The organism is Candidatus Oleimmundimicrobium sp. (genome assembly GCF_030651595.1).
Lineage (GTDB): Bacteria > Actinomycetota > Aquicultoria > UBA3085 > Oleimmundimicrobiaceae > JAUSCH01.
The window spans coordinates 1-40,573 of the sequence record NZ_JAUSCH010000056.1; the positions used below are offsets into that span (position 1 = coordinate 1).

General features: G+C 39.8%; 36 protein-coding genes and 1 tRNA gene. 1 reads left to right on the forward strand and 36 read right to left on the reverse strand.

Translation table 11 applies throughout. The features are described 5' to 3' along the window. From Q7U95_RS03560 to Q7U95_RS03675, 24 genes are all read right to left on the reverse strand, one after another. Positions 1-1,520 (reverse strand): MBL fold metallo-hydrolase RNA specificity domain-containing protein (locus Q7U95_RS03560; RefSeq protein ID WP_308751896.1); only part of this gene is annotated, 1,520 nt, incomplete at its 3' end. Between the two features lie 90 nt (positions 1,521-1,610). Further along, positions 1,611-2,858, reverse strand: coding sequence for an ABC transporter permease (locus tag Q7U95_RS03565; RefSeq protein ID WP_308751898.1), 1,248 nt, complete (start codon positions 2,856-2,858; stop codon positions 1,611-1,613). Positions 2,859-2,862: 4 nt separating this feature from the next. Then, the gene (locus Q7U95_RS03570; RefSeq protein ID WP_308751900.1) at positions 2,863-4,044 is read right to left on the reverse strand and encodes an ABC transporter permease; all 1,182 of its coding nucleotides are present in this window, start codon (positions 4,042-4,044) and stop codon (positions 2,863-2,865) included. A gap of 7 nt (positions 4,045-4,051) precedes the next feature. Further along, entirely contained in the window at positions 4,052-4,801 is a 750-nt protein-coding gene (locus Q7U95_RS03575) for an ABC transporter ATP-binding protein (RefSeq protein WP_308751902.1), read from the reverse strand. Positions 4,802-5,362: 561 nt separating this feature from the next. After that, on the reverse strand, positions 5,363-5,884 hold the full coding sequence (locus tag Q7U95_RS03580; RefSeq protein ID WP_308751904.1) for a hypothetical protein: 522 nt from the start codon (positions 5,882-5,884) through the stop codon (positions 5,363-5,365). A gap of 79 nt (positions 5,885-5,963) precedes the next feature. Further along, a complete protein-coding gene (locus tag Q7U95_RS03585; protein WP_308751906.1) occupies positions 5,964-6,488 on the reverse strand; it encodes a M48 family metallopeptidase in 525 nt (174 codons plus the stop codon). 1 nt (position 6,489) lies between these two features. Beyond that, positions 6,490-9,501, reverse strand: a complete 3,012-nt coding sequence (locus tag Q7U95_RS03590; RefSeq protein ID WP_308751908.1) for an HsdR family type I site-specific deoxyribonuclease — start codon at positions 9,499-9,501, stop codon at positions 6,490-6,492. Then, positions 9,491-10,678, reverse strand: coding sequence for a restriction endonuclease subunit S (locus Q7U95_RS03595; RefSeq protein WP_308751910.1), 1,188 nt, complete (start codon positions 10,676-10,678; stop codon positions 9,491-9,493). The genes Q7U95_RS03590 and Q7U95_RS03595 overlap by 11 nt, the downstream gene beginning before the upstream one ends. 4 nt (positions 10,679-10,682) lie before the next feature. Beyond that, complete coding sequence (locus Q7U95_RS03600) at positions 10,683-11,183, reverse strand: hypothetical protein (RefSeq protein WP_308751911.1); 501 nt, start codon at positions 11,181-11,183, stop codon at positions 10,683-10,685. 26 nt (positions 11,184-11,209) lie between these two features. Next, the gene (locus Q7U95_RS03605; protein ID WP_308751963.1) at positions 11,210-13,399 is read right to left on the reverse strand and encodes a P-loop NTPase fold protein; all 2,190 of its coding nucleotides are present in this window, start codon (positions 13,397-13,399) and stop codon (positions 11,210-11,212) included. 41 nt (positions 13,400-13,440) lie between these two features. After that, the gene (locus Q7U95_RS03610) at positions 13,441-13,977 is read right to left on the reverse strand and encodes a hypothetical protein (RefSeq protein ID WP_308751912.1); all 537 of its coding nucleotides are present in this window, start codon (positions 13,975-13,977) and stop codon (positions 13,441-13,443) included. Continuing rightward, positions 13,974-14,768 carry an abortive infection family protein gene (locus Q7U95_RS03615; protein WP_308751914.1) on the reverse strand — a complete coding sequence of 265 codons (795 nt, stop codon included), beginning with the start codon at positions 14,766-14,768 and terminating at the stop codon, positions 13,974-13,976. Before Q7U95_RS03615 ends, Q7U95_RS03610 begins: the two co-directional genes overlap by 4 nt. A gap of 167 nt (positions 14,769-14,935) precedes the next feature. After that, positions 14,936-15,976, reverse strand: coding sequence for a Fic family protein (locus Q7U95_RS03620; protein ID WP_308751915.1), 1,041 nt, complete (start codon positions 15,974-15,976; stop codon positions 14,936-14,938). Beyond that, positions 15,969-17,741 carry a type I restriction-modification system subunit M gene (locus Q7U95_RS03625; RefSeq protein WP_308751917.1) on the reverse strand — a complete coding sequence of 591 codons (1,773 nt, stop codon included), beginning with the start codon at positions 17,739-17,741 and terminating at the stop codon, positions 15,969-15,971. The genes Q7U95_RS03620 and Q7U95_RS03625 overlap by 8 nt, the downstream gene beginning before the upstream one ends. A 336-nt stretch (positions 17,742-18,077) precedes the next feature. Beyond that, positions 18,078-18,152, reverse strand: a tRNA-Thr gene (locus Q7U95_RS03630). 31 nt (positions 18,153-18,183) lie between these two features. Beyond that, positions 18,184-18,915, reverse strand: coding sequence for an RNA polymerase sporulation sigma factor SigH (gene sigH / locus Q7U95_RS03635; RefSeq protein WP_308751919.1), 732 nt, complete (start codon positions 18,913-18,915; stop codon positions 18,184-18,186). A gap of 109 nt (positions 18,916-19,024) precedes the next feature. Beyond that, a complete protein-coding gene (locus tag Q7U95_RS03640; RefSeq protein ID WP_308751921.1) occupies positions 19,025-19,531 on the reverse strand; it encodes an NYN domain-containing protein in 507 nt (168 codons plus the stop codon). 111 nt (positions 19,532-19,642) lie between these two features. Then, positions 19,643-20,410, reverse strand: coding sequence for a 23S rRNA (guanosine(2251)-2'-O)-methyltransferase RlmB (gene rlmB / locus Q7U95_RS03645; protein ID WP_308751923.1), 768 nt, complete (start codon positions 20,408-20,410; stop codon positions 19,643-19,645). Continuing rightward, a complete protein-coding gene (gene cysS / locus Q7U95_RS03650; protein ID WP_308751925.1) occupies positions 20,410-21,906 on the reverse strand; it encodes a cysteine--tRNA ligase in 1,497 nt (498 codons plus the stop codon). Before cysS ends, rlmB begins: the two co-directional genes overlap by 1 nt. Then, positions 21,896-22,546 (reverse strand): serine O-acetyltransferase, encoded by a 651-nt coding sequence (gene cysE / locus Q7U95_RS03655; protein WP_308751927.1) that lies wholly within the window; start codon positions 22,544-22,546, stop codon positions 21,896-21,898. The genes cysS and cysE overlap by 11 nt, the downstream gene beginning before the upstream one ends. After that, positions 22,539-23,999, reverse strand: a complete 1,461-nt coding sequence (gene gltX, locus Q7U95_RS03660; protein ID WP_308751929.1) for a glutamate--tRNA ligase — start codon at positions 23,997-23,999, stop codon at positions 22,539-22,541. The genes cysE and gltX overlap by 8 nt, the downstream gene beginning before the upstream one ends. A 256-nt stretch (positions 24,000-24,255) precedes the next feature. Continuing rightward, positions 24,256-24,729, reverse strand: coding sequence for a 2-C-methyl-D-erythritol 2,4-cyclodiphosphate synthase (gene ispF / locus Q7U95_RS03665; protein WP_308751931.1), 474 nt, complete (start codon positions 24,727-24,729; stop codon positions 24,256-24,258). Continuing rightward, the gene (ispD, locus tag Q7U95_RS03670; RefSeq protein ID WP_308751933.1) at positions 24,726-25,418 is read right to left on the reverse strand and encodes a 2-C-methyl-D-erythritol 4-phosphate cytidylyltransferase; all 693 of its coding nucleotides are present in this window, start codon (positions 25,416-25,418) and stop codon (positions 24,726-24,728) included. The genes ispF and ispD overlap by 4 nt, the downstream gene beginning before the upstream one ends. After that, positions 25,415-26,485, reverse strand: a complete 1,071-nt coding sequence (locus Q7U95_RS03675) for a TRAM domain-containing protein (protein ID WP_308751935.1) — start codon at positions 26,483-26,485, stop codon at positions 25,415-25,417. Before Q7U95_RS03675 ends, ispD begins: the two co-directional genes overlap by 4 nt. A 214-nt stretch (positions 26,486-26,699) precedes the next feature. Here Q7U95_RS03675 and Q7U95_RS03680 point away from each other — a divergent pair, with 214 nt between their 5' ends. Continuing rightward, the gene (locus Q7U95_RS03680) at positions 26,700-27,095 is read left to right on the forward strand and encodes a hypothetical protein (protein WP_308751937.1); all 396 of its coding nucleotides are present in this window, start codon (positions 26,700-26,702) and stop codon (positions 27,093-27,095) included. 122 nt (positions 27,096-27,217) lie between these two features. On the opposite strand, the gene disA is transcribed toward Q7U95_RS03680, so the two are convergent. From disA to Q7U95_RS03740, 12 genes are all read right to left on the reverse strand, one after another. Further along, positions 27,218-28,288, reverse strand: a complete 1,071-nt coding sequence (gene disA / locus Q7U95_RS03685; RefSeq protein WP_308751939.1) for a DNA integrity scanning diadenylate cyclase DisA — start codon at positions 28,286-28,288, stop codon at positions 27,218-27,220. A 23-nt stretch (positions 28,289-28,311) separates the two neighbouring features. Then, positions 28,312-29,664, reverse strand: coding sequence for a DNA repair protein RadA (radA, locus tag Q7U95_RS03690; protein ID WP_308751941.1), 1,353 nt, complete (start codon positions 29,662-29,664; stop codon positions 28,312-28,314). A gap of 12 nt (positions 29,665-29,676) precedes the next feature. Further along, positions 29,677-32,121: an ATP-dependent Clp protease ATP-binding subunit gene (locus Q7U95_RS03695; RefSeq protein WP_308751943.1), complete on the reverse strand. Its 2,445-nt coding sequence runs from the start codon at positions 32,119-32,121 to the stop codon at positions 29,677-29,679. After that, the gene (locus Q7U95_RS03700) at positions 32,122-33,186 is read right to left on the reverse strand and encodes a protein arginine kinase (protein ID WP_308751945.1); all 1,065 of its coding nucleotides are present in this window, start codon (positions 33,184-33,186) and stop codon (positions 32,122-32,124) included. It lies immediately after the preceding gene. Between the two features lies 1 nt (position 33,187). Beyond that, positions 33,188-33,715, reverse strand: a complete 528-nt coding sequence (locus Q7U95_RS03705; RefSeq protein ID WP_308751947.1) for a UvrB/UvrC motif-containing protein — start codon at positions 33,713-33,715, stop codon at positions 33,188-33,190. A 127-nt stretch (positions 33,716-33,842) separates the two neighbouring features. Continuing rightward, the gene (lysS, locus tag Q7U95_RS03710) at positions 33,843-35,321 is read right to left on the reverse strand and encodes a lysine--tRNA ligase (protein ID WP_308751949.1); all 1,479 of its coding nucleotides are present in this window, start codon (positions 35,319-35,321) and stop codon (positions 33,843-33,845) included. 29 nt (positions 35,322-35,350) lie between these two features. Beyond that, positions 35,351-35,818, reverse strand: a complete 468-nt coding sequence (greA, locus tag Q7U95_RS03715; protein WP_308751951.1) for a transcription elongation factor GreA — start codon at positions 35,816-35,818, stop codon at positions 35,351-35,353. Positions 35,819-35,972: 154 nt separating this feature from the next. Beyond that, positions 35,973-37,115 (reverse strand): NAD(P)H-binding protein, encoded by a 1,143-nt coding sequence (locus Q7U95_RS03720; RefSeq protein WP_308751953.1) that lies wholly within the window; start codon positions 37,113-37,115, stop codon positions 35,973-35,975. Continuing rightward, the gene (locus Q7U95_RS03725) at positions 37,112-37,564 is read right to left on the reverse strand and encodes an SRPBCC family protein (RefSeq protein ID WP_308751955.1); all 453 of its coding nucleotides are present in this window, start codon (positions 37,562-37,564) and stop codon (positions 37,112-37,114) included. The genes Q7U95_RS03720 and Q7U95_RS03725 overlap by 4 nt, the downstream gene beginning before the upstream one ends. Next, on the reverse strand, positions 37,565-38,857 hold the full coding sequence (locus tag Q7U95_RS03730) for an aminotransferase class III-fold pyridoxal phosphate-dependent enzyme (RefSeq protein ID WP_308751957.1): 1,293 nt from the start codon (positions 38,855-38,857) through the stop codon (positions 37,565-37,567). It lies immediately after the preceding gene. Positions 38,858-38,865: 8 nt separating this feature from the next. Next, positions 38,866-39,771 (reverse strand): hypothetical protein, encoded by a 906-nt coding sequence (locus Q7U95_RS03735; protein WP_308751959.1) that lies wholly within the window; start codon positions 39,769-39,771, stop codon positions 38,866-38,868. After that, complete coding sequence (locus tag Q7U95_RS03740; protein WP_308751961.1) at positions 39,689-40,309, reverse strand: hypothetical protein; 621 nt, start codon at positions 40,307-40,309, stop codon at positions 39,689-39,691. Before Q7U95_RS03740 ends, Q7U95_RS03735 begins: the two co-directional genes overlap by 83 nt. Positions 40,310-40,573: the final 264 nt, after the last annotated feature.

The following is a 40,573-nucleotide window of genomic DNA, read 5'->3' on the forward strand; positions in this document are numbered from 1 at the left end:
GGAAGAATTACCTCCATTTCACCTTTTAGATTTTTCTGAAAAAACTCAGGTTTTTCGGTATGAACTGGAATTAAATATTTAGGGTTTATTGTTCTAATGAGTTCAAGTAGTTGGGGCCCGATGATATGACCTGAAGCGTGAAATCCCTTTTCGCCTTTTTCCGGGTCTCCAACCAGAGTTAAGTTGAAATAATCTAACCAATTTCTTAATCTATCAAAGCTTATAGCCATCTCCTCGTTAAAAGCCTCACAGGTTGAATAGATATAAATACTTCCTTCTTTAGGCATAAGGTCCGGAAGCTCGTTTATATCCCAAAAACTCATACAGACAATATAATCATCTTGGTTCTGCCTGATATCCTTGGGAGCAACTAATTTATCGGAAAATTGCTTAAGTATCTCCCGCTCCCACTTATTGATGCTTCCTTTAATTTTGTCATATAAACAACAAACGGGGTCGGTAGAAAACTCTTTAATGCTGGGGTCAATAAGCCGCATTGATTCCAGAAAATAAATATCTTTGGCGAGTAAAACAAGCTTCCTCCCCGTTTCTTCCGCCACTTTTCGAAAGGTTAAAAGACGCTCGATATTGCGCGGGCCGAAGTCTGCAATCACCAAGTTTTTCGTCCTTTTTACCGCCTCCAAGCTATTTTTGTATATTTCTTCCTCAGAAGTCATAACATCTTCATCAATATTTGTCCCCTCGCAGATTAGAGCAAGTGGTTTAAGTTGAGCCACTTTTTCCATAAATTCGCGAGTGGTATAACCCCTTCCCCCGTGTAGCCGCAAATCCCCAGTATAAACAACCCAACCGGCAGAAGTCTCAATTGCAATGGCCGCAGCCCCCCAAAGTGAGTGGTCAACTGGAAACCCCTTTACATTTAAATTTTTAATGCGATTTTTAAACTCAAGAGGCATATAGTTGAGCTCTCTGCTTGTTGAAGTTGTTTCCCAAAAAATTTTTGCTTCAGAAGAAAGTTCATCCCCATAAAGTAATTTAAACGGCCTTTGCCTTGAGGACTCTTGCCTATAATTTGTCGATTTTATGCAACCGTCTTCACATTTTTTCGGAACAAGGTAAGAAACTTCACTCTCAAAACCCGTCTTCCCGCTATCCTGGATAGCTTTGGCCAGAAAAGCAGTCATGGGACTGCAAAAAATGGGAATATCCGGTTTTAAGAAGGAAATGTATCCAGAATGGTCAAGATGAGCATGAGAAAGAAAAACACCGTCTAACTCAAGATTTCTCACTTGTTTGGTTTTAGAGACAAACTGCCAGCCTGCTTCTTCGGGTAATTCAAAATCAGAGCGATAAATTCCCTTAAGTGGAGGAAGAAGCCCCATAACCAAGGGGTCTAAAAGCCCTCGAACTCCCCGGGGACATAAAAACTCCTCGTAAAATAGGGATTTTCTTCCATAAGAGATACCAAAATCCAAAAATACGGAAGTATCCTCCGCCTCAAGGAGTATCTTGTTCCCGCCTATTTCGTTTACACCGCCATAAAGTGTGAGGTTTATCATTCTCCTTAATTATTTCAGCAAAACAAGATTTTATCCTTCATTAGCGGATAGAGTCTCCGGGTTGGAAATAGATAATTAGTTGTACTCTTCCTAAACAGCGCTGGTGCGGAAGCGCCATATGGCTATGATACCAAAAACAACAGCAAAACCAATTAGAGCTAACATCTCCGGAATCACGGCATTGAACTCAGCGCCGAAAAGTATCAGTTTATTAAAACCAGTTGTTGCCCAGCCGTGAGGAGTTATCTTAGCTAACGCCTGCATCCACTTCGGGGTGATGAACAGCGGCCACCAGCAACCACCGAGGGGTGCCAATACAAGCGAGGTAAGAACGGCAATGGAATCGGCACTTCGCTCGGTCTTAACCAAAGTGGCAAGCATGATGCTGAAGGCCGAGGACATAATCACCATGAGAACAGAAAGGATGATGACAGCGGCAGGAGCAAGCCCTATGTCAACGTGGAGCACTAAAATACCCACCGTCCAGAATATAAATATCTGAATCAATCCCTTGGCCGCCGTGCCAGCAAATATTCCACCTATTATCGACTCTCTACTTGCTGAACCGGTTAACAATCTTTCCATGGTGTTATTCTGACGCTCTCGAACTATCATTGTGGCCGAAAGAGCAGCAGCGAAAAAGACGAACATCACCAGATAGCCGGGAACAGTATAGTCGTTAACGTTAAACGGCTCAACCTCTCCAACCTTCTCCACTCCAAAATCGATGAAGGTATCTTCAAGTACAGTGTCCTGTTGAATTAAAAAAGGCTGTTGAAAAGCTTGACCTATATTGGCCATATCACCAGAAGCGGACATTTGCTCCTCAATCAATAGCCCTATGGAAGCATTGGTGACCACCTGCTGCGAACCAACTCGAGAGCCGATGACCTGAGCCAATCCGTTAAGTGCCGCTATGGTATTTACGGCCTCCGCGTCGGCCACCACTTCGAGCTGTGCGCCGTAACCCATCATTAAACCTTCGGTAAAATTTTTTGGAAAGGACAAAAATCCATCTAACTTTTTATCTTCAACTTTCTGGTGGGCCTTGTTGTAATCTTTTTCCCAGACAATCTCTGGCTCGCCGGGCTTAAGTTTTGCTTCGTCTTGGGTTTCCATCGCTTCAATTATCTGATGGCTTATGCCACCCTTTGCTTCTTGAGTGGCCAAGTGAAGTACCAATCTTTCATCTTCGGCTCCTACACCGCTTTGCATGAAATTAAACATGATTATGAAGAGAAAAGGAAAGAGCACAAAGAAAAACAAGACCAGGCGGTCCGTGAAAAAGAGCTTTATATCTTTCTTTGCGATTAACCAAACATATCTCAATTGTCCCATGTTTTTACCTTCCTTCAGGCATGGCCTTAAAAAGTATCCGGCTAAGGATTAACCCCACCACGATAACGCCACCCATGACACTAAGCTCAAGACCGATATCGGAAAGAGAACCTCCTTGGGCTATTATTGTTTTGAAGGCATCATTTGCGTAGGTATTTATGGATATCTTGCTTAGAGCGTAAAGTTTTGAAGCTTCAGGGATTTCAAAAAAGGTGCCCCCCAGCATGACCATAGCCATGGTAATAGAGACGGCAATCCAGATGGCCTGGTCTGGAGAGCGAGCCATCGAACCTATGATGAGCCCCAGTGTGCTCACCGCCGCCGAAAAAATGAGAGCTAAAACTAAGGCTTGAATAAACGAGAGTGGGGTAAAGATTTGAAAAACGATATAAGAGAGTGTAAGCAAAATGAATGTTTGTATAAAACCACGTAAGACATTGGCCAAAAACTTGCCCGTAAAGAGCTCCCCAACGCTCAGTCGGGTCGTAAGCAACCTTTCCAGGGTCCCTTTTTTGCGCTCATCTACCAAGGCTTGAGCGGTCAGGGTTATGGAGAATAGAACAAACATGGTAATGATACCAGGTAAAAACTGATTGACGGGGTCGGGCTCATCGCCCACTGTTTCCTTCACAACACCCACGATGGGATGCTCGCGTTCCCTCTCCAAAAAGCTCTCGGTGACAGTCTCAATTTGACTTTTTGAAATATCGCTATTAGCTAGAGCATTTTTAACTTGCTTCTTAACCTGAAATTCCTGGTTTATCTCCTCGGCCACCCCGCGAATTAAGCTGGCCACAATCTGACCTTCTTGACCGCCGTTTCCTCTTTGTTTAAAGAGTAATTGTGCCTGCTCACCGGAGACGAGCTTATCAGAGAAGTCCTCGGGTATATAGAACACCATCAGCAAGTCGGATCTTTTAAGTTTGGTGTCAGCCTCAGAGAAAGAAAGATATTCAATATCGAGGTTTTCGAGCTCTTCCAACCGCTCCAGAAGTATTTTAGAATATTCGCCACCTTCATCTTCGTTTACAATATGGGCGGTTCCGTGAAACATTGTTAGTCCGCCGAAGGCGCCATACATCAGGGCAAAGATAATTATGGGCAATAGCAAGCTAAAGGCCAGGTCGGCCTTGTCCTGTAAGTAGGAGCGAACCTCTCGAACGGCTACCAAAAATGCTCTAATCATGTCGTCCTTAATCCCGAATGCTTCGACCGGTTAAATTCAAGAAAACATCTTCCAGGGTCACCTGTTCAGGCGAGCCGATTTCGCTCTTAAGTTCATCGGGGGTGCCCAGTCTGATTATCTCGCCACCATCCATGATGGCTATGCGGTTACAAAGCCGATCGGCTTCTTCCATGTAGTGGGTAGTGTAGAGGATGGTTATTCCATTGTTCCGTAAGCCCTCGATGGTTTCGTAGATGTTGTTCCGCGATTGGGGGTCTATGCCCACCGTGGGTTCATCTAAAAAGAGGAACCGGGGGTGGCCCATCAGAGATATGGCCATGTTGATGCGTCGCTTCATCCCCCCTGAAAATTTTTTTATCTTTCCCTTGGCCCTCTCCGTCAGTCCCACGAGTTCAAGATTGGCAACAGCTTGGGTTTTTGCTTCTTTGGCGTTTAATCCGGCCATTCTTCCAAAAAAGATCAAGTTATCGAGAGCGGAAAGGTCTTCATAGAGAGCCAGCTCTTGAGGGCAAACGCCGATTAAATTGCGAGCTTCGTTTCCATTATGCCGAATAGAATAATCACCAATTGTCGCGTCTCCATGGTCTGGCTCAAGAACCGTAGACAACATGCGTATGGTCGTAGTTTTACCAGCGCCATTGGGGCCCAATAAGCCAAAAATCTCGCCCTTGTGGATGGAAAAAGAGACACCATTAACAGCCTTTGTATCGTTAAAACTTTTATAGAGATTCTCTGCTACCAGAAATGCCTCAGCCATAACTTTTGCCCCCTAATTTTTCTAGCTATGATTTAAAGCTGCCACATTAGCTTAATATTATATGTCTTGTGTCCAGGACTGACAATATAAACGTCTATTAAAGACATGCGGACAACCATCGATGGTTTTATTTTAAAGGTCAAATATCTAACAAACCTGTAGAAACCTTGCGATTTAAGACTTGAGTCCTCTTGCTTTCGCTTTGGTGAAATCTTCTCTAATCCAACTCACGATTGCACCCACACCAATTAGCGCAGGGAGACCGATGGTAAGCCAGAGAGGTGCAGAGCGTCACACGCACACGGCGGCAATTATTCCGGTTCAAAAAATAAGACTAATAACCCTCCCGAACCATTTCATAACATTCATCCCCTTATTTTTGACCTTTGTAAATATTGCTTTATAAATTTATTTTATCCCTACACTTAAAAATAAGCTATACATCCTTGACTTCTCTTTAGACTAAACCAACTTGCAAAATTACGAAAAAGCCAAAATCAAAATCCGAGGGGAAAATTGCCTGGCAAATAAAGTGAGGTTTATATCAAAAAACTTAAGAGATTAATGTGTAGGCTTCTTTCTTTTGAGTACTTCTTGCCAAAATGCTTTGTGTTGCTTTCCATCTTCGCCCACCACAGGCTCTTCACCAACTATTATAATTTCATCCTCTTCTTTTTTTACGAAGCACTCCTTAAATCCCCATCTTCTTTTATTTTCCGGAAGCCCTTCGCAATATTCCCACGAAATTCGACCCATCCCTTCGTAATCTTTATTCATCACCATAATCCCTTGCCATTCATATTTAATATTGCCTGCTTCGTCTCTATTCCAAGTAGTTATTTCAAGTATGTTATCCCTTATGTATTTAATTGTAGAATCACTTTGGGGTTCTGTGCCAACCACGAATCCATCCTGAGTTATATTTACTCCATATCCAATATATTCACCTGCAATAGGTCTGAACTTTTCCTCTATCACCTTTTTCATTCTCTTATCTTCCTGTTTGAGAAGCCATTTCTGAGCGATATAACCTCCAACAATAGACAAGATAGCTCCGAAAACAACCCACCCAAAAGTATCCATTTTAACACTCCTTCAAAGTTATTCCATCATCATAACCAGTCTGTTCACCAGTGCTAGACACCAGCTCAACCACTTCTCATTAAACGTTATTATCTTGAATCAAAAACCAATATGCAAATAAATCCTTTTCAAGCTCGTCAGAGTTATCAAACTTCTTTGAAACCATCTTCCAGAACCTATCGTTATGTTTTTTCTCAATCAGATGAGTGGCTTCGTGAAATATCACGTACTCTATCAAACCATCGGGCAGGTGTTTCATCAACGTATTTACAGTTAAATTTCTTCTTGTGCTGCAACTTGCCCACTTGGTTTTCATTCTTCGAAAGAAGATTTTATTGACCCTTACGCCTAGCTCTTCCGAAGCTTCTTCAATGTAAAAATGAACAAGGTCTCTCAATTCCTCGTCCGTTCTATCAATAATTTCTTTATTTGATGAATTCTTCAAACACTCCTCGATAAACACCTTTTTCCGACGAACCCAAACCTTATGTTTCTCTAAAACTGTGTCAGGATTACGGTCAAAAGGTAATACGAGTAAAAGTTCTCCCGTTCTAAATTCCAGTCGAGGATGCTTTACATTCCTATAAGAGACCTCGTGTGCCATATTATGAAGCTCCATAGTTTTCCACGCTCTCAATTAGTTTCCCGTACAAATTGTCCATCTCTTCCAAAGATAATTTGTACTTCCTCTTTAATCCCCTGACAAATCGCCTAACTTCCCTTTCCACTTCTTTCTTAATTGTCGTTTGTCCAATCCAGCCGGGGAACATACGCCTTTCCAACAAACCCGATAAGCTCTTCATTTCCCCAACCAATTCATCGCCTTCGCCCAGTTTCTCCTCAAGAATAAGCAACATTGAGTACTCAAGGTTTGAGAAGTCTAAAGTTCTTTGCCTTGCTGAAAGAGCACTCACATCATTTACTATCTCCGCACCCTCTTTGTATATTCTTTCGTAATCTTTGGTCTTCTCGTTCCAGAGTTCAAGAAGTCTCTCCACTCTCTCGGCTAAAGATTCGTAGATTGGACTCCTGTGTCTATCAACAAGAACCAGCTTATTGAGCGTAAAAAGTATATTGGCAGCCGCTTCTTTCTTGTCCTTAACCTTCTCTTCCAGTTTCTTAAGATAGTTTTCATCAAAAGTTATGGTCGGGAGCTCTCTATTGAGTTTTTCCACCTCGGTGGATTTATGAGCAAACTTTATTGTCTTTTCGTAAAACTTCTGCACATACTTTTCATAAGGAGGCTTCTGGATAACAACCTTCATGTAGTAGGTGTAAATTGCGGAAAGCCACTTATAATCTTCAAAATGTTCGAGTTTAACTTCGTCAGGACCAAGAAGCTCAAAAACTTTTCTTAATTGTCTGTACTTTTCCACAAACCTCTTTTCCTTCTCCTCGTCTGCAGTGAGTATCTCAATGGCCTTAAGTAAAGTTTCTCTTTCATATTTCCTCGACACTTCCTTAAATAACTCAAGGGTCTCCTTAATGAGAGTTACAAACTCTTCTCTTAATCCGTCATAACTTTGTAGCGCATCAGCAATATCCTCCTCGCTGTACATCTCCAAAGCTTTTTTAAACTCTTTCAAAACACCGACATAGTCGATTACGACACCTGCTTCCTTGAAGTCATTGAAGGGCCTGTTCGTTCTGGCAACCGCCTGAAGGAGACGATGTTCTTTTAACGGCTTATCGAGATACATCGTTTGCAAGATGGGGGCATCAAAGCCCGCGAGCAACATCTCGGTGACGATTAGGATTTTAGGGGATTCTTCCTCTTTAAACTTTTCAACCGCGTCTTTCCTAACATCCTTCAGATCCCTGTATCCATACCTCACCTTGGACTCGGCAACAAGTTCCTGAAGCACAGGTTCCTTTTCGCCTCTCTCCTCCATTGTCATCACAACTTCGGAGCATTCCCTGGACAGATGCTTATCTAATTCGCTCTTATAGAGGGCACATGCCTTTCTGCTCGGTGCTACTACCATGGCTTTAAACTTGCCGTCAACATTTTCTTTAAAATGCTTGGCAATATCTTCGGCTATCAACTTTATCCGCTCCGGGTTTTCGAGAAAAAGCTTTATGGCGTTTAGTTTTCTCTTTGTTTTTTCTTCTACGTCCTCCTTAATATGTTCGGGAAGCTCTTCTTCCGCCATTTCCAAAAAACCCTCAAGTAATTCTTTCTTTAAGTAAACCTTTTTTTCAAGCCGGGGCTGGTAAACAATCTTTACCGTAAAACCGTCCTCTATGGAGTCAGTTATGAAGTACTTGTCCAGATAAAGCTCTTTGGGAGGATAACTAAATTCGAGATAGGTGTCTCTGCCTCTCTTAGATATGGGGGTACCCGTTAAAGCATAGAAGAAGGCGCTTTTAAGGATAGCTTTCATTTGAACAGCCAGCATTCCATATTGAGTTCGGTGCCCTTCATCTATAAAGGCGACGACATTTTTGCGACTCATTATAGTTGTTTTGCTTTTTGATACTGCCGCAAGCTCCCTTTGTAATTCTTTGAGCTCTTCTGGCCTGAACTTGTGGATGAGAACGATGAAGACGCCCCGCTTGCCACGATAGTCATCGTAGCTTAAGACATTTTTAAGTTCGTCTATGGAGCCAATGATTTCAGGCTCCACAATGTCCATTGAGTTAAACTCTTTATAGAGTTGATCCTCAAGCTCAATCCTATCGACGATGAAGAAGATGGTGGGATTTTTAAGTGCGTTAGCATAATAGAGTTTGTTGGCTGCAAATATCATGGTGAGTGTTTTTCCACTTCCCTGCCAGTGCCAGATAAGCCCCTTGTTTTTTTCTTCTTTCCCTTCGAGGTTATCGAGAACTCTGTTTACCATCTTGTTTGCGGCCCTATACTGCATGTATCTGGTTACAACTTTAGTGGCATTACCAAACTCAATTCTAAAAAAGAGAAAGTGTTTGAGGATGTCCAAGAAGGTGTCTCGTGAAAGCATCTCAATGGTAGAGTCGATGGAATCTAAATCATTTTCTCGCCACTTGTTGGTTTTTACATCATCTTGCCAGGGGACAATGGGAAAATATTTCGCCTTGCTTTCAGCGGCGACACCAATCTGGACATATTTATAAAGTTCAGGAACGGTTTTCTCGTAGTCTTTTATCTGGCGGTAAGCATTGTGCCAACTCTCGGATATGCTCGTAGGGTTCTTACATTCTATATTTACCAGGGGAATCCCATTAACGTAAAGCACTACATCGGTTCTTATCCTCTCCCTGCCATCGTAATACACCTGCCGGGTGACAATAAACTCATTGTTCTCGATATTTTCATAATCAAAAAGTTGGATAGCTCTTAGAACCCTGTCTCTCTCAAACTTTACTGGAACGCCGAGCTTATATAAATTTAGGATGCGCTTAGCTCCTTCCATCCCTGTGCCCGCGAACTTCAGTTCATTTAAAACCTTATTTATCTCCTCATCTCCAACATCGAGTTTTTCGTTTATCTTCTCGATTGCCCTAATGAGATTAGGTACTAATAAAGGTTCTTGATAGCTCTCGCGCTCAAGTTCCTCAGCGGGGACAAACTTCCAGCCCTTCTCTTGAAGTTTCTGAACTATATAATCTTCAACTAAAATTTTCTCATCAAAAGCCATCTTGAGCTCCTACTTTTACTCGTTTTTGGCCTGTAAGCAAATCATTCATTAACCCCTTTTTAACTCTTTCAAGCTTTTCCTTCTTCTTCCTGAGAAGTTCTAATCTATTGTCAACAGTGCCCAGAATCTCAGCGATTTTCTTTTGTTCAAATAAGGTTGGAAGCGAAATAAGCATCATATTAACAACACTTTTTGTTACATGCTTAAGCCCTGCTCCTCCATGTGCTTTCTTGATTAAGAAATCAAGTCTTTGGTTAATTGCTGCTATGAAGTAATTTTTAAAAAGATCGGGTGCTTTAAAAATAACTTTAAATATATGTTGATTTAAAACAGCCTTTCGGCCCATCCATTTATGCACACCAAAAGAAGTCCCTGGTGTTCCAGACCACGCTAGCAATATCTCCTCTTTGTTAATTATGTACTTTTCAGCTACTTCAAAGTTACAGTAATTAAAGGGTTTCGATAGGTCGTTTAGATTTTGTATCCTAATTATGGGCAGACCAGCATCTGACCACTCTGTCGGCTTAAAAGCACGACCATTTATTAAATTAGCAATTTGCCCCACTTTTACTACTTTCCAGCTTGCTGGTATCCTCCCAATTTCTGTATCCTTAAATTCTTTGTGGCTGATGCCTCTGGTCAAAAGCTTTTGCATCAAGCCCTTTTTCAGCCGCTCGGTTTTCTCAATGGCTTGCTCTGTCTTCTCAATCCCCTCATCAACCGTCGAAAGAATCTCAGCAATTTTCTTTTGCTCGGGTTTAGAAGGAATTGAAATAACTTGACCATAAGCTATGTCTCTATTTAATCCTGGAGTTCCTGTTGCCATATTCAATTTTGAAAGATTTAGTGAACTTAACTTGTAGTACATCCAACTTAAGTCAGTACTATTGTCTTTCAATACAACGAAATAAGTTGTATCTATGGGCCAAAAATCATTATCAGTCCAACTTATCGCACCTATGGTACCCTTTCTACCTACGACTATCCCTGGCCTCTTTACTAGAAAATCGATGTGATAGCCAACAACACCATTTGAACCAAAGACAGGATATTTCCCCTTCTTTCTTTGAGTTTCTGTAAGCCCTTTACCGTATTCCAAGGAGATTTTATTTCCCAACTTCGCAACTTCCCAATCCTCGGGAATTTTGCCAATTGGCGTTTGTTTATGCTCATTCATTTTGTCACCCAATCCTACAAGGTTTATTTTCTAACTTAACTTCTTTCTTAGTCGTATATAATGATGAATTAACGTATAGTTGTCCCCCTAATAAATCTGCAATTATTTCCTTGCTTTCTTTAATTTCTCTGAGAAAATCGACCTGGAAACAATTCAATTCCCTACAGAAGTACAATTCTTTTTCATCTCCTCGCTTTACCATCTCTCTCAGAAAGGTTTCATAATTCTTAATTAGCGGTTGATGTCCTTTATCGCTTCCAATCCACAATGAGAATTCTACTTTTTCTAAAACTGCATCAAGGTAAGGTGATTTATTAATTATTTTTAGATATATACTTCCAGTAGGTATGTTTGAGCTTAATGAGAAAGAGATGGGATTGGTGCTTCGAACATCTATTAGAACATCATTTTTAAATTGACTTTCAGGATAAATCCTTTTTGCAATAAACGGCAAAAATTTGCTGGTTGTTTTAAATATTAACGACAAAACTAAATTATCAATCATTTTCCTTACTACTCCCTTTCCCATACTTAAAGGTCATTGGGACTTTTACCCTTCGAAAGTAATTCAAACTCTTTGATAAAAGTTTCAACCGCAATTTTTTTCATGTCTTTTAACCACTCAGGAGGTGATTTAATGAGATTTTTGCATCTTCCAATAATCTCTACTGGATTTAGAAAAGATTCAAGAGATTTTGGAGAAAGACACCATTTAACTTCTCCGACCCTATCCGTTAGTGTTTGCCTATATCCTTTAGAAAGAAACCCTTCAAGTAAATTCGCAAGATCTTGATCAGTCTCTATCGTTTTCGCTACCCATCTTTTCACAGCCTCCTCGCTTTCCCAATCTCTCCATCGATAGAGGACACCGGAAAAGTGCGGCAACTCCAGTAATCTGCCACCTGAGCTTGCCTCTTTGATTTTTTGTAAAGCTACTTCTTCCAATTCTCCTACATGCTGAAGACTCACGAGACATTCTTTTTCCGGGTCCTTCTCTTTAGCACCATATTTGCCATGTTGTTGCCCCAGAACTGCCACCTCGCCAACTATTACAGATACAGCTTGTCCGTCTCTAAATACCTTTTGCAAGATCTTGAATCTTTCTTCTTGTGAATCATACCGCTTTAGAAGTTGAAACATAATTCGTCCTATGCGGATATCATTCCCCCAACTGAATAAACCGCGGCCTTCATCTTCGAGCACGAGGAGTTTATCACCAACATCGAAAAGTGCCTGTAGGATTTCGGGTATCTGTTCCTTTGGTATATCTTTCTGGGTGAAGTCTTCTATTCTTTCGAGAAAAGCACTGACTCGTGTACTTCCATCAGGCCGATGTTGCTGTACCAACCCTAACAATTTGTTGCCAAAGGCCGTGCTTTCCTTGCCAAGCATGAGGATCGTTCGCATTTCAGAATAGGCAATCTCTCCTTCAGGAACTGCCAAACGAAAATAGACAGGAAAAATGTCAGAGCTACATATTCTTAATTGTCTTCTCCACTCCGAATCGCCGTGAATTGTATTTCCGAAGACATAATCTAATTTTGGAAAAATGCGGGCCAAGAGTTTCTTGACTGAGTCTCTATCGTTCTCGGGGAGCTGCTTAACCCATTCTTCGTGGAAGGCTTTAAGAGTATCTTTCGCATGTTGAGCTGCAACACCATAGGAGTCTACCTTGCCGGCAAACATGTCAGGATTAAAACGAATCAGATGGTAAACCTTAGTCACAAACAACCGCAGCGTCTCGATTGTAATGAAATCCACCGAGTTGACTTCGCCTTTGACTGGATGATAGTTTATTTTGAGAGTATTTGTTAGGAGTTTGATGCTTCGCACTGTGTTTATAAAATGGTCAATTCCATCCCAATAGACATTGGCAAAGTAGATTTGGTCAGCTAATTCTTCTGGAGTGTCCGCAAAAATAAGACCCAATTGTTCAAAAAGCCATTTTCGCAAGGCAGCCTTATCAGGTACTGGCAATTCGAAGGGAATTTGAACAATCTTCTCAAGATAAGCTTCACCAGGTATGCCTTGTGTTTCTTTTAACGCTTCTACAACAACCGATTTATCAAACGCTAATAGATATGTGCACCTTGGAAAGTCGGCAACAGCTTTTATTACTTTGAACAAATCTCTTATTTCATCTACAGTAAGCCTATCGATATCGTCTATAAGCACAAGAATGCGACGATTTTGTTTTCTTAGAAGGCACTTGATTTTTTCCCGTGCTTCCCAAGCTTTTTCTTCCTTGCCTATTTTTTTGAGAACAGCTGACAAAGTTTTTCCACCAAATTTACCTAGCCCAGTCGGTTCAGGTATTTCCGAAATAAGGTCAAAAAAGGTCGCGAGACTGCTAGCTATGCTTTCTAGCTTATTCTTCTGAAAAGTTTTGAGTAGCTCACGAAAAAACTGTACCAAGAGGTCCCCATGGCCAGAGAACCACCACGGATTAAATCTCATAATGATTGGCCTATTTTCCTCTGGCATTTGTGCGATATAGTGTAGGACGAAATTAAGACAAGTAGTCTTGCCAGTACCCCAATCACCATGAAGGGCAAACACAAGAGAATCCTCAGTCCTAATATTGCGAAGCGCTTCAGCTAAATTCCTAGCAAAAGGCGCGTAACCTAATCGGTCATCCTTCGGGTCCTCCAATGGAGTATCTACTAGAATCGCTTCGCTCAAATTTTGATTGTTTTGCGGCTTACTGAACTCTTCTGACACACTCAATCACTCTCCTGGTCCGCCTCAAGTTTATTTTTGTGTTAATGCGGAAACCCACAAAAAAAGCAAAATACTCTACTAGCCCAACCATCTTCTACCTTAATCTTGCGTTGACAACATGGGAGATCATATACTTTCATATCGTTAACTTCGGGAGATATCCAAGGTTCTTGTTGTTCCATCTCTTTGCCTTCAAACTGTACAGAAATCATGCCTGAACCATATTTCCGAGAAGTTCTTTTAAGTGGACGAATGAGATTTTCATTAACTATCTTTGCCATAATGTTTTTGGTTACAACACTGATGTAGGCAAGTTGTTCTTGTGTCCACCAGTTACCGCTGACTGCTGCCTGTCCACAATAAGGACAAGTAAATTCGACTTCTGAGTGTTCGTCTTCATCAAGATTTGTTGCTTCTTGTGTCTCAACCATGAAAGAGTCAAGTCCTTTCTGAGCAAGATCTGTTAACTCTTCTTTCTCTAGAAGTACCTTAAACTCTTTGCAGCAAAATGGACATTCTCGTCTGAAGTATCCGTTGTCATCAAGAGGAAATGGAAGGTTCATTTCAATATCGCTCATTTGACAACCGCTCCTTTTGTCTGGTTAAAGCGTCGAATAATTGTTGTTGAGAGAGTTGAGGCAGTGTTTATAGCAAGTTCTGCTATATTCTCTGAGACATCAGGCGGAAACTCGCCTTTTCCGTGAGCATCTCCCAATATATTCCTTAATCCACCCAAATGAGCTACAACACCTGATAAAGTGTTCATTAAGGTTAGGGTGGCTCCCGAGGAATCGAGTTTGTCAAAATTTAGAATACCACGTGTTGATTTCCAAAGGTCAGTGACCTGTTTGCTTCTAGGTAAGGACTTCCCCAATTTTTCATGACAAATGCGCATGGTGCTCTCAAGACATGCGATACTTCGAGTAACTGCATTTTCGAAATTACCATCCCGGATTGCTTCCCGAGCTTTTTCAATATCCTTATAAGCAGAATAAAAACCTTGAGCTTCAAACAATCCTCTGGCTGTAGAAATAATTTGCCTCGTTGTTTCTGCTGTAACTAAACCACAAGTACGGCAAAAATCTAAATCGGTTTCTCTTTTTCGAATCTTGCAAAAAAGAGATTCAACATTGAAAGATGCACCCCCTATGTAGGGATGGATGCGCACCTTTGGAAGGGCCGCGTCGCAGCCAACCTCTCTGAAAATCTGTCCAGCAGAGCAATTGAAACACATGGTCGGATTGACCTCGTTTGTAGTCTTATCGCCAGTTTGTCGTGCTGCTCGACATATTAGCGTGCCCATCCCAACTTGTTGTAAATGACAATCTATATTGTCATTTTCTTTCGGTTCTACAAATCCATCTGACATTTTGCAACCTCCAGATATCATTATTTATATACAACAATTAGAGCAAGCCTTTTATACACTCTATTTTGACAACCTTTTTGCCAATAAATTCTACTGTCTACCGTGTGCTGTCTACATTCAATAATCACGAACCTAATCACGAACCTAATCACGAACCTCCTCGGAAACTATTGTGCCAGGACATAACTTAAACTCCGCCCTTTGCCCTCCGATTTAATTACCTTTAAATCCACAAGTTTTCTGATTTCTTTCAATGCAGCACGATCCGAGATCTTAAACATCTCTCTTACGTCACGATTCGTTATTTTTCCGTTCTGATTTATAAATTCGATAATCCTCATCTGTCTTTCCGTTAATGCGATCTGTCCTTTCTCGGTTCGCTTTAATCTTTCAGCGCTAAGTCTCGCAACTCTTTCCCTCACAGCAGCAATGCTAACCTTAACCCCTTCGACAAAATACTCAAGCCAACCGGTTAAATCGAGAATCGTTTGGTCCACACTTTGTAATGCCCCGTAATATGATTGCCTGTCTGAATCGTAGTAGTCATCCAGACAGAAGAATTGCTTTGCGTCAAAGCCTTGCAGATAAAGAACCAAGGCAGCAAGAACACGAGCTGTTCTGCCGTTTCCATCTACAAAGGGGTGAATTCTGACAAATTCATAATGGGCTATACCGGCTTCAAGAACAGGGTCAAGTGTTTTTGCTTTAGGGGAGTCCAACCATTCAATGAGCGCCTTTATTAAACTCGGAACATCTTCATTCGAAGGCGGCCGAAAAGAGACTTCACCAGTTAATCTATTCCCCACCACGACATAACGGGTACGGTAAACCCCACAATCTGAAGGATTTTCCAACGTGTCTTGAGTTAATATTTTATGGATTTTTAAAACATTTTCCTCGGTAATATTCTTACCGTCGGTGAGTTTCTGAATGTTCTCCAAAACACCTAGATAGTTTAAAACTTCCTGTTTGTCCTTACGAGTTGCCATTACTTCGCGCCCATTAACCAGATCGCTCACCTGCTCCAAAGATAATCTGTTTCCTTCAATGGCGGTAGAGGAATGAGCGCAACGAATAATTGCCTCGCGACGGAGCGATACTTCCCATTTCGGAATAAACGGAGAATTCAAAACAAGTTCTCTCGCCGCAGCAATCTGTGTTAGATCATGTACAATCTTATCCGTGTAGCGAAACTTTGGCTTAAACATCGTTGCTCCCTTTTAGTTCTTCCAGATACCCTTCAATCTTGTTCTCAACCTCTGCAAGTTCGCCTTCCAAAATCTTTAATTCATCCCATTCTTTATCAACATCAATTTCCTCGATTTCTTCCTCAGGAAAAACATAGAGAGTAACGTTTAGATTGTAATCATTTTCCTTAATTTCCTCCAAGCTAACAACCCTTGAAAAACCATCGCCATCTGAAAATTCTCTATAAGCTTCAACGATATTTTTAATATGTTTATCCCCCAAGCGGTTCAGTTTTCTAACATCCGGATGCTGTTCGTATTCATTGCTGGCATTGATAAAGAGAATTTTTTCTTTGCGGTCGGTAGGCTTGTTCTTGTTGAGAATCATTACGGCTCCTGGTGCGCCTGTGTTATAAAAGAGTTTTTCGGGCAAAAGGATGAGGGCTTCTATGTAGTCCGCATTGAGCGCCGCCATTCGAATCGCCTTTTCTTTGCCGCCCCTAAAAAGGGAACCATTATCGATAACCACCCCGACCCTGCCAGTATCATCCTTGGTAGAAGATACCATGTGCTGTATCCAGGCCCAGTCGGCCGATTGTTTGGGAGTAAACCCTAAGCGATATCTCTCTCTCCAGAACTCTCCCTTTTTGAGGGTTTCCTCAGGATAGCCGTCTTGATTCCAAGGAGGATTGGCGATAACCACGTTAAACTTCTTAAAATCTTCGCCCTCCTTAAATTTGGGATAAAGAAGCGTATCGCCCAGAGTAACTTGGGCATTTCTGATGTCGTGAATGTAGAGATTCATCTTGGCCAGAGCAAGCGTTTTGTGATTTGCTTCCTGACCAAAAAGAAAGAGCTTATCGGCGTCGCCGTTACCCTGCTCGTCTTCAACATGTTGGTAAGCGCTTATGAGCATACCTCCTGAGCCGCACGCTGGGTCATAAACACTTTCATCGGCCTTTGGATCAAGAATCTCCACGATGAGCTTGATGACCTCTCTCGCCGTATAAACCTCTCCCTCCTTCGCTTTCTGTGGCGCAAAGTAGCTTAAAATCCACTCATAGGCATCGCCGAGGATATCAGGAGACACATGCTGAAGAGTTCTGGCGCTAAAGAGCTCGACGAGCTGTCTTAAAATCTCGGCATTTTCTCTGTTGGTTGTGAATTGAACGAAATCGACATTTTCAAAAACATCCCTAAGCTCAGGGTTTCTCTCAGCCAGAGCCTTCATGGCCTTTGAAAAGTTTTCGGGGAGTCTGGCCGGCTCTTTTCTGATGTTTTCCCAGAGAAATTCGTCCGGCAAATCAAAATCGTGATAGATTGAGTTTTTGGCTTCTTCTTTAGCTTCTTCTTCGGTGAGTCCGTCCTCAAGCGCTTCTTTGCGCGCCTGCCCAAACTCCAATTCCCACTTGTCGCTAATTCGTTTATAAAAAAGAAGAACAAGGATGAAAGTGTAATCAACCCTTGTTCTTATAAGGTCAGCTGCTTTTTTTAAGAGTCCTTCGAGGTCGCCCCTGGTAAGCTTATTTGTCTTAATTGATAAGGTTTCGGTTATGAATTCTTCTTTTCCTTTGAGTTTATAAATCCTCTTTCGGGCATCGGTGGGATCGAAACTTGCCTTAAGCCATCCCCTTTTTCGAAGCTCCGAGAGAATTACGTTAACTTGGTCCTCGCTTTCTTCAATCTTTTCTTTTAAGATATTTGCAGCATCTTCGAACCTGAAATCGGAGGTCTTGTAGGCTTCCCACAAGATTTTGTATCTTTTATCGAGCCACTTTGGTATCATAATATAATACTCCTTGCTGTTATTAGAAAAGTTATTTATTTTATACTTAGGTATTTTAGAGCACCGGCTTACTTCTGTCAATACTTTTTTGGGGAAATTCAACTATCAGCCATAAGCTATAAGCCATCTACCAATTGCCATATCATTCAAAGGCAGCTACCAGCTTCCAACCATCATCCTCCAGGAAAATCAAAAATATAAGCTTATCATTAGTCTTTAGAACCCGGGTGGGTTGTCCGTAGGCGACTCACCTTCGACACTTCGTCGGGCAAACCGGTGATTTAGAGTACTAAAAAAGCCCCACAAAATTTCTGCGGGACTTTTCAATTCTATAAATGGAGCCGGCGATGGGATTCGAACCCGCGACCTGCTGCTTACAAGGCAGCTGCTCTGCCACTGAGCTACACCGGCTCAGCTCTCTGCTTAAACCTTTTAGGACATTTTAATGAATAACTTGATGTCTTAAACTCAATTCAATTTTCCGCTTTACTCGTTGTAAGGCATTATCGACAGACTTTACATGCCTGCCCAGCTTATCAGCTATCTCTTGGTATGGCCTTCCTTCAATATAAAACTTAACAACCCTCGCTTCATAATCACTCAATATCTCATCGAAGCTTTCATGCATATTTTTGAGCTCTTCGCCATTTATCACTAAATCAATTGGGTCTAAATCATGATTGCCCTGTATAGTATCTTCCAAAGTTCGCTCAGATTCCTCTTCATAGTAAGCTGGTCTATTAAATGAAATATATGAATTTAAAGGAATATGTTTTTGCCTGGTGGCAGTCTTTATAGCGGTTATCATCTGCCTTGTTATACAAAGCTCCGCAAAAGCCTTAAAGGATGTTTGCCTATCATCACAGTAATCCCTGATTGCCTTGTAAAGCCCAATCATTCCTTCTTGAATAAGATCTTCTTTATCAGCCCCAATTAAAAAATAAGAACGAGCTTTAATTTTAACAAAAATCTTGTACTTGCCAAGAACATATTCCAACGCTGCTTTGTCACCGTTCTTCGCGGCGATTACCACATCTGATTCTTTAAAATTCCCAAATGGCAAAGACTCTTTTCTTTGAATTTGTTTAATCTTAGATGTATTAGATGACGTTGATAATTCAGTTGTTGCAGATTCAACAACCAAAGACGTAATTAATTTAGTATCTAAGTGCAAAGGATATCGCCTCCAACATTTTTTGAAATGCTAACTCCAAGCGCTGGTTTATCCCTATAAAAAATAAGCTCACGAACCGAAAAAATTATATAGGATAAAAATTTGATAATCAAGGATTATGAATTAACCGCCTAAGAGATTTTTTTACCTTCTCATCAAGACGATCCTCCAAAAAAAATTTCTTTTTGGGGCCCACTTCTTTTGCTCCAAAAAAATCCACCTTAGACTCGACAATATCTGCAACCATTTCTCCGGGCGTCTTACGCAAAACCCCGTCACTAAACACAGTTTTTTGTTGGTCATAATCGGCGGTTACAACCGTCACTCTTTTATCTCGCTTTGCTTCATAAGCAAACTTTTCGATAAAAGAATCAGCGCTCTGACCTTTTTTTGTGAAAAAAACATCAATTCCAAAAATATTTGCTCTTCTCTCAAAACCATCCCGGCCGCCAGAGGCATCAAACACGACTACCACATCACATTCTTCCACCGTACCATAATTTGCCAAATCCTCAATCAATTTCACTCTGGCTGTTTCTAAATCCCCCATAAGTTGCCTATATCTTGATTCTTGGTTTATGACGTTGTAACCATCAACAATTATAAGTTCTTTCATAAAATACCTCTTAAGTCAGTAGTTAACTAGGTGATTAGTTGGCTGGTTTGTTAGTTGGTTTTTTACTCTTTTAACCTTCAACTTTCCACTTTTAACTTTACCCTATACCCTTTACCCTCTTATCCTTTGTCTCCTGGCTTCACACATTAAAATAGCTCCGGCAACAGCAACATTTAAGGAATTTACTTTGCCAAACATGGGTATCTTAATAAGAAAATCACATTTTTCCAGCAAGAGCCGGGCAATCCCTTTGTCTTCTCCGCCCAAAACAATGCATAGTTTCCCGGCTAAATCAGCATCATAATATTTTTTTTCAGCTGAGGCGTCAGCTCCAAATATCCAAAAACCGTTCTCTTTTAACCTTTCAACTGCCTGCACTAAATTACTAACTTGAATTATCGAAACATGCTCAATAGCCCCCGCGGAAATCTTACAAACAACCGGAGTTATTCCCACCGAACGTTTTTTGGAAATGATAATTCCGTCAACTCCACAAGCTTCAGCTGAGCGAATGAGGGAACCAAAATTTTGAGGGTCGGTAACTTCATCCAGAATTAAAACCATTGCTTCAGAAGTTTTGTTAACTTTAGCCAAAAAATCTACAAGAGGCTGATACTCAAAATCTTCCGCATAAGCTATTATGCCCTGATGCGTTTCGATGTGTGAGTGAGACTCTATTTTCTCCTTCAGAACCACCTCAATGGGCACACCTTTTCTTTTTGCCAAAACTTTAATTTTTTTTATAACTTCGTTTTCTTTAATCCCCTTGGCTATAAATATCTTCTTTACTCTACGCCCGCCTCGCAAAAGTTCAAAAACCGGGTTGCGCCCTTCAATGATATCCACAAGTAAACATCTCCAATACTTAACCTTAGCCATCATCGCCCTTTAAAAATTACCTGACAACCTTGAGGGGTATCTTTTAATTCAAAACATTGGGCGTTAAGCTCATTTCGAATAATATCCGCCGTGACCCAGTCTTTTTCTTTTCGAGCTCTTTCCCTGCCCTCTATTAGAGCACTCAGTGCTTCATTCTTATCATTAAAAGTATGATTAAGAATCTTCTCGGCAATTTTAAGAATACTGTCCGGAAATTCATCGGCAGTTTTTTTTGCCCCAAGCTCAATGCCCAAAACTGATATAAGTTCAATTAACTTATCGCGTGCCTCTAATAACAAATCTTTGGCCCTCACGCTCAAATTCTTCTGGCTTTCCTCTAAAAAAAGATTCATTTCTTTCACAAACTCAAAAATAACTCCCAAAGCAGAAGCTGTGTTAAAATCGTCGTCCATTGCCTCAAAAAAATTGCCCTTAACATCTACAATAGTCTTTTCAAACTGTTTTACCTTTGACTCTTCATCACGACCCACTATGCTCGATTTTGCTAAATAATTAATATTGTAAACTGCAGTTTTCAGCCTTTCTAAGGCTGAAGCAACCGCCTCTAAATTTTCTTCACTGTAATTTATCGGACTCCGATAATGAGTGGAGATAAAGAACATTCTTAAAACATTTGGGTCGTATTTTTTTAAAATTTCCCTTACTAAAATCACGTTACCAAGTGACTTTGCCATCTTTTCTTCTTTGATATTAACAAACCCGTTGTGAAGCCAGTATTTAACAAAGGGCTCTTTACCCGTGCAAGCTTCGGCTTGAGCAATTTCGTTTTCATGGTGGGGGAATATTAAATCTTGCCCTCCCCCATGAATATCAAAACTTGCTCCAAGATACTTTGAGGACATTACTGAACACTCTATATGCCAACCAGGACGCCCTTCGCCCCACGGACTGTTCCAACTTGGCTCTCCTGGTTTTGCCGCCTTCCAAAGAGCAAAGTCCATCGGAGAGTGCTTTCTCGTATCTACATTTACTCTTTCGCCGGCTCTCATTTCATCGATTGCTCGACCAGATAATTTGCCGTAACCTTTAAACTTCTGAACCTCAAAGAAAACGTCCCCATCAACTTCATAGGCAAATCCTTTTTCAAGCAAACACTTAATTGCATCGATCATTTCTTTTATGTGTTCTGTTGCTCTTGGCTCAATTTGGGGCGGCTCATTTTTAAGGCCGTTCATATCTTCATGAAATGCCTTAACGTATTTCTCCGCGATTTCTTTAGTACTTAGCCCCTCTTCGTTTGCCCGGTTTATAATTTTGTCGTCCACATCAGTCAAATTACGAACATAGGTAACATTGTAATCTCTGTATTTTAAATAGCGATAGACGACATCAAAAGCCACATAACAGCGAGCGTTCCCTATATGTATGTAGTTATAAACAGTGGGTCCGCAAACATACATTGAAACTTTCCCTTTTTCGCGGGGGATAAATTCCTCTTTTTTTCTACTCAAAGTATTATAAATTTTAATGCTCACTATCTTTCCTCATCTCTCGAACCGACTGCTCAAGTTTATCAATCCGGTGGTGTAATGAGTTAAGGGTTTCCGCTACCGGATCAGGAAGACGCTCATGATGAAGATCTACGGTGGGAATACGCTTGCCCTCACTCCTGACAACCCTTCCCGGAACACCAACAACTGTGCTGTTTGGCGGGACAGAATTAATTACCACAGCTCCTCCGCCAATAACTGAATTATCATCGATGGTTATCGACCCTAAAACCGTAGCCCCAACTCCAATTACAACATTGTTACCAATTGTCGGATGACGCTTTCCTTTTTCTTTACCAATTCCACCTAAAGTAACTCCCTGATAAAGAGTAACATTATCGCCAATTTCAGTTGTTTCCCCAATAACTACACCCATTCCGTGATCGATGAAAAAACTTCTTCCAATTTTTGCCCCGGGATGGATTTCAACACCAGTTAAAAACCGACTCAGGTGCGAAATTAATCTGGCAATAAGTTTTAAATTTCTTAAGTAAAACCAGTGGGCAACCCTATGAAATCTTAAAGCGTGAAAACCAGGATAAGTTAAAAATATTTCCAAAACGCTTCGTGCCGCAGGGTCTCTATCTTTAACCGCCTGAATATCACCTTTTAAAGTGTTAAACAAGTTTTATTGCCTCCTCAATTCTTTCCAAACATTTTTCTTTCCCAAAAACCGAGATCACATAAAACAATTCAGGCCCGGATAGAGCCCCGGTAAGAGCTACCCGAATAGGATGATAAACTCCTTTCCCTTTGATACCATGTGATTTTAATTCACCCGCAACCTCTTTGAGAATTATTTTTGCCTTCTCAATATCAATTTCATTTGCCTTAGCTAAAACTTTCTTGAGTACCTCAAACACTTTTGGCACTTGCTCTTCCTTTAACACTTCTAAAGCATCTTTGCTATACTCTGGTTTATCTTCAAAAAAGAGTTTAGAACTTTCTTTTATATCCGAGAGAACAACAAGGTTCGTCTGAACCGCTTCCACAACTTTTTCAATCCAAGCAACTTTTTTAGCTGTTGGCTTAGCATTAATATATCCTGCTTCTTCAAGGTAAGGTAAGACTAAATAAGTTAACTCTTTGATAGACAATTTTCTTATGTGTTGGCCGTTAATCCATTTAAACTTCTCAATATCAAAAATAGCTGGACTTTTTGAAATCCTGTCGATTGAAAAAACTTGAACAAGCTCCTGAAGAGTAAAAATTTCTCTTCCATCACCCAATGACCAGCCAAGAAGGGCAAGACAATTAACAAGGGCGCTCGAAAGAAACCCCTGCCTACGATATTCTCCTATCGATGTTGCTCCGTGTCTTTTGCTAAGTTTTGCGTGATCTGGCCCCAAAGTCATCGAATTATGAGCAAATTTGGGAATCGGATAACCCAATGCTTCAAAGAGAAGAATGTGCCTTGCCGTATTTGCCAAATGGTCCTCACCTCTTATAACATGAGTTATCTTCATAGCCGCATCATCAACAACAACAGCAAAGTTAAAGCTTGCCATTCCATCAGAGCGAATTAGAATAAAATCTCCGATAATATTACTATCAAATTCGACATCCCCTTTGACCAAATCGTGAACCACAATTTTTCTTTTCGGAACCCTGAAACGTATAGTGGGTTTGCGACCTTCTGAAATCAAACTCTTTTCATCTTCAGAAGTTAAATTTCTACATTGTCCATCGTATTTCGGCATAACCCCCTGCTTAATTGCTTCTTCGCGTCTCTCTTCAAGTTCAATTTCAGTACAGTAACATCGATAAGCGAGCCCTTTTTTCAAAAGTTCGTCCGCGGCTTTTTTGTACAGTTCCCCTCGCTGGCTCTGATAATAAGGCCCGTATTTGCCACCTACCTCTGGCCCCTCATCCCAATTCAATCCCAACCAGCTAATATCTTCAATGATGGAACGCTCATACTCAACTGTTGAGCGACTGCGATCTGTATCCTCAATTCTCAATATAAAAACACCATTTTGACTCCGTGCAAAGAGCCAGTTAAATAAGACTGTCCTGGATGTCCCAATATGTAAATGCCCCGTGGGACTCGGAGCAAACCTTACTCGAATATCTTTCACAAACACACACTCCTTTTATAGTTGTCAGTTGACAGTCGTGAGTCGGTAGTTATTTGATTCCTTAGTTACATGACTACATGGTTTCTAAGTCACCATGTTTCTGTGTTTTATGTCCCTAACAACCATCAGCCATAAGCTGCTTTGCAGTTAATTGCAAAATTATTTTTCGTTTTAAAACTTTAAAATTTCCAATCTTCCTGCCTGCCGGTCGGCACGGCAATTTACAATTCTTCTTAACCCTCTGCCCGTTACCCTTTTATTTTTCCTTTAACAGAGCAATGGCTTGGGCAGCTATTCCTTCACACCTTCCGGTAAAACCCATTCCTTCGGTGGTCGTAGCTTTGAAATTTATTTGGGATTTGTTAACTTTTAAAATTTTTGAAATTTTTTCTTTCATTTTTCCCCAATAAGGAGCCAATTTGGGTTCCTGAAGAATTACCGTAGCATCTAAATTAACAATCTTATATCCTTTTGAAAACATAAGCTCAGTAATATCAGACAACAAATCCAGACTGCAAATTCCCTTATATTTATCAGATGTATCGGGGAAATGACTCCCTATATCCCCTTCACCGATTGCACCTAAAATTGCATCAATAATAGCGTGGGTCAAAACATCCGCATCTGAATGGCCTCCCAAACCCAAATGATGAGATATTCCAACTCCCCCTAAAATTAAAGGACGCCCTTCTATAAATCTATGAGCATCGTAACCAATTCCAACTCTCATTTCGTAAATCCTCTTTTTCTTAAAATTCCCTCTGCTACCTCTAAATCTTCTTGAGTAGTAATCTTTATATTATCGTACGAACCCATAATCATTCTCACTTTATAACCAAGTCTTTCAACAAGCATTGAATCATCAGTTCCACAAAAACTATCTTTTTTGGCCTTTTCGTAAGCTTCTATTAAAATAGAAGTTAAAAATACCTGCGGCGTCTGGGCACACCAAATATTTTTTCTAAGTAAAGTTTTACTTATCTTATCATTGTCGACCACTTTTATCGTATCTTTTGCCGGGACACCAACCACCACACCATGCCAACCTTCCAGAGAAGATATTGCCTTAATTAAGATTTCAGAAGTCACAAAAGGCCTCGCACCATCATGAACCAGTGTAATTTCAGCAGTTGGAGGAAGAAGACACAATCCGTTGTATACTGAATCTTGTCTTTTCTCACCGCCTTCAGCCACTTTTAAAACCTTTTTAAACCCATGCTTCTCTACAATCTCTTTTTGACAAAATTCTACATCATTAGAGTTTACCAAGAGAATTACTCTATCAATTGCCGAACAATCTTCAAAAACAGACAAGGTATGTGTTAAAACAGGTTTCCCCAATAAAAGCAGATATTGCTTACTACGCCCCATTTTCATCCGACTACTTTTACCTGCTGCAACAACTATAGCTACATTCATCTACCCTCCGTTTTGCTTTCTCCCCCGACTTTCGGTTTAGCAAATATCATTCTCCCCGCCGATGTTTGTAAGGCGCTTGTCACTAAAACTTTGATTTCTTGGCCTATGTTGACGTTTCCTCCTTCAATGACCACCATTGTACCGTCATTTAAATAACCAATACCCTGGCCAACCTCTTTGCCTTTTTTAATGACATATATGTTTATCTCCTCACCGGGTAAGACCACGGGTTTTAGTGCGTTTGCAAGCTCATTTATATTAAGGACCACAACGTTGTATAACCCAGCAACTTTATTTAAATTAAAATCATTTGTAACGAGGGGTAACCCCATATCTTTGCCCATTTGAACTAATTTAGCATCAACGTTCGAGATTTTTGGGTAATCTTTTTCAACAATCTTTACCTTCACATTTGGTTCCTCTCGCAATTCATGAAGAACATCTAAACCTCGGCGGCCTTTACTTCTTTTCAACGAATCTTCTGAATCAGCTATAGCTTGAAGTTCTTTTAAAACAAAGGCGGGAACAATCAACTCGCCACTTATAAAACCGGTTCTGCAAATATCGACGATGCGCCCATCTATAATTACGCTCGTATCGAGGATTTTTTTGAGAGGAATGAATTTCTTTCCGTGTATTTTAGACTGACTCAAAAACTTAAAATTTGAACTGATATCTTCCTTCTTACGCAACCCAAGCCACGTCCCAAGATAGCCCAATATCACAAAGATAAGCATCGCTAAGTATGGCCCAAATACTGGAATTTTCCAAAGAGGTAAAGATACAAGGGTTGCTAAAATTAAGCCGACAATTAAACCGGCAACCCCTACAATTATGTCTAGAAGTGGTACTTTTTGGATGGTCTGTTCCATCCAATTTAAACCCTTAGCGGTTTGGATACCTACTACGCCACCTATAAAATATCCTATACCAGCGCCGATTATAATATATAGTATAATGCCGAAAAATGATGGCCCCGGGATGGAAATTTGATAAAGATTAGCAAGTTCAGCTCCGCCAACTGCGCCAAGGAGAGTAAATATCAAACGGATAATAGTTGTTAACATCGAACCCTCCTCCTGATAAAACTTATTTTTTAATACCTATTTCTCTTGCCTCCTTTCTCAAGTTTTCTTAAAAAAATGATAACATAATTTTAAAAACACCGTCAAAAAAAGATCATTTTATAACGATATTTAACAGGGATTCTTTCTTGACAATTAAAATAGATAAAACCTATAATAATTTTAGCTTAAATAATCTGCAACAGAGGGTGATGTAATGAGTGATAAGATATGTAAAGAGTTCCAGGATACAGTCTCTGAATATCTGATAAGACATAAAAGTATTATCGATGTAATGTCAAAACTCCAAGAAGCAACAGCTCACGTAAATAGAGCTATAAGTAAAGCTGTGACTAGCTGTGGATGTTTAAAAATCAAGGCCTCAAAACAACCAATTCCCAAAGATGCAACTTTATCTGAGATATCAGAATATGTCCGCACTCACCTTGAAGGAAAACTTTGTCCCAATTGCCTTGAAGCTATTGAGGCTGAATTAGGAAATACAATGTTTTATTTAGCAGCTACGTGTACACTTTTGGATTTGGATCTTGAAAAAATTATCACTCATGAGAATAACCGAATTTCCACCCTGGGAGTTTACAGTCTAACCTAAATAGTTACCATTTTTCAGCTGCCAGCTTTCGGTCTCCAGAAAAATTAAAAACATAAGTTTTTTATTAATTTTTAAAACCTGAATGGGTTATTTGTAGGAAATTTATCTGATAGTAAATAAATTTAGATATATTGTTCTAAGGTGCTGTGACCTCGAAGTCTCTTTAGACCTTCCCAGATAGCTTTCGCTCTTACCTCTCCTATCCCCTCAACCTCATCCAGATCTTCTATGCTTGCCTTGATTATTGTCTCCAAATCGCCAAATTTCTTTATAATCTTATTCACTATTGTTACCGGAAGACGCGGAATCTTCCTGAGTAAACGATACCCTTTTGGATGAACAATCTTATCCAGAATATTAACGGTATCACCTTCATATCCAAGTATCCGGCATATGTTAGTTAAGTCTAGTAACTCCTCAGAAGAAAGTCGCCTAAGCTCTTTTGCAGCTTTCTCAGCTCTTCTGCTATCTTTACAATAATCTTTTAACACCATCATATTATCTTCTTCTACGCGAACCATAAGTTCCTCTAGCTGCATTTTTATTAATCGGCCTTCGGAGCCAAGCTCGATTATATACCGTTCCACTTCATCAGCAACTCTTTTCACCATTTCAAACCGCTGAATAATTGACCCTACATCCAAGAGCGTTACAAAATCCTGAAATTCAAGTGAATTTAAATTAGTAGAAACTTCATTGAGCCTAATTTTATATTTCTCAAGCGTTTGTAGAGCTTGATTGGCTTTGGCTAACAATGCTCGAATATCTTCAAGCACATATTTATAGTTGCTCCAATATAATGATATTACATCCCGCCGCTGTGAAATTGAGACCACCAAAGCATTGGTTTGTTTCGCCACTCGCTCAGCAGTTCTATGCCGCATACCAGTTTCATCAGTCGAGAGCATTGGGTCTGGTACCAAGTGAATATTTGCTCCTAAAATTTTCTTTAAGTCCTGGTCTAAAATGATGGCACCATCCATCTTAGATAACTCAAAAAGTTTTTGGGGATGAAGTTCAACATTTAGTTCAAATCCGCCATCGCAAAGTTTTTCAACTTCTTCAACATCGCCTATAACAATCAATGCTCCCGTTCTTCCACTTATAATTTGCTCCAAAGCATCACGTATAGGTGTGCCGGGAGCCACTATCTTTAAAACATTAATCAAAGTTGTTTTCTTCTTTTCACTCAATATTCAAGCCACCCCAATCATCATTAATTTAGATATTTCAATGCTTCTCGAACATTTTTTACAGGCAAAAGCTCAATGTCTAAACCTTTATTTTTTATATCGGCATCTTGCGCCGGTAAGATTACCCTTTTAAATCCGAGACTCGCCGCCTCGGCTAAACGCTTCTCAACTTGGCTTACGAATCTTACTTCTCCCGCCAATCCAATTTCACCAAAGGCAGCCACATCAGCTGGTATCTTTTTATCAAGGTAAGATGAAGCCACAACAAGAGCAATCCCCAAATCAGCTGCCGGCTCCACAACTTTTATTCCCCCCGTAATATTTACATAAACATCACACTTTTCAAGATGATGACCCATTTTTTTCTCAAGAACCGCCAAAACTAAAGAAAGACGATTAAAATCAAGTCCCGAACAAAGACGACGGGGAATATTTAAGTAAGAGCTGGATGTTAACCCCTGCAATTCCACAAGGAGAGGCCGATTGCCTTCCATTGTAACAACTACAATGGAACCAGGAACATCAGTGGGCCTCTCAGCTAAAAAAAGCGCCGACGGATTTACAACCTCTGTAAGACCCTTTGAAGTCATCTCAAATATACCCACTTCGTTAGTTGAACCAAAGCGATTTTTAACTGCCCTTACTACTCGGTAGTTGCGATGTGTATCTCCTTCAAAATATAAAACCGTATCAACTATATGCTCCAATATTTTAGGCCCGGCTATAGACCCATCTTTGGTCACATGCCCAACAATAAAAGTTGGAAGACCCTTCGTCTTAGCTATTCTAAGCAAGCGTCCCGTAAATTCCCTTACCTGGCTTACACTCCCCGGAGACGAAGAAATATCAGAACAAAACATCGTTTGGATTGAATCGATAATAAGAAGCGCGGGGTTTATCTCTTCAATCTGGCTTTGAATATAGTCAAAATCAGTTTCGCATAAAATAAACAGGTTGGGTGAGAGTTGCCCTAACCTATTCGACCTCATCTTTATCTGTTTGGCCGATTCCTCGCCCGAGACAATTAAAACCTTGTTACCGGATAACGCCATACTATTGGAAACTTGGAGAAGAAGTGTCGATTTGCCTACACCGGGCACCCCGCCCAGCAAAACCAGGGAGCCGTCTACAATACCTCCTCCTAAAACTCTATCTAGTTCCGGAATTTGCGTTGGGAGACGTTTTTTCTCTGCTTCCTTTATGCTGATTATATCCTGAGCTGGATTAAATGATTTAAAAGCGTTGCTTTTTGGAGTCTTTGCGACAGACTCTTCAACTATGGTATTCCACTCTCCACAGTCCGGGCACCTTCCTAACCACTTTAAAGAGGTATAACCGCATTCTTGACAACGCATTATAGTTTGGGTTTTCCGCATACTAAACTCTTTCTAGCTAAGTTGCACTTTTTCCTTCTCGGGTTCAAATATTACTTCGCCATTCCTAGTATCAATTTTAACCTTATGTACTTTCGCAAAATCACCGCGCAATATAGCATCTGAAAGTGGATCTTCAACCAACCGCTGAATTGCTCTTCTGAGTGGCCTTGCTCCTAAAGCGTGATCATAACCTTTTTTAGAAAGCAATGTTTTTACTTCGTCGGTTAAAACAATTGATATATTCTTTGTTTTAAGTTGTTTTTCAACTCGCTTAATCATTAAATCAACGATAGACTTGATATCCTTTTCGCTAAGTTCATGAAAGACAATTGTATCATCCACTCTATTTAAAAACTCAGGTCGAAAGGTCTTTTTAAGTTCGCTCATCACCTTTTTCTTCATCTCAATGTAGGGTAAAGATTCTCCCGATTCTTTCGAGAAACCAATTCGAGTGGTTTTCTGTATCATACGAGCACCGAGGTTCGAAGTCATAATCACAATAGTATTCTTAAAATCAACGACACGACCTTGAGCATCAGTTAATTTCCCATCCTCTAATATCTGTAAAAGCATGTTAAAAACATCCGGATGAGCTTTCTCAATTTCATCAAATAAGACAACGGAGTACGGTTTGCGCCTTACAGATTCAGTAAGCTGACCCCCTTCTTCATAGCCAACATAGCCGGGAGGAGAACCAACCAATCTCGATGTGTTGTGTTTCTCCATATATTCCGACATATCAAATTGCAAAAGCGCCCCTTCATCACCAAAGAGATATTCGGCTAAGGCGCGCGCCAGTTCCGTCTTGCCAACCCCTGAAGGCCCGAGAAAAATAAACGAACCAGTTGGTCTTCGAGGATCCTTTAATCCAGCTCTGGTTCTTCGAATAGCTTTGGAAATGGCCTTAACGGCCTCATCTTGTCCAACAACTCTTTTATGGAGAGCTTCTTCCATACAAAGCAATTTTGCCGATTCTTCCTCCGTAATTTTTACCACTGGAATGCCGGTCCATGCTGAAACAACTTCTGCCACTTCTTTTTCTTCAACTTTTTCCGCATCCGTGAGTTTGGGTTTCTTCCAACTCTCAATAATTTGTCTCTTTTTCTTGATAAGAGATTTTTCTTCATCACGTAAATCAGCAGCTTTCTCAAAATCTTGTTCCTTTACCGCTGCCTCTTTTTCCTTTCTTGTTTGATATAGCTCACTCTCAATCTCTTTCACTCCGGAAGGAACCGTCATCAACCTCAATCTAACTTTAGAGGCCGCTTCATCAATTAAATCAATTGCTTTATCAGGCAAAAACCTATCAGATATATATCTATCTCCAAGATAAGCAGCAGCAGAAATTGCGTCATCGGTGATATTCACATGATGGTGTGCCTCATAACAATCCTTTAGCCCCTTTAAAATATTTATCGTCTCATCAATAGTCGGCTCATCAACCATAATTGGTTGAAATCTGCGTTCCAAAGCCGAATCTTTTTCAATATGTTTCCTATACTCATTCAACGTGGTAGCTCCAATGGTCTGAATCTCACCACGCGCCAAAGATGGCTTGAGAATGCTAGCCGCATCAATAGCTCCTTCAGCTGCACCGGCTCCAATAATAGTATGAAGCTCATCGATAAATATAATAACGTCTCCCCTATCGCGAATTTCTTTCATTATCTTTTTTAATCTTTCTTCAAATTCTCCGCGGTATTTAGAGCCAGCGATTAACAAGCCTAAATCAAGTGCATATATCTGCTTGTCTTTTAGTGTTTCAGGAACTTCGTTTTTCGCTATGAGCTGAGCTAATCCCTCAACTATTGCCGTTTTTCCCACTCCAGGGTCACCTATTAAAACAGGATTATTTTTAGTTCTCCTTGAGAGAATCTGCATTACTCTTTCTATCTCTTTCTTTCGACCTACTGTGGGATCAAGTTTATTTTCCAAAGCATATTGGGTAAGATTTCTTCCAAACTCATCAAGAAGATTTTTTTTCTCTCTTTCCACCTGTGGTTCTATGATTTTATCTTCATAATGGCCGCTTAGAAGCTGAACGGTTTGCTCATAAGCGCTTTCAAAATCTACCCCCGACTCCTCAAGAACTTTTGCCGCAATTCCTTCCTTTTCTTTTATTAAACCAAGTAAAATGTGCTCGGTCCCAATATAGTTGTGTCCAAGTCTTAAAGCTTCTCTTAAAGAAAGCTCTAAAGCTTTTTTAGCCCGGGGCGTAAAAGGAATGTGGCCAATCGGTTCAGTTGCCCCCATTTCAGTTTCTTCTTCAATTTGTTCTTGTATGTCTTCTAAGCTAAGACCTAAGTTTTCCAATACTTTAACGGCTATGCTCTCTTTTTCGTGAATTAATCCCAACAGAAGATGCTCGGTTCCAACATAATTTTGTTTTAGCATCTTGGCCTCTTCTTGAGCAGAAACAATTACCCTTTTAGCCCGCTCAGTAAATCTCTCAAACATTTAAACCACCCCTTCCCGCAACTCAAATAGCTTGTGTTTTATAAGGTTAGCTCGAGCTATTAACTCAGAATCTTCATCAACGTCTTTTCCAATAGAATCACGAAGATGAGCAGGTTTTATAAGCATCATTAGTTTTGTTACCTGGTTACAACTCAAATTAGGTAAAATGTTAAGGTCAATGCCTAGACGAATCATTGATAAGTAATCAATGGCCTCTTCGAAAGAGATTAATTTTGCATGGGTAAGAGTACCCCATGCTCTTGAAACTTCATCTATCAATTTGATCTTTTCCTCTTTCGCTAAAATTTGTCTAGCGGCTCTTTCTCTTTCTATTATATTTTTAGACACTTTTTGTAAATCATCAATGATTTCATCCTCGGACTTACCTATTGTTGTTTGATTGGACACCTGGTAAAAATTTCCCGCTACGTCGGTCCCCTCTCCAAAAAGTCCCCTCACGGTTATGTTGGAATTCGATAAATTCGAAAACAATAATTCCACTTCATCATTAATTGCCAAAGCCGGCAGATGCATCATAACTGAAGCCCTCATGCCCGTGCCGATATTGGTTGGACGTTCAGTTAAATATCCCCGGTGCGCAGAAAACGCATAAGGTAAGTGTGAACTCAATCGTTCATCAATTTCATCCGCAATCTTCCAAGCTTTTTGCAGCTGAAGCCCGGACGAAAATGCTTGAATGCAAAGATGGTCCTCCTCATTAATCATGATACATAAGTCAGTATTTTTCTCACTTAGAATAACCGCCAAGCCTTTTTTCTTAACATTGAAGGTTGGGCTTATCAGATGTTTTTCAACCAAAATATCTTTTTTTTGTGGGGCAAGCTCTTCAGAAAAGATTAAGATGAGATCGTTAAAATCACACTCACCAGTAATAGCTTTTAAAATAAAACCCCGAACTTCGCTTAATTGAGCTTCAGTTGCCCAATGAGGAAAGGTAAAATTAGTTAAATTCCTGGCAATCTTTACTCTGCTACTTACAATCACATCCGAATCTGAGCTCTCATCTTCTATCCAATTACTGAAATTCGACTTAAAAGTAATCAAATTAACTTACCTCCAGAGAAATGTTCTTCTCCAAATTGCTAATTTCATCTCTTGCCTTGGCAGCTTTTTCATACTCTTCTTTTTTAACGTATATCTTTAGTCGCTGTTGTAACCGCATTAATTTTAACTCAAGTTTAACTTGTTCATTTAAATTGCTTGGAGTCTTGCCCACATGTTTCGCTTCGCCATGGATTTTTTTAAGTAATAAAGAAAGTTTTGACCCAAACGATTTGTAACACGCGCTACATCCCAACCGTCCACTCTTACAAAAATCACTCAATCTTATCCCACATGTAGAACAAACCAATTCATCCTTCTCCTTAAAATCTTCAAGTAAAGAGTTTTCCTTGAAATCAAAAAGAGTATCACTTAAAAATTCAGGTAGCTCAGTGAATTCATTAAAAGATAAAATACCATTCCAAAACTTCATCGCGCAATCTTTGCATAAATGAGTTCTAAAGATTTTACCATTCGCAATTTTAACCAAATAAATATAGGGTTTATTTTTATGACATTCATCGCAAAACATGATTTGTATCTCCTAAAAAGGTTGTCTGATTATCTAATTTTATTTTATCATTCGCCACAATTTTTAGCCATGCAGCTTTAATTTAAAAAATCTACGAATGATGATGCGGAAACGCTCTAACTGAAGTTTAACTTTCCGGTTTCATTTGAGGAAAGAGAATTACTTCTTGAATCGAGTGAGAGTTGGTTAAAAGCATAATCAACCTATCAATTCCTATGCCGAGGCCCCCTGTCGGAGGCATTCCATATTCCAGCGCCCTAAGAAAATCTTCATCTATGCGCTGAGCTTCTTCATCATTTTCATCCAATTGTTGCTCAAAACGCTTTCTTTGCTCCAAAGGATTTATTAATTCGGAGAAAGCATTGGCTATTTCCCTTCCAGCAATAATTAATTCAAATCTTTCGGTAAGATTCGGATTATCGGGGTGCTGTTTAGCCAATGGCGTTACCTCAATTGGATAATCTTTTATAAACGTAGGCTGAATAAGTTGTCCTTCAATAAGTTTATCAAAAATTTCCGTAATTATCTTTCCTTTGCCAAAATTATCTTTTATTGCCACTTGATGTTGCTTGGCTATGGCTTTTAATTCACCGATTTCCATTTCAAACGAGAGTTTTATGCCCGCGAATTTCTCAATTGCCTCAAGCATCGTGTATTCCCGCCACCCATCGGAAAAATCAAGCTTATTGTCCTCATATTCAATTATCGTAGAATCACATAGTTCTTTAACTACTGAGCTTATAAGTTCCTGTGTAAACTTTATCATATCATTATAGTCAGCATATGCTTGGTATATTTCAAGCATTGTGAACTCGGGATTATGCTTTGCGGACATCCCTTCATTCCTAAAGTTTCTATTGAGCTCATATACTCTTTCAAGCCCTCCCACAATCAAGCGTTTTAAATAAAGCTCGGGAGCTATACGAAGATATAGGTCAATATCTAAAGCGTTGTGGTGAGTGGTGAAAGGCCTTGCAGTCGCCCCTCCAGGAATGGATTGCAACATAGGAGTTTCTACTTCCAAAAATCCCTTTTCATCTAAAAAGTTTCGTATAAACTTAATTATCTTATTTCTTTTAATAAATAATTCTTTAACACCGGAATTTACTATTAAATCAACGTAACGCTGACGATGCCTAATCTCAACATCTTTTAAACCATGCCACTTTTCTGGGAAAGGCCGAAGAGATTTAGATAAAAGCTCAAATTTATCAACCGCAATTGACAGTTCTCCGCGGTGGGTTTTAAATACTAGCCCTGATATTCCTACCCAATCCCCAATATCTGAATCAGTGGAAAAATGATACGCCTTTTCGCCTAACTTATCTATCGACAAATATAGTTGAATCTTTCCCGAGACATCGCTAATTACGGCAAAACTTGCTTTGCCATGTTTCCGAAGAGCCATGATTCTTCCGGCTACGATAACCCTATTATCAGTATTTTCGCCGGGCTGAAGATTCTTGTGGGTTGATATAATTTCAGAAATATAATTTTTCTGCTCAAATTTTCCCTTGTAAGGATTTATGTTTGAGGATACCAACTCCTGTAATTTATAACGGCGTTGAATCATTAGCTCGTTAAGTTCTAATTCATTATCTTCCATTATTGCCTTTCAATAGCTCCTTAAATTTATTATTTAATTTCAGATATCAAGTACTCCAATTTTCCGAGAGGAGCTTGAACCATTACTTTATCCCCTGGTTTTTTGCCAATAATAGCCATCCCGACAGGAGATTCATTGGAAATTCTATATTCGCACGGATTTGCTTCAGCGGAGCCAACCAACATATACTCAACAACTTCGTTAGACTCCAAATCTCTTAAAACCACCAATGAACCTAAATCCACTTCATCGGTTTTTCTCTTATTGCTAATAATTTTAGCATTTTTAAGAATGTTTGTTATCTGATCTATTCGACCTTCAATAAAGGCCTGTTCATTTTTAGCATCATCATATTCAGCATTTTCGCTGATGTCTCCAAACTCAATCGCCTCTTTTATTCGCTTTGCAATTTCCCTACGCTTCTTAGTTACTAAATAATCCAGTTCTTCTTCAAGTTTTCGACAACCTGTTTCTGTTAAAGCAACCTCTTTTTCCATTAGGCAACTTCCTCTCAGTAAATTATTTAATATAAAACGGCACTGCTTAGCAGTGCCAACGCACGTATGTATACTACTAATACTGCATTATAAAAAAATATTGCCTACCTGTCAAAATAAATCAACCTGTTGAAAGGATAACTTAAAAAAACCTTTAACCTAATTTGGAATATTTTAACATCCGACGAACTCGATAGAACCATTTCTTATTGCTGTTTAAGGCAGCGTTCTTCCTTATTTCTTTAATTTTATCCCGGGTTATTCTCTCTCCGAAACTGCGAAAACCGGCCAATTTAAATCCATGTTTCATCGCAAACCTGGAAATTTTCTCCACGTTGGAGACCCGAACACTCCCCATGTCAAAATTTTCTTTTATTCCTTCGAGACATAAAATCATGGTCTCAGACATACACGCGTAAGCATATTTATCCGGCTTCAACCTAAAATCATAATCAAAACGCGATTCCCTTTTTATTTTTCTCCCAGGTATTTTTATAATTCCTCCGTCAAAGACCAGAATATCATTTCTCTCTTTTAAAACAGATTTAGATACATCAGGTGGCTGAGCAACATCACAAACTACTGTTCCGGACTCAAAATCGGCAACATCAATTATTGTATTGGCATCACTGGTGGCTGATATAACTATATCCGCCCCCTCTAAGGCCTTCTTTATATCCGTGGAAGCGCTAACCACCGCAAGTTCTTTTAGTTTATTCACTTGGAGTTCAAGAGCTCTTTGACGTCTCCCCACTAAAACTATTTCTGCAACTTCTGGCGCAAGAATTTCACTACATGCCCTTCCAATTGAACCAGTAGCCCCAACAACAACTAATTTAGCCTTAGATAACCGTATCCCCATTAACCTTGCTGCCTTCTTTGTTCCATTTACTGCAGCAGCAACTGTATAAGCGTTTCCCGTTGTAATTGGAAGAGCAGATTGTTTTGCTATTGATAACCCCCCATTTACAGCAATGGAAGTAAAACCACCGAGCCCCACAATGCTAGCCCCAAGTTCTTTTGCTATATCAATAGCTTCAAGGATTTTTCTTTGAGCAAGTTCAGGATGTTCTCTCATCTGCTCAGGCAGCAAAGGCACAGTTATAAACCACCCTTCAGCTTTTCTACCTGTCTTTGAAGTAATGCCGATTATATGCGACCCTATAAATGGCGGCTTTTCACACATCCACAGTAACATTTTTTTTATAAGAGCAACCGGCTTACCGGCGGCCTTTTTTTCAAAATTAACCACATCATCTAAATCTAACGGGTGAATGAGAAATGCAAACTTTCTCATCTTTTCACCTTCCGAGAGCCTTCCATCTTTTTTTTCATTCCTTCGAGCATCATCTCCGAATTCTCCTTAACCTTTAACTCTAAAACAGGCCCAATAAGATCTTCCATATTGGGCATCCCAAAATCAAAATCAACAGTTAGAACCAATCTCGTGCCTTCCGGTATCTCTTCAAATTTCCATTCGCCTTCAAATTTATCTAAATCACCCTCGATAAGTTTATACTTAATAAGACAGTTTTCGTCATCGAACCATTCTTCCTCTGTCCAATTTAAAGCAATATCATCAATCTCAGTCGCCCACTCCGTAACAGTCTTATTTTTCTCCTCTTTAACAACCTTTACTTCTTTCACATCCCTCATAAAGCTGGGAAAACTCTCCATGTTTTTAGCCAATTTATAAACATCTTTTTTAGGAGCCTTAATCTCTATTGAACTTTTAACACAAGGCATTTAGTTTCCTCCTTTAAGCTTAAATAATCGATTATACATAGACTGTGCCTTCTCAATGGCTTTTTTTGTTCCCTGTAAAACCTTATCTAATTGATTTTCAGTAATAACAAGCGGTGGCTCAAACCTAATTACTTTTGGATTATTTAAAGTATAAACGGCGGTTATCCCTTCTTTTGCCATTTCAGGGATGATAATTCCACCAAGACCTTCTTTGGTTAACTCAAAACCTATCATCAATCCCTTCCCTCTAATTTCAGAAATGATATTTGGATAGCTCATCTGTAAATCTCTTAAACCAGCCATTAAATAATCCCCAAGCTGCACAGCCCGTTCGCAAAGATTCTCTTCTAAAACAACCTCAATTGCCGCTTTCGCCGCCACACAAGCTAAAGGATTCCCACCAAAAGTTGACGTTATAATCAAAGGATTTGAGTTGAAGACTTCCCAAACTTCACTGGTACCGGTGAACGCCCCAATTGGAATAACTCCTCCACTTAAAGCTTTTGCGAGCGTAATTATATCTGGAACAACTCCATAGTGATCCACAGCAAACATCTTACCGGTTCGTCCAAGCCCGGTCTGAATTTCATCGACTATCAAAAGAACCCCCGCTTCATCACAGATTTTTCTCAATTCAGGCAAATAAGCGTCTGGGGGAACAATTATGCCACCCTCACCTTGAATAGGCTCAACTATAACCGCTGCCGTATTTTCACAAACTGCCTTTTGCATAGCTTTTATATCTCCAAAAGGAACATGAATAAAATCACCGACTAAAGGCTTAAATGGATCTCGATAAATATCTTTTCCCGTCGCAGATAAAGCGCCAAATGTTTTCCCATGAAAAGCGTTATGAGTTGAGATAATTTTAGTTCTTCCTGTAGTAACCCGAGCAAGCTTTAAAGCCCCCTCAACAGCCTCAGCCCCACTATTACAGAAAAAAGAATATTGAAGATCGCCTGGAGTTATTTTAGCTATAAGTTCAGCTAAATCAGCGAGGGGTTTATTTAAAAAAACTTTGGAAGATAACGACATTTTCTTTAATTGCTCTTGGACAGCCTTTATCACTTTTGGATGACTATGCCCTATATTAAAGACACCATAACCACCAGCACAGTCTATATAATCTTTACCAAAAATATCGGTAATAATTGCTCCGCGAGCTTTCCACTCAACGGTATCATAACCAGTTAACTTAAGAAGCCTTGTTAGAGATGGGTTGTGATAATCTTTTGTCTTTTGAAAAGTCTCTCTCGTTATTGTTTTTGCGGTTTCGTTTTTAATGCTTTCCATTTTACCACCTAATTAAGTTCAATTATTCTCGGTTTAAATTTAAGTTTTTTAAGAAGATTTGAATAGTCTTCTGACCTAATTTTCTCCACCGGCTTTCCTAAAATTGCAACCATAGTAGCTTCCATAACATTGGTCCCAAAAGAACGACCTTGAAATTCCGGAGTTGTGGTAATAAGCAATTTCACCCCGCGAGACTTTAAATCCTCAACATCTTCACTCGTTATCGTGTTAGTCAATATCCATTTACCTTTCATGTTCTGTGGCATATATTTTCGAATAAACAAATAATCTCCGGCAATTATATCCGCCTCTTCATAATATTTTGTATACTTCGGGTCCGGTTCCCTCTCTTGCTTTTCTCCTGTAGGATAAAGTATCTTAAAAGGCATTTTTACAACTATAGGTAAAAAAATAGCTGCTACCGTATTAAAAACTGAAAGAGATCTTATCGGAACGGGAAGATTTAGCCCAAATATAAGGTCTCCAAATATTATTTCACACCCTGCCGCATCTAATGCCTCTGCCATTCCAAAACGGTCAACGGCACTTACCATCAAAACCTTTTTACCTTCTAGGGGATAATGTAATTTATTGACAAGATAATAAACAACTTCTCTTTCTAAGGTATTTTTTAAACCACTTCCGTCCGCAACAGGGGTTTTTTTAATCGCTTCTCTAAGTTTTTTTGCATCCTTTATTTCATATCTTTTTCCACCAGCATAAAGGTAGAGGTCTATTCCACCTAAACCAATGGCATCAACTTTACCATCGAGCTCTTTAAGAATCTCTATGGCTCTGTTAAAATTTCCATCGGTGCCGACCCTACTTATGCTAAACTCTTCTCCTAATAATTTTACTTTTGCCTGATGGTCTCTTTTTGAAGATCCAAGACTTACGCTTACGACCTTTTTCAACCTTCCCCCCCTTTTTGATACCAATAATATTCCTTAAAAGACTTTTAAGTTCTTTCACATCGACCTTCTTATCCGTTTTTAAGGGAGACCTGCCCAAAGAAACTCCTATTACTTCACCATTTAAAATTTTTCCTAAAGATTTAACCCTTTTATCTGATGCTAAAAATATGACTATATCGAATTTTTGAAGCTTGGCAAGAATGCTTAAAACTTCATTGAAGACAAAAGCTCCTCCCTTATCTGCAATAGAGAGCCGCTCTCTCTCGCTTAATAAATAAACAAAATCTACGCCACATTCTTTAGCGGCTTTTTTAACCTCTTGCTTGTTTTCCACGGGAAATCCCACTAGAGCAATGTGCTCTCCCCTTCTCATTTCTCCAAGACCTTCAAGATGCGAGACAAAAGAACGTTCAACCCCAACATCATAAGCCACTTCTGCTTGAGTTGCCCCATCTGAGCGTTTTTTTAAAATCTCACTCACCAATTCGGTGAGTCTTTCGCGGCTTATTACTTTACTGCCAATGCGAATTAAATCCATTTATGTCTTCCTCTCAAAATGTCCACAAATTTGTGTACATTTTAACATAGGAAAAGATGAAGCTCAAGAAAGGAGAACTCCTTTCATTTTCTTGCTCGTCCAAGAAAATGAAACAAAAGAAAGACGGCCGATCATTTTTTAAACGGCTCCAAAATGTACGGTTGTTCAGGCGCCTGCAGAACTCGCCAGGCTGAACTATATCCTTCCCTTTGGCTTTTTTATAAAGCCAAAACTTCCAACTACGTTGTAAGATGGATGTAACCC

Bases quoted from the DNA above. Each gene is read 5' to 3' on its own strand.
- Q7U95_RS03565 (WP_308751898.1), bottom strand. From the start codon at position 2,858: ATGGGACAATTGAGATATGTTTGGTTAATCGCAAAGAAAGATATAAAG.
- Q7U95_RS03570 (WP_308751900.1), bottom strand. From the start codon at position 4,044: ATGATTAGAGCATTTTTGGTAGCCGTTCGAGAGGTTCGCTCCTACTTA.
- Q7U95_RS03575 (WP_308751902.1), bottom strand. From the start codon at position 4,801: ATGGCTGAGGCATTTCTGGTAGCAGAGAATCTCTATAAAAGTTTTAAC.
- Q7U95_RS03580 (WP_308751904.1), bottom strand. From the start codon at position 5,884: ATGGATACTTTTGGGTGGGTTGTTTTCGGAGCTATCTTGTCTATTGTT.
- Q7U95_RS03585 (WP_308751906.1), bottom strand. From the start codon at position 6,488: ATGGCACACGAGGTCTCTTATAGGAATGTAAAGCATCCTCGACTGGAA.
- Q7U95_RS03590 (WP_308751908.1), bottom strand. From the start codon at position 9,501: ATGGCTTTTGATGAGAAAATTTTAGTTGAAGATTATATAGTTCAGAAA.
- Q7U95_RS03595 (WP_308751910.1), bottom strand. From the start codon at position 10,678: ATGAATGAGCATAAACAAACGCCAATTGGCAAAATTCCCGAGGATTGG.
- Q7U95_RS03600 (WP_308751911.1), bottom strand. From the start codon at position 11,183: ATGATTGATAATTTAGTTTTGTCGTTAATATTTAAAACAACCAGCAAA.
- Q7U95_RS03610 (WP_308751912.1), bottom strand. From the start codon at position 13,977: ATGAGCGATATTGAAATGAACCTTCCATTTCCTCTTGATGACAACGGA.
- Q7U95_RS03615 (WP_308751914.1), bottom strand. From the start codon at position 14,768: ATGTCAGATGGATTTGTAGAACCGAAAGAAAATGACAATATAGATTGT.
- Q7U95_RS03620 (WP_308751915.1), bottom strand. From the start codon at position 15,976: ATGTTTAAGCCAAAGTTTCGCTACACGGATAAGATTGTACATGATCTA.
- Q7U95_RS03625 (WP_308751917.1), bottom strand. From the start codon at position 17,741: ATGATACCAAAGTGGCTCGATAAAAGATACAAAATCTTGTGGGAAGCC.
- Q7U95_RS03640 (WP_308751921.1), bottom strand. From the start codon at position 19,531: ATGAAAGAACTTATAATTGTTGATGGTTACAACGTCATAAACCAAGAA.
- rlmB (WP_308751923.1), bottom strand. From the start codon at position 20,410: ATGGCTAAGGTTAAGTATTGGAGATGTTTACTTGTGGATATCATTGAA.
- ispF (WP_308751931.1), bottom strand. From the start codon at position 24,729: ATGAGAGTTGGAATTGGTTACGATGCTCATAGATTTATAGAAGGGCGT.
- ispD (WP_308751933.1), bottom strand. From the start codon at position 25,418: ATGAATGTAGCTATAGTTGTTGCAGCAGGTAAAAGTAGTCGGATGAAA.
- Q7U95_RS03675 (WP_308751935.1), bottom strand. From the start codon at position 26,485: ATGTTAACAACTATTATCCGTTTGATATTTACTCTCCTTGGCGCAGTT.
- Q7U95_RS03680 (WP_308751937.1), top strand. From the start codon at position 26,700: ATGAGTGATAAGATATGTAAAGAGTTCCAGGATACAGTCTCTGAATAT.
- radA (WP_308751941.1), bottom strand. From the start codon at position 29,664: ATGCGGAAAACCCAAACTATAATGCGTTGTCAAGAATGCGGTTATACC.
- Q7U95_RS03695 (WP_308751943.1), bottom strand. From the start codon at position 32,121: ATGTTTGAGAGATTTACTGAGCGGGCTAAAAGGGTAATTGTTTCTGCT.
- Q7U95_RS03705 (WP_308751947.1), bottom strand. From the start codon at position 33,715: ATGTTTTGCGATGAATGTCATAAAAATAAACCCTATATTTATTTGGTT.
- lysS (WP_308751949.1), bottom strand. From the start codon at position 35,321: ATGGAAGATAATGAATTAGAACTTAACGAGCTAATGATTCAACGCCGT.
- greA (WP_308751951.1), bottom strand. From the start codon at position 35,818: ATGGAAAAAGAGGTTGCTTTAACAGAAACAGGTTGTCGAAAACTTGAA.
- Q7U95_RS03720 (WP_308751953.1), bottom strand. From the start codon at position 37,115: ATGAGAAAGTTTGCATTTCTCATTCACCCGTTAGATTTAGATGATGTG.
- Q7U95_RS03725 (WP_308751955.1), bottom strand. From the start codon at position 37,564: ATGCCTTGTGTTAAAAGTTCAATAGAGATTAAGGCTCCTAAAAAAGAT.
- Q7U95_RS03730 (WP_308751957.1), bottom strand. From the start codon at position 38,857: ATGGAAAGCATTAAAAACGAAACCGCAAAAACAATAACGAGAGAGACT.
- Q7U95_RS03740 (WP_308751961.1), bottom strand. From the start codon at position 40,309: ATGGATTTAATTCGCATTGGCAGTAAAGTAATAAGCCGCGAAAGACTC.